The sequence below is a fragment of the Pseudoalteromonas sp. P1-11 genome (assembly GCF_001399995.1).
In the GTDB taxonomy this organism is placed as follows: domain Bacteria; phylum Pseudomonadota; class Gammaproteobacteria; order Enterobacterales; family Alteromonadaceae; genus Pseudoalteromonas; species Pseudoalteromonas atlantica.
Genome location: NZ_LJSP01000010.1, coordinates 56,362 through 114,032, shown reverse-complemented (window position 1 = coordinate 114,032; position 57,671 = coordinate 56,362). Strand labels below are relative to the sequence as shown.

56 protein-coding genes (2 of these 56 only partly in view) are annotated in these 57,671 nt (G+C 42.6%); 16 read left to right on the top strand and 40 right to left on the bottom strand.

Annotation, left to right across the window (positions count from 1 at the left end):
* The 18 genes from rplQ to AN390_RS15545 form a co-directional block, all read right to left on the bottom strand.
* Window positions 1–333: the 5' portion of a 50S ribosomal protein L17 gene (gene rplQ, locus AN390_RS15625; protein WP_004589197.1), read on the bottom strand. The gene continues 69 nt to the left of window position 1, outside the view; only the first 333 of its 402 coding nucleotides appear in the window; it begins with the start codon at window positions 331–333; its stop codon lies off the left edge, out of view.
* 39 nt (window positions 334–372) lie between these two features.
* Window positions 373–1,359: a DNA-directed RNA polymerase subunit alpha gene (locus tag AN390_RS15620; protein WP_004589198.1), complete on the bottom strand. Its 987-nt coding sequence runs from the start codon at window positions 1,357–1,359 to the stop codon at window positions 373–375.
* A 24-nt stretch (window positions 1,360–1,383) separates the two neighbouring features.
* Window positions 1,384–2,004, bottom strand: a complete 621-nt coding sequence (rpsD, locus tag AN390_RS15615) for a 30S ribosomal protein S4 (protein ID WP_004589199.1) — start codon at window positions 2,002–2,004, stop codon at window positions 1,384–1,386.
* A gap of 21 nt (window positions 2,005–2,025) precedes the next feature.
* Window positions 2,026–2,412: a 30S ribosomal protein S11 gene (gene rpsK, locus AN390_RS15610; RefSeq protein WP_002959471.1), complete on the bottom strand. Its 387-nt coding sequence runs from the start codon at window positions 2,410–2,412 to the stop codon at window positions 2,026–2,028.
* A 12-nt stretch (window positions 2,413–2,424) separates the two neighbouring features.
* On the bottom strand, window positions 2,425–2,781 hold the full coding sequence (gene rpsM, locus AN390_RS15605; protein WP_004589200.1) for a 30S ribosomal protein S13: 357 nt from the start codon (window positions 2,779–2,781) through the stop codon (window positions 2,425–2,427).
* A gap of 125 nt (window positions 2,782–2,906) precedes the next feature.
* On the bottom strand, window positions 2,907–3,020 hold the full coding sequence (gene rpmJ / locus AN390_RS19700) for a 50S ribosomal protein L36 (RefSeq protein WP_002959476.1): 114 nt from the start codon (window positions 3,018–3,020) through the stop codon (window positions 2,907–2,909).
* Window positions 3,021–3,042: 22 nt separating this feature from the next.
* A complete protein-coding gene (gene secY / locus AN390_RS15600) occupies window positions 3,043–4,371 on the bottom strand; it encodes a preprotein translocase subunit SecY (RefSeq protein WP_004589201.1) in 1,329 nt (442 codons plus the stop codon).
* A 10-nt stretch (window positions 4,372–4,381) separates the two neighbouring features.
* Complete coding sequence (rplO, locus tag AN390_RS15595; RefSeq protein WP_004589202.1) at window positions 4,382–4,816, bottom strand: 50S ribosomal protein L15; 435 nt, start codon at window positions 4,814–4,816, stop codon at window positions 4,382–4,384.
* A 4-nt stretch (window positions 4,817–4,820) separates the two neighbouring features.
* Window positions 4,821–5,003 carry a 50S ribosomal protein L30 gene (rpmD, locus tag AN390_RS15590; RefSeq protein ID WP_004589203.1) on the bottom strand — a complete coding sequence of 61 codons (183 nt, stop codon included), beginning with the start codon at window positions 5,001–5,003 and terminating at the stop codon, window positions 4,821–4,823.
* 2 nt (window positions 5,004–5,005) lie between these two features.
* On the bottom strand, window positions 5,006–5,512 hold the full coding sequence (gene rpsE / locus AN390_RS15585; RefSeq protein ID WP_004589204.1) for a 30S ribosomal protein S5: 507 nt from the start codon (window positions 5,510–5,512) through the stop codon (window positions 5,006–5,008).
* Window positions 5,513–5,521: 9 nt separating this feature from the next.
* On the bottom strand, window positions 5,522–5,872 hold the full coding sequence (gene rplR / locus AN390_RS15580; RefSeq protein ID WP_004589205.1) for a 50S ribosomal protein L18: 351 nt from the start codon (window positions 5,870–5,872) through the stop codon (window positions 5,522–5,524).
* Between the two features lie 9 nt (window positions 5,873–5,881).
* Window positions 5,882–6,415: a 50S ribosomal protein L6 gene (rplF, locus tag AN390_RS15575; protein WP_004589206.1), complete on the bottom strand. Its 534-nt coding sequence runs from the start codon at window positions 6,413–6,415 to the stop codon at window positions 5,882–5,884.
* Window positions 6,416–6,428: 13 nt separating this feature from the next.
* Window positions 6,429–6,821, bottom strand: coding sequence for a 30S ribosomal protein S8 (rpsH, locus tag AN390_RS15570; protein ID WP_004589207.1), 393 nt, complete (start codon window positions 6,819–6,821; stop codon window positions 6,429–6,431).
* Between the two features lie 21 nt (window positions 6,822–6,842).
* Window positions 6,843–7,148 (bottom strand): 30S ribosomal protein S14, encoded by a 306-nt coding sequence (rpsN, locus tag AN390_RS15565; RefSeq protein ID WP_004589208.1) that lies wholly within the window; start codon window positions 7,146–7,148, stop codon window positions 6,843–6,845.
* Window positions 7,149–7,158: 10 nt separating this feature from the next.
* Complete coding sequence (gene rplE / locus AN390_RS15560; protein ID WP_004589209.1) at window positions 7,159–7,698, bottom strand: 50S ribosomal protein L5; 540 nt, start codon at window positions 7,696–7,698, stop codon at window positions 7,159–7,161.
* A 16-nt stretch (window positions 7,699–7,714) separates the two neighbouring features.
* On the bottom strand, window positions 7,715–8,029 hold the full coding sequence (gene rplX / locus AN390_RS15555; RefSeq protein ID WP_004589210.1) for a 50S ribosomal protein L24: 315 nt from the start codon (window positions 8,027–8,029) through the stop codon (window positions 7,715–7,717).
* Window positions 8,030–8,039: 10 nt separating this feature from the next.
* Window positions 8,040–8,408: a 50S ribosomal protein L14 gene (gene rplN, locus AN390_RS15550; protein WP_004589211.1), complete on the bottom strand. Its 369-nt coding sequence runs from the start codon at window positions 8,406–8,408 to the stop codon at window positions 8,040–8,042.
* Window positions 8,409–8,686: 278 nt separating this feature from the next.
* Window positions 8,687–10,657, bottom strand: a complete 1,971-nt coding sequence (locus AN390_RS15545; protein ID WP_055255304.1) for an AsmA family protein — start codon at window positions 10,655–10,657, stop codon at window positions 8,687–8,689.
* Window positions 10,658–10,968: 311 nt separating this feature from the next.
* On the opposite strand from AN390_RS15545, the gene AN390_RS15540 reads away from it, so the two are divergent.
* Window positions 10,969–12,132: a hypothetical protein gene (locus AN390_RS15540; protein WP_055255303.1), complete on the top strand. Its 1,164-nt coding sequence runs from the start codon at window positions 10,969–10,971 to the stop codon at window positions 12,130–12,132.
* A gap of 276 nt (window positions 12,133–12,408) precedes the next feature.
* Window positions 12,409–13,095 (top strand): TorF family putative porin, encoded by a 687-nt coding sequence (locus AN390_RS15535; RefSeq protein ID WP_004589216.1) that lies wholly within the window; start codon window positions 12,409–12,411, stop codon window positions 13,093–13,095.
* A 278-nt stretch (window positions 13,096–13,373) separates the two neighbouring features.
* On the opposite strand, the gene AN390_RS15530 is transcribed toward AN390_RS15535, so the two are convergent.
* Window positions 13,374–16,952 (bottom strand): M1 family aminopeptidase, encoded by a 3,579-nt coding sequence (locus tag AN390_RS15530; RefSeq protein ID WP_055255302.1) that lies wholly within the window; start codon window positions 16,950–16,952, stop codon window positions 13,374–13,376.
* A 9-nt stretch (window positions 16,953–16,961) separates the two neighbouring features.
* Complete coding sequence (locus tag AN390_RS15525) at window positions 16,962–17,843, bottom strand: ABC transporter ATP-binding protein (RefSeq protein ID WP_055255301.1); 882 nt, start codon at window positions 17,841–17,843, stop codon at window positions 16,962–16,964.
* Between the two features lie 185 nt (window positions 17,844–18,028).
* On the opposite strand from AN390_RS15525, the gene AN390_RS15520 reads away from it, so the two are divergent.
* Window positions 18,029–18,706: a nitroreductase family protein gene (locus AN390_RS15520; RefSeq protein ID WP_029773143.1), complete on the top strand. Its 678-nt coding sequence runs from the start codon at window positions 18,029–18,031 to the stop codon at window positions 18,704–18,706.
* A 6-nt stretch (window positions 18,707–18,712) separates the two neighbouring features.
* Here the strand turns inward: AN390_RS15520 and AN390_RS15515 are convergent, their stop codons facing one another.
* Window positions 18,713–19,021 (bottom strand): helix-turn-helix transcriptional regulator, encoded by a 309-nt coding sequence (locus AN390_RS15515; protein WP_024033876.1) that lies wholly within the window; start codon window positions 19,019–19,021, stop codon window positions 18,713–18,715.
* Window positions 19,022–19,120: 99 nt separating this feature from the next.
* Here AN390_RS15515 and AN390_RS15510 point away from each other — a divergent pair, with 99 nt between their 5' ends.
* From AN390_RS15510 to AN390_RS15500, 3 genes are all read left to right on the top strand, one after another.
* A complete protein-coding gene (locus AN390_RS15510; RefSeq protein WP_004589221.1) occupies window positions 19,121–19,309 on the top strand; it encodes a DUF2892 domain-containing protein in 189 nt (62 codons plus the stop codon).
* Window positions 19,309–19,653: a rhodanese-like domain-containing protein gene (locus AN390_RS15505; protein WP_004589222.1), complete on the top strand. Its 345-nt coding sequence runs from the start codon at window positions 19,309–19,311 to the stop codon at window positions 19,651–19,653. Before AN390_RS15510 ends, AN390_RS15505 begins: the two co-directional genes overlap by 1 nt.
* 66 nt (window positions 19,654–19,719) lie before the next feature.
* Window positions 19,720–21,498, top strand: coding sequence for an alkaline phosphatase (locus tag AN390_RS15500; RefSeq protein WP_055255300.1), 1,779 nt, complete (start codon window positions 19,720–19,722; stop codon window positions 21,496–21,498).
* On the opposite strand, the gene AN390_RS15495 is transcribed toward AN390_RS15500, so the two are convergent.
* On the bottom strand, window positions 21,495–22,034 hold the full coding sequence (locus AN390_RS15495) for a PH domain-containing protein (RefSeq protein ID WP_055255299.1): 540 nt from the start codon (window positions 22,032–22,034) through the stop codon (window positions 21,495–21,497). The two genes, AN390_RS15500 and AN390_RS15495, sit on opposite strands and share 4 nt — an antisense overlap.
* A gap of 227 nt (window positions 22,035–22,261) precedes the next feature.
* Between AN390_RS15495 and AN390_RS15490 the strand changes: the two genes are divergently transcribed.
* The gene (locus tag AN390_RS15490; protein WP_055255298.1) at window positions 22,262–23,011 is read left to right on the top strand and encodes a MipA/OmpV family protein; all 750 of its coding nucleotides are present in this window, start codon (window positions 22,262–22,264) and stop codon (window positions 23,009–23,011) included.
* 86 nt (window positions 23,012–23,097) lie between these two features.
* Here the strand turns inward: AN390_RS15490 and AN390_RS15485 are convergent, their stop codons facing one another.
* From AN390_RS15485 to AN390_RS15465, 5 genes are all read right to left on the bottom strand, one after another.
* Entirely contained in the window at window positions 23,098–27,402 is a 4,305-nt protein-coding gene (locus tag AN390_RS15485) for an alpha-1,6-glucosidase domain-containing protein (protein WP_055255297.1), read from the bottom strand.
* 22 nt (window positions 27,403–27,424) lie between these two features.
* Window positions 27,425–30,298 carry a TonB-dependent receptor gene (locus tag AN390_RS15480; protein WP_055255296.1) on the bottom strand — a complete coding sequence of 958 codons (2,874 nt, stop codon included), beginning with the start codon at window positions 30,296–30,298 and terminating at the stop codon, window positions 27,425–27,427.
* Between the two features lie 166 nt (window positions 30,299–30,464).
* Window positions 30,465–31,082: a LysE family translocator gene (locus tag AN390_RS15475; RefSeq protein ID WP_055255295.1), complete on the bottom strand. Its 618-nt coding sequence runs from the start codon at window positions 31,080–31,082 to the stop codon at window positions 30,465–30,467.
* Complete coding sequence (locus AN390_RS15470; protein ID WP_008168146.1) at window positions 31,083–31,265, bottom strand: hypothetical protein; 183 nt, start codon at window positions 31,263–31,265, stop codon at window positions 31,083–31,085. It lies immediately after the preceding gene.
* 166 nt (window positions 31,266–31,431) lie between these two features.
* Window positions 31,432–31,830 (bottom strand): DUF3224 domain-containing protein, encoded by a 399-nt coding sequence (locus tag AN390_RS15465; RefSeq protein ID WP_029773150.1) that lies wholly within the window; start codon window positions 31,828–31,830, stop codon window positions 31,432–31,434.
* Between the two features lie 91 nt (window positions 31,831–31,921).
* On the opposite strand from AN390_RS15465, the gene AN390_RS15460 reads away from it, so the two are divergent.
* A complete protein-coding gene (locus AN390_RS15460) occupies window positions 31,922–33,700 on the top strand; it encodes an ABC transporter transmembrane domain-containing protein (RefSeq protein ID WP_055255294.1) in 1,779 nt (592 codons plus the stop codon).
* Here the strand turns inward: AN390_RS15460 and AN390_RS15455 are convergent.
* Window positions 33,697–34,329: an OmpA family protein gene (locus AN390_RS15455; protein ID WP_004587548.1), complete on the bottom strand. Its 633-nt coding sequence runs from the start codon at window positions 34,327–34,329 to the stop codon at window positions 33,697–33,699. The genes AN390_RS15460 and AN390_RS15455 overlap by 4 nt on opposite strands.
* A gap of 215 nt (window positions 34,330–34,544) precedes the next feature.
* Here AN390_RS15455 and chrA point away from each other — a divergent pair, with 215 nt between their 5' ends.
* Window positions 34,545–35,699, top strand: coding sequence for a chromate efflux transporter (gene chrA, locus AN390_RS15450; RefSeq protein ID WP_055255293.1), 1,155 nt, complete (start codon window positions 34,545–34,547; stop codon window positions 35,697–35,699).
* On the opposite strand, the gene AN390_RS15445 is transcribed toward chrA, so the two are convergent.
* From AN390_RS15445 to speA, 4 genes are all read right to left on the bottom strand, one after another.
* The gene (locus AN390_RS15445) at window positions 35,659–36,915 is read right to left on the bottom strand and encodes a mechanosensitive ion channel family protein (RefSeq protein WP_029773670.1); all 1,257 of its coding nucleotides are present in this window, start codon (window positions 36,913–36,915) and stop codon (window positions 35,659–35,661) included. The genes chrA and AN390_RS15445 overlap by 41 nt on opposite strands.
* Window positions 36,912–37,832 carry an acetyltransferase gene (locus AN390_RS15440; protein WP_055255292.1) on the bottom strand — a complete coding sequence of 307 codons (921 nt, stop codon included), beginning with the start codon at window positions 37,830–37,832 and terminating at the stop codon, window positions 36,912–36,914. The genes AN390_RS15445 and AN390_RS15440 overlap by 4 nt, the downstream gene beginning before the upstream one ends.
* A 28-nt stretch (window positions 37,833–37,860) precedes the next feature.
* Window positions 37,861–38,739, bottom strand: a complete 879-nt coding sequence (locus tag AN390_RS15435; RefSeq protein ID WP_004587544.1) for an acyltransferase — start codon at window positions 38,737–38,739, stop codon at window positions 37,861–37,863.
* A 64-nt stretch (window positions 38,740–38,803) separates the two neighbouring features.
* Window positions 38,804–40,684 (bottom strand): biosynthetic arginine decarboxylase, encoded by a 1,881-nt coding sequence (speA, locus tag AN390_RS15430; protein WP_029773672.1) that lies wholly within the window; start codon window positions 40,682–40,684, stop codon window positions 38,804–38,806.
* A 197-nt stretch (window positions 40,685–40,881) separates the two neighbouring features.
* On the opposite strand from speA, the gene speE reads away from it, so the two are divergent.
* A complete protein-coding gene (gene speE, locus AN390_RS15425) occupies window positions 40,882–41,745 on the top strand; it encodes a polyamine aminopropyltransferase (RefSeq protein WP_024033887.1) in 864 nt (287 codons plus the stop codon).
* Window positions 41,746–41,799: 54 nt separating this feature from the next.
* Here the strand turns inward: speE and AN390_RS15420 are convergent, their stop codons facing one another.
* Both AN390_RS15420 and AN390_RS15415 read right to left on the bottom strand, forming a co-directional pair.
* Window positions 41,800–43,026: a hypothetical protein gene (locus tag AN390_RS15420; RefSeq protein WP_055255291.1), complete on the bottom strand. Its 1,227-nt coding sequence runs from the start codon at window positions 43,024–43,026 to the stop codon at window positions 41,800–41,802.
* Entirely contained in the window at window positions 43,016–43,639 is a 624-nt protein-coding gene (locus AN390_RS15415; protein ID WP_055255290.1) for a methylamine utilization protein, read from the bottom strand. The genes AN390_RS15420 and AN390_RS15415 overlap by 11 nt, the downstream gene beginning before the upstream one ends.
* A gap of 159 nt (window positions 43,640–43,798) precedes the next feature.
* On the opposite strand from AN390_RS15415, the gene AN390_RS15410 reads away from it, so the two are divergent.
* The gene (locus AN390_RS15410; RefSeq protein ID WP_055255289.1) at window positions 43,799–45,841 is read left to right on the top strand and encodes a glycoside hydrolase family 97 protein; all 2,043 of its coding nucleotides are present in this window, start codon (window positions 43,799–43,801) and stop codon (window positions 45,839–45,841) included.
* Between the two features lie 57 nt (window positions 45,842–45,898).
* Here the strand turns inward: AN390_RS15410 and envZ are convergent, their stop codons facing one another.
* Window positions 45,899–47,215 (bottom strand): two-component system sensor histidine kinase EnvZ, encoded by a 1,317-nt coding sequence (gene envZ, locus AN390_RS15405; RefSeq protein ID WP_055255288.1) that lies wholly within the window; start codon window positions 47,213–47,215, stop codon window positions 45,899–45,901.
* Window positions 47,216–47,220: 5 nt separating this feature from the next.
* Window positions 47,221–47,940: a two-component system response regulator OmpR gene (gene ompR, locus AN390_RS15400; protein ID WP_004587537.1), complete on the bottom strand. Its 720-nt coding sequence runs from the start codon at window positions 47,938–47,940 to the stop codon at window positions 47,221–47,223.
* Window positions 47,941–48,390: 450 nt separating this feature from the next.
* Between ompR and greB the strand changes: the two genes are divergently transcribed.
* The 4 genes from greB (at window position 48,391) to AN390_RS15380 (ending at window position 52,473) form a co-directional block, all read left to right on the top strand.
* On the top strand, window positions 48,391–48,864 hold the full coding sequence (greB, locus tag AN390_RS15395; protein WP_055255287.1) for a transcription elongation factor GreB: 474 nt from the start codon (window positions 48,391–48,393) through the stop codon (window positions 48,862–48,864).
* Between the two features lie 132 nt (window positions 48,865–48,996).
* A complete protein-coding gene (locus AN390_RS15390; protein ID WP_055255286.1) occupies window positions 48,997–49,308 on the top strand; it encodes a hypothetical protein in 312 nt (103 codons plus the stop codon).
* A 50-nt stretch (window positions 49,309–49,358) separates the two neighbouring features.
* A complete protein-coding gene (locus AN390_RS15385; RefSeq protein WP_004588243.1) occupies window positions 49,359–49,940 on the top strand; it encodes a CBS domain-containing protein in 582 nt (193 codons plus the stop codon).
* Between the two features lie 211 nt (window positions 49,941–50,151).
* Complete coding sequence (locus AN390_RS15380) at window positions 50,152–52,473, top strand: Tex family protein (protein WP_054983335.1); 2,322 nt, start codon at window positions 50,152–50,154, stop codon at window positions 52,471–52,473.
* An 83-nt stretch (window positions 52,474–52,556) separates the two neighbouring features.
* On the opposite strand, the gene AN390_RS15375 is transcribed toward AN390_RS15380, so the two are convergent.
* From AN390_RS15375 to bioH, 3 genes are all read right to left on the bottom strand, one after another.
* The gene (locus AN390_RS15375; RefSeq protein ID WP_054983334.1) at window positions 52,557–53,417 is read right to left on the bottom strand and encodes a putative metalloprotease CJM1_0395 family protein; all 861 of its coding nucleotides are present in this window, start codon (window positions 53,415–53,417) and stop codon (window positions 52,557–52,559) included.
* A 5-nt stretch (window positions 53,418–53,422) separates the two neighbouring features.
* The gene (locus AN390_RS15370; protein WP_004588240.1) at window positions 53,423–53,731 is read right to left on the bottom strand and encodes a hypothetical protein; all 309 of its coding nucleotides are present in this window, start codon (window positions 53,729–53,731) and stop codon (window positions 53,423–53,425) included.
* Between the two features lie 89 nt (window positions 53,732–53,820).
* Window positions 53,821–54,558 carry a pimeloyl-ACP methyl ester esterase BioH gene (gene bioH, locus AN390_RS15365; protein ID WP_055255285.1) on the bottom strand — a complete coding sequence of 246 codons (738 nt, stop codon included), beginning with the start codon at window positions 54,556–54,558 and terminating at the stop codon, window positions 53,821–53,823.
* Window positions 54,559–54,631: 73 nt separating this feature from the next.
* On the opposite strand from bioH, the gene AN390_RS15360 reads away from it, so the two are divergent.
* The gene (locus AN390_RS15360; protein WP_055255284.1) at window positions 54,632–55,309 is read left to right on the top strand and encodes a ComF family protein; all 678 of its coding nucleotides are present in this window, start codon (window positions 54,632–54,634) and stop codon (window positions 55,307–55,309) included.
* Window positions 55,310–55,317: 8 nt separating this feature from the next.
* On the opposite strand, the gene AN390_RS15355 is transcribed toward AN390_RS15360, so the two are convergent.
* Window positions 55,318–57,671, bottom strand: partial view of a M14 metallopeptidase family protein gene (locus AN390_RS15355; protein WP_173644038.1) — the 3' portion only. It continues 202 nt past the right edge of the window; only the last 2,354 of its 2,556 coding nucleotides appear in the window; its start codon lies off the right edge, out of view; the stop codon is at window positions 55,318–55,320.

Below are 57,671 nucleotides of genomic sequence, written 5' to 3'. Positions count from 1 at the left end.
AGCCATTGGTGCATTATCACCAGCACGGAAGCCACACTTAAGAATACGAGTGTAACCACCTGGACGGTCTGTATTACGAGGACCGATTTCGCTGAACAATTTACCAACTACTTCATTATCACGCGTGCGAGCAAACGCTAAACGGCGATTTGCTACACTGTCAGTCTTAGCCAGTGTGATTAAAGGTTCAATTACACGGCGTAACTCTTTCGCTTTAGGCAAAGTAGTTTTGATGATTTCATGTTTCACCAAAGAACCTGCCATATTGCTGAACATCGCTTTACGATGGCTACTGTTACGGTTTAATTGACGACCACTCTTACGATGGCGCATGACCCTATCCTTCTAACTAAACTAATATAGTGATTTAGATTATTCAGCTAGGCTTGCAGGCGGCCAATTTTCTAGGCGCATGCCTAGAGAAAGACCACGTGAAGCTAGCACGTCTTTTATTTCAGTTAGAGACTTCTTGCCTAGGTTAGGCGTTTTAAGAAGCTCAACTTCAGTGCGCTGAACTAAATCACCGATATATTGAATTTGCTCGGCTTTCAAACAGTTTGCTGAACGTACTGTTAGTTCAAGATCATCAACTGGACGAAGTAGAATAGGATCGAATTCTGGCTTCTCTTCTTTCTCTTCTGGCTCAGTTACATCACGTAAATCTACGAATGCATCTAATTGCTCAGCTAAGATAGTAGACGCACGGCGGATCGCTTCTTCAGGATCTAAGGTGCCGTTTGTTTCCATATCAATGATTAACTTGTCTAAGTCTGTACGTTGCTCAACACGGGCTGATTCAACCGAGTACGCAATACGTTCAACTGGGCTGAATGATGCATCAAGCAGCAATCGACCAATTGGACGCTCATCGTCATCAGAGGATAAACGACTAGATGCCGGCACATAACCACGACCACGCTCAACACGAATACGCATGCTGATCTCGCTGCTATCTGTCGTTAAATGACAAATAACGTGATCTGGATTAGCAATTGTTACATCGCCATCGTGCTGAATATCAGCCGCAGTCACAGGGCCTACACCAGATTTAGTCAGGGTCAGAAAAACTTCATCTTTGCCTTCTAACGTTACTGCTAGACCTTTTAGGTTTAGTAGTATTTCAATGATGTCTTCTTGTACGCCTTCTTTCGCGCTGTACTCATGCAATACACCGTCGATTTCAACTTCAGTTACTGCACATCCAGGCATAGATGATAACAGTATACGGCGTAAGGCATTACCCAGAGTATGGCCAAAGCCACGCTCTAGTGGTTCTAAAACTACTTTAGAACGCGTTGGGTTGATAGCGTCGATATCGACTAACCTTGGTTTTAGAAATTCTGTAACAGAACCCTGCATTTTATCCTCTCTTAACTCTTAACTTTACTTAGAGTAAAGTTCGACGATTAGTTGTTCATTAATGTCCGCAGACAGATCTGAACGCTCAGGTAGGCGCTTGAAGCTACCTTCCAATTTCTTACCGTCAACTTCAACCCAAGTCGGCTTTTCACGTTGCTCAGCCAACTCTAGAGCAGCGATGATACGTGCTTGTGTTTTAGACTTCTCACGGATTACTACAGTATCTTCTGGAGCAATTACGTATGAAGGAATGTTCACAACACGACCATTAACTAAAATCGCTTTGTGGCTTACTAACTGACGTGCTTCAGCGCGTGTGCTAGCAAAACCCATGCGATATACAACATTGTCTAAACGTTGCTCTAAAAGCTGTAACAAGTTTTCACCTGTATTACCTTTAAGGCGAGCAGCTTCTTTGTAGTAATTACGGAATTGCTTTTCTAATACACCGTAGATACGACGTACTTTTTGCTTTTCACGTAATTGTAAACCGTAATCAGATAAGCGACCTTTACGAGCGCCGTGCTGACCAGGTGCAGTCTCAAGTTTACACTTAGAGTCGATAGCTCTTACGCCGCTCTTAAGGAACAGGTCAGTACCTTCACGACGACTCAGCTTGAGCTTAGGGCCCAAATATCTTGCCATGTTATTTCTCCTAACCTATTGTTAAACGCGACGTTTCTTCGGTGGACGACAACCATTGTGTGGTATTGGCGTCACGTCAGTAATGTTGGTGATACGGTAACCAGCAGCATTCAAAGCACGTACAGCAGATTCACGACCTGGACCTGGACCTTTAATGAAAACTTCTAGATTTTTTAAACCGTATTCTTGAGCAGCAGTACCTGCACGCTCTGCAGCAACCTGAGCAGCAAATGGTGTAGATTTACGTGAACCACGGAAACCTGAACCACCGGCAGTAGCCCATGATAGTGCATTACCTTGACGGTCGGTAATTGTTACAATAGTGTTGTTGAAAGACGCATGAACATGAGCCATACCATCAGCAACTTGCTTTTTAACCTTTTTACGACGAATTGGTGTCTTAGCCATAATACTATCCCCTTATCGCTTAATAGGCTTACGAGGACCCTTACGGGTACGCGCGTTAGTCTTTGTTCTTTGACCACGTAGTGGTAAAGAGCGACGGTGACGTAGGCCACGGAAACAACCAAGGTCCATAAGGCGCTTGATATTTAGAGTAACTTCACGACGAAGGTCACCTTCTACAGTGTACTTGCCAACTGCATCACGCAGTACGTCAAGAGTTTCGTCTGAAAGTTCACCGATTTTTGTGGTCTCGGCGATACCAGTCGCTTCTAAGATAGCCTTAGAGCGAGTCTTACCTATGCCATAAATAGCTGTTAAACCAATAACTGCATGTTTATGATCAGGGACGTTAATGCCAGCGATACGGGCCACTAACACATCTCCTATATTTGAATTTGGTAATCAAAAGTTTGAAAAGCCCGTAAGGATACTCAAACGAAGACCAAATCACAACTAAAAACACAGGCCGAGAAATCTCAGCCTGCACGACTGTTTACTTAGCCTTGCCTTTGCTTATGCTTAGGCTCACTGCAAATTACGCGTACTACACCAGCACGTTTAATAACTTTACAGTTACGGCATATTTTCTTAACGGAAGCACGTACTTTCATTGCTCAACTCCGTAAACTGACCTTATCGGCCGTAGCCTTTAAGGTTCGCTTTTTTCAGCACAGAATCATACTGATGTGACATCAGGTGAGTCTGTACTTGTGCCATAAAGTCCATGATTACTACAACGATAATCAAAATTGATGTACCGCCGAAATAGAATGGCGTTTGCCATGCCATAGTCATGAATTCGGGCACCAGACAGATAAAGGTTATATACAAAGCACCTGCCAATGTCAGGCGTGTCATCACTTTATCAATGTATTTAGATGTCTGCTCACCTGGACGAATACCTGGGATAAATGCGCCAGATTTCTTCAGGTTGTCTGCTGTCTCACGCGGGTTAAAAACCAACGCTGTGTAGAAAAAGCAGAAGAAGATGATAGCTGCTGCTAGCACCATCGCATACAAAGGCTGACCTGGAGTCAACGTTGTTGCAATAGCTTGTAGCACATCAGCGACCGGACCTTCACCCTGGCCGAACCAGCTTGCAATTGTACCAGGGAACAGAATTATACTGCTAGCGAAGATTGGTGGAATAACACCCGCCATGTTTACTTTTAGTGGTAAATGCGTGCTTTGAGCAGCAAATACTTGACGACCTTGTTGGCGTTTAGCGTAGTTAACAACGATACGACGTTGTCCACGTTCGAAAAACACTACAAGATAAGTAACAGCGAATACTATAACCGCAACCATCAACAGTACAAAAACATTCAAATCACCTTGGCGCGCCATTTCGGCTGTCGAACCAATAGCAGACGGCAGGTTAGCTACAATACCAACAAATATTAGAACTGAGATACCGTTACCGATACCGCGTTCTGTTATTTGTTCGCCCAACCACATTAGGAACATAGTACCAGTTACTAAACTCACCACTGCGGTGAAATAGAAACCGAGACCCGGGTTAACAACTAACCCTTCCATCATGCCCGGTAAGCTAGTTGCAATACCGATTGATTGGATAGTAGCAAGCACAAGCGTGCCGTAGCGTGTGTACTGGCTAATTTTTTTACGCCCTTGCTCACCTTCTTTCTTAAGCTCTATAAACGGAGGATACATATGCGTTAATAGTTGCGTAATAATCGAAGCCGAGATATACGGCATAATACCCAGTGCTAACACTGAAGCTCGCTCAAGCGCACCACCGCTAAACATGTTGAACATCTCAACAATGGTGCCCTTTTGTTGCTCGAAGAAATCGGCAAGTACAGCGGCGTCAATCCCAGGGATTGGCACAAATGAACCTAGACGGTAAATAATGATAGCACCTAAAACAAATAGTAATCGACGCTTCAATTCCGAAAGTCCACTTTGTGCACTTTGTGTATCTTGACCTGGTTTAGCCATTAGTACTTCCTTAGTCTTCTACCTTGCCTCCGGCAGCTTCAATAGCTTCGCGAGCACCTTTAGAAGCCTTAAGGCCTTTAACGGTAACAGCGCGTGAAACTTCGCCAGATTTAACAACTTTAACGAACAGAACGTTCTTTTTAACTAGACCAGCTGCTTGTAACGCGTTTAGGTCTACCACATCGCCTTCAACTTTAGCGATTTCAAAAAGGTTTACTTCTGCAGATACTAACGATTTGCGTGAAGTGAAACCAAATTTAGGTAGACGACGTTGCATAGGCATTTGACCGCCTTCAAAACCAACGCGTACTTTACCGCCAGAACGTGATTTTTGACCTTTGTGACCACGGCCACCAGTCTTACCAAGACCAGAACCGATACCACGACCAACACGTTTTGGAGCAGTTTTAGAACCTGCAGCAGGTGAAAGTGTATTCAAATGCATGAAATTAACCCTCTACCTTAACCATGTAAGAAACTCGGTTGATCATACCACGTACACATGCTGTGTCTTCTAACTCAACAGTGTGGTTGATACGACGTAAACCAAGACCGCGTAATGTAGCTTTATGCTTCGGTAAACGACCGATAGAGCTCTTTACTTGTGTTACTTTTACAGTTTTATTTGCCATGGTTACCCCAGAATTTCGTCTACGCGCAGACCACGTTTAGCAGCGATTGACTCAGGAGAGTTCATGTTCTCTAGAGCTTGAATCGTTGCACGTACTACGTTGATCGGGTTGGTAGAACCGTAACATTTAGAAAGTACGTTCTGCACACCAGTAACTTCTAGTACTGCACGCATAGCACCACCTGCGATGATACCAGTACCTTCAGATGCTGGTTTCATGAACACTTGTGAGCCAGCATGACGTCCTTTAACAGGATGCTGTAATGTGTTGCCATTTAGGTCTACATTGATCATGTTGCGACGTGCTTTTTCCATTGCTTTTTGAATAGCAGCTGGAACTTCACGAGCTTTACCATAACCAAAACCTACTTTACCTGCGCCATCACCAACTACAGTTAGTGCAGTGAAGCTAAAGATACGACCACCTTTAACTACTTTAGACACACGGTTTACCGCGATTAGCTTTTCAGCTAAATCAGGCTGTTGTTGCTTTGCTTCTACGTTAGCCATTGTCTACTCCTAGAATTGCAAACCGGCTTCACGCGCAGCATCAGCTAGCGCCTTCACACGGCCGTGATATTTAAAGCCACTGCGATCAAAAGCAATCTTTTCGATGCCTTTGTCAGCCGCACGTTCTGCAACCGCTTTACCAACTGCTTGTGCAGCTGAAACGTTGCCTGTGCCTTTAACTGTTTCGCTAATAGCTTTCTCAACAGTAGAAGCAGCAGCCAGTACAGTACCCTCAGCATTAACTACTTGAGCGTAAATGTGACGTGGCGTGCGGTGGATAACAAGACGCGTTGTGCCTTGTTCAATATAATTTCTACGAGTGCGTTTAGCACGACGTAGACGAGCTGTTTTTTTATCCATCGTCTTACCTTACTTCTTCTTAGCCTCTTTACGGCGTACATTCTCATCTGAATAACGAACACCTTTACCTTTATAAGGCTCAGGTTTACGGTATGCACGAATGTTAGCAGCTGTTTGACCAACTAACTGCTTATCTACGCCCTTAACTAGAACTTCTGTTTGGCTTGGAGTTTCAATCGTAATTCCCTCAGGAACTTCGAAATTAACTGGGTGCGAGAAACCAAGTGTTAAGTCTAAAACTTTACCCTTAGCTGCAGCACGGTAACCAACACCTACTAACTGAAGTTTCTTCTCGTAACCTTCATGCGTACCAACAACCATGTTGTTGATTAGAGCGCGAGCAGTACCTGCTTGAGCCCATGCATTAGCTACGCCTTCACGAGGTAAAGTTGTAATAACGTTGTCGTTAACTTGTACTTCAACAGCGTTGTTAATAGTACGAGTAAGTTCACCGTTTTTGCCTTTAACTGTGATGTCCTGGCCTTTTAATGTAACTTCTACACCGGCAGGAACATTGATTGGTGCCTTTGCTATGCGAGACATAGTTCCCCTCCGATTAAGCTACAAAGCCAATGATTTCACCACCAACACCAGCACTACGTGCTGCGCGGTCTGTCATTAGGCCTTTAGAAGTTGATACGATAGCGATACCAAGACCACCCATTACCTTCGGTAATTCGTCACGTTTCTTATAGATACGTAGACCAGGGCGGCTAACACGCTGGATATTTTCAATTACAGCTTTGCCTTCGAAGTATTTCAACTCGATAGAAAGCTCAGGTTTCGCTTCGCTGTTTACAGCGAAATCTGCGATGTAACCTTCGTCTTTTAATACTTTAGCTACTGCTACTTTCAGCTTTGAAGTTGGCATCGTTACAGATACTTTCTTCGCTGATTGACCGTTACGGATACGTGTAAACAAATCCGCGATAGGATCTTGCAAGCTCATAGTCTTACTCCCGTGATACTATTACCAGCTAGCCTTTTTAAGGCCAGGAATTTCACCGCGCATAGCTGCTTCGCGAACTTTAATACGGCTCATGCCGAATTTGCGAAGGAAACCATGTGGGCGGCCCGTAATGTTACAACGATTACGTTGACGTGCAGGGCTAGAATCACGTGGTAAAGCTTGAAGCTTAAGTACCGCGTCCCAACGATCATCTTCAGATGCGTTAACATCGCTGATGATAGCTTTTAGTGCTGCACGCTTTTCAGCGTACTGAGCAACTAGTTTAGTGCGCTTTGCTTCGCGCGCTTTCATAGAATTCTTTGCCATAACCCTACCCTTATTTCTTGAATGGGAAGTTAAACGCTTCTAACAACGCACGGCCTTCCTCATCAGATTTCGCAGAAGTTGTGATTGTGATATCCATACCGCGTACACGGTCTACTTTATCGTAATCAATTTCTGGGAAGATGATTTGTTCACGTACGCCCATGCTGTAGTTACCACGTCCATCAAAAGACTTAGCACTCACACCACGGAAGTCACGGATACGTGGGATAGCGATTGATACCAAACGCTCAAAAAAGTCCCACATACGCTCGCCGCGTAAGGTTACTTTACAGCCTATTGGGTAGCCTTCACGCACTTTGAAGCCAGCAACAGATTTGCGTGCTTTAGTGATTAAAGGTTTCTGACCAGCGATAGCTTCTAGATCCGCAACAGCGTTATCTAAAATCTTCTTGTCAGCTAGGGCTTCGCCCACGCCCATATTTAATGTGATCTTTTCGATCTGAGGGACTTGCATGACAGAGCTGAAACCAAACTTCTCTTGAAGCTCAGCAACTACTTTGTCTTTATATACTTCATGCAGTTTCGCCATCATTCTACTCCAACTATTAGATAGTTTTACCAGTAGATTTAAAGATACGTAATTTCTTACCATCTTCAATCTTGAAACCTACACGATCTGCTTTACTCGTTTCCGAGTTGTAGATCGCAACGTTTGATACGTCGATAGACGCTTCTTTCTCAACAATGCCGCCAGCTTGGTTCAATTGTGGAACCGGCTTTTGGTGTTTCTTGATTAAGTTAATGCCTTCGACAAATACTCGACCAGACTCGGTAACAACTGAAAGCACTTTGCCGCGCTTACCTTTGTCTTTACCTGCTAGTACGATTACTTCGTCATCACGACGGATTTTTGCTGCCATGATAGACTCCTTACAGTACTTCTGGGGCTAGTGAAACAATTTTCATGAACTTATCATTACGAAGTTCACGAGTCACAGGGCCGAAGATACGAGTACCAATTGGCTGCAAGTTATCATTTAAGATAACAGCCGCATTGCTATCGAAACGGATCAGAGAACCGTCCGGACGACGAACGCCTTTTTTGGTACGCACAACTACCGCGTTTTTAACATCACCTTTCTTCACTTTACCGCGAGGAATAGCTTCTTTCACAGAAACTTTAATGATATCGCCAACTGCCGCATAGCGACGGTGTGAACCACCAAGGACTTTTATACACTGCACTTTGCGAGCGCCGCTGTTATCAGCAACTTCCAGCTGAGTTTGCATTTGGATCATGTTAATGACCTCCGGTGTAGTAATTACAACTTGCCTTAAATTTGTTTAAAATCAAGGCACTTCGATTAAATCCCACTCAAAAAACAACAGAGTTGTCTCTTAAGGGCGGGCAATTGTACCAGCATTGGCTAGTGAGTGGTAGGTTATTTTTTAATTAATTTAAGGGAAGGACAGATTAAAACTGAGTAAAAACCGCTATGTAGCTATTTTACAAGTGGTTATAAAACAATCAAGGCGCAAATAGCGCCTTAATTATTTATTTGTGGGGTTTAATAGTATTAGCCAAATAAGCCTTTTAGTTTATCTTTGACTTTGTCCTTGGCTTTTTCTTTTGCTTTCTCTTTGGCGTCATCGAGCTTTTGCTTTGCTTCATCTTTAAGCGCGTTGCTTACATCTAGCTTAAAGCCAACGTCATGAAATGGGCCTTCTATACGCAGTGGGATTTTAAAGCCTGTACTATCATCTGTAGTGCCTTGCCCTTCAATCGAATCAACAATGCCGGTCACTAAGCGATAATCAACATTGGTTTGAGGCAAATCTACATCGCCCTCACCTGTAATACGAATAAGTGGGCTCATCAGCGATAGGTCGTTATTACGGCCCACGCCATTAGTAAAGTTAAAGCTACCTGTGAGCGCAGAAAAATCTGTTTGCTCTGATTCTTCAAAGCCTGTATCTAGCCCTACACTCACAGCTCCAAGGTTACCCGTAATAAGCTCTTTGCCTTTGCGAACCATCTCAGCCACGTTTGCGCCTTTAACAGCACCATCGGCAAATTCAAAGCCAACCTTACCATTTAATGCATTAATAAAGGTTTTTTGACTTTGCCCAGTTGTGGTTAAATTCCAATTTAATGACCCTTTACCCATGAGCTTATCAAAGCCAGCTGCATCAGTGAGTAACGGTTGTGCGTCTATGTCGGCTAAATCAAAATTTGTGCTTATTTTATACGGCGTTTGCTGCGCATTTATATTGATAACTCCTTTACCAGTGCCCTCATATGCTTTAAAGCTATCTAAGCTTAATTTAGCAACGCTGTTGTTTAAATCGACTGTAAATTGATTAGCACCTAGCTCAATATCGTTAGCTTTTAAACCGCTTGAGCGAATAACTACATTAGCATTAAGTGCATTTAATGCGCTTAAATCAATTTTAGTATCGTCCCAAACAATCGGCTGCGCGGCTTTAGGTTCTTCGCTTTGCGGCGCTTGCTGCTTAGCGACTGCCTCCGGTAAGTAGGGATTCAAATCAAGCATACCTAGGTCTATATCAGCATTAACCGCTAGTTTATTGCCTAAGTTTACTTCACTTTTTCCTTTAATCTCTAATTCATCTAGGGTAGCAATCAGCTCTTCTAAGTTAAACGTATCATCTATAAGATGCATTTTACCGTTTACACTAAACGCATTAAATGCATTTTCTTTAGCGTTTAAGTCTACCCCTTGCCAAGTTGCTAGCTCTTTAACTGAGTCGCCACTTAGCGCTAACTCGCCTTTTATATCTTTACCTTGGCGAGCAATACTGCCGTTAAAAGTAAGATCGACCAAGCGAGAGTCTACGCTTTGAGTAACCTCAAACGTCGCCCCTTCAATTGCCTTTGCCGGCGTATCAAGTTTTACATCAAGCTCAAAGCGCTCTTGCATATATGTAATGCCGCCTTTGATCTCTAGTGTTTTACGTAGTGAAGGAAGTAAAATAGCCAATTCCAAGTCACTAATTTGTTGTTTAGCGCCTGTTTGCCCATCTAGGTAAGTAAACGTACCACCGTAAATAGCCACTTCACCTAACTCTATATCAAAGTTCTCTGGTAGTTTAACAGCCTCACCTGATTGAGTTTGCTCTTGCGGCTGCTCTGCTACAGCATCAAACAACTGCCAGTTAGCTTTACCGTTTTTATCAGTTTCTAATAAAATATTGGGCTCGTTAATAACAAACTTATCAAGTTTGAATTCGCCGCCAAATAACGATAACCATGGTATATGCACAGCTAATTGCTCCATACTTGCCATGTCGTCGCGCGAGCCTGTCTGCATGTTTGCAAAGTGTACATCGTTAAGCTCTAACTTTAATGCAGGAAATACACTAAGCGTTTTATCACCTTTAATAGTAAGTGTGCGCCCTGTTGTTTTTTCAACCTGTTCAGATACTTTATTAAAAATAGTATCGGTTGGGATTAAAAACGGAGCGGCAATAATTAACGCAATACAAAGTAAGAGTATTACACCAACAATTTTGAGTAAGGTCTTCATGATCATCCTTTCAAACGTGCAAATAATGTTCTTATCATAGCGAGTGTTAGCTTTAAAATCATTGTCGTTGTGACAAAAAAGCACTTTATTGTAATTTATTTAATTTGAAATGAATTTATGCTTAAAAGTAAACGTTGCGAAATTGGTGACTAAAAGTAAAGCTCATCAAGTTTAAATCTAACCAAGTATTAAACCCTACAACATTGCATCCCTTGAATTGTTAGGTATGATGCACGGCCCTGTTGCTATTGGCGTATTTGCGCTAAAATAAAGCAGCTAAAAAATGTATCTACTCGGAGACTCTACAAGGCATGAAAAAACTGCTAATTTCACCGTCAAAAATGGCGCTAGGCGAACAAGAAAGTCAAATTTACCAAAACATCTTGAAGCAAGCTTCAGAACTAAGCCTAAACCTAATGGCCGTGAAAGTAGAAAACCACCCAGAGGATTTTTTAGGCTGGTGTTATGAGCTGCTAAGTGCAAGTAAAGACCGTATAAATTACGATTTACTAGAGCCACAACAACTGCCAGTTTTAAAAAAGCTGCACGACCAGCTAACCTCAGCAATTAGCTTTTTACAGCTTAAAACACTACGTGTAGCACCTTGGCCTGTTATTAGTATGTTTGTAGAGCAACACAAAGAACTTATTGCACTGGACGAACAGCTTCGCCTTACTACGTATTTGCACAGCATTCGTGAGCAAGCACTAAAAGATATGATCCCAGAGGATTTACTGGCATTTAGTGGTAAACACACTGCCACGCTCGACCCAAGCACCTATAACTTTGATGTTGAATGGTTCGCATCAACCAAAAGTGCAAAGGGTTTTCATCAAATGCTAGCCGACTTGCCTGGCGCGTTTGACGATGCACTTGCTAACATCCCGCTTGAAGGTGATGTGAGCGAAGCTGATTACCAACAGTTTGTTGTTGCTTATTTACTTGCCTTTAACGGTAGCGATGAAAAACCAACCCTTGCCCCTGCTACACGTTTATTAGCAATGCGCCGCCCAGATGTGTTTACGCCAATTAGCAATAGCCGTCTTGATGCATTATGCGCAGCTTTAGGTATTACAAAATTAAACAATCGCGACTTTGAGCGCTACTGGCAAGATATAGTACAAAGCATTCATGCTATGTCGTGGTTTAAAATGGCTAATGGCAGCAATGAACTAGAAGAGCAACTAGTTAGTATAAAAGCGTTATTACCGTGCTTTTTTTACTATGCAGATGCCAGCACGGCCGACAACTCAAATTATATTAAGCTATTAAATAAACCTAAACGCAGCACAACAAGTGCAGGAAAACCACAGCGTAGAGGTAAAGAGTCAGCCGAAATACTTGTAGACCGTGCACTTGCAGCCGATGACATTCCCGAGCATATTCGTAGCAAACGCGACTCTATTATTAGCGAAGTACAAAAAGGCCGCGGAGTAAACGAAACAATTAGTCTTATGCGCACTATATTTGGCTAAATTTACCTAACCTAACTGTATTTTTCTGGTGCAGTTAGGTTAATTTATGCACCAGCAGTGTGCGTTTTTTAATTAACTCCCTCAATCATCCCCTCTTCTAGAACTCCTCAACATATTGTTTTATAAAAGTAAAAAAACAGTTTTATAGAAATTATTTTAAGCTGGCACATACAGTGCAATTGCATTCCCAGTTAAACAATAAAACACCGCCAGTCAAAGGGTTGCCAATAAGAGAATAAAAACCTAGGCGATAAAATCATATAACGGGAAATGGACATGCTAAAACTAAAAAAAACCATCGCAATTAGCGCAATAGCTTTATTAGGTGCTACATCTTTAACATCAACAGCCGTACATGCAGAAGTAACAGCAAACGCAGCGGCTACGTCTAACTACTTATGGCGTGGTCAAGAGCAAACTGGGGGCGATGCTGCTATTTCTGGCGGTATTGATTACGCTGACGAGTCAGGCTTTTATGTAGGTACCTGGGCATCAAATGCTTCATGGGCCGATGAAATGACTTATGAGCTTGATGTTTACGCGGGTTTTGGTGGCGATATTAACGACACATTTAGCTACGATGTAGGTTACATTTATTACGCTTACCCAGATGCAGCTTCTGAGGCAGATGCTGATTTCTCTGAAATTTACGGTAGCATCAGCGCAGAAGGTTTCACCTTTGGTGCTGCAATCCTTGCCACTTCAGCGGCAGATGGCGATGGCACCGACTTTGGCGATTCATTATACCTAAATGCCGATTACAGCTTTGCTGTTGGCAGCAATGGTACTGAGGTTGCGCTGCACTTAGGTCACTACTCTGGCGACTTTATAGGTGATGATAATATTATTGATTACGGTATCTCTGTATCAAAAGATGGTTTTACTTTTGGCGTATCTGACACCGACATGGATGAATCAGATGTTAAAGTTTACGTAGGCTACGCTGTAGACTTTACGCTTTAAAACAAAATGTGTTACTTGCTGCAACACTAAGGGCCTTTTGGCCCTTTTCTCGTTTAGGGCACCTAAATACTCACAGCGCCTTTTAATTTTAGCGACTAAAGCACCTTACTATATAACCCACTTCGGTTAATCGCCGAGCTCCTCGCTGCTATTACCTCTTTTTACCAATATGCTAATTCGCTTTATTAAGCTTTATTGCGCATTGGTATTAGCAATTCGCTAAAACAAAAAAGGCCGCATTAAAGGCGGCCTTTCAGTTAATTACTAATCGTTAATCGTTAAAACTTAGCTAGGTTGTTTTTACTGTCTTTATCTACAAGCTTAATGTACGGGTCAACCCCTGCGTACACTGGTTTTTCTTTTACTTTTAGCTCAATAGTATTAGTACCAGAGACTATTTGATGCTTTTGCGAGTAAATAACAAAGTCTTCAGCGAGAAGGTTTTCAGGATCATCGCTAAACAATGCAATATCAATTAGCTCATCAAGTGGTTGCTCGGTTTCTTCACCTTGTCCATCGGCATGCTGCTTAGTTGCTTCAACGCTCAGTGTTACTGTATAAAAACCTTCGCTATCAACATCATCTGTAACCGAAACTGCTTTCATTTCAAGCTCATAAAGCGTTATATATTTAAACTGATCATCAATAAAACGTTGCTCCGCTTGCGTTGCGTCTTGTTTTAAATAGCTAAGTAAATCAAGCGTAGTTGGGTATGGCGTTGACTGGTATTTAAACTCATTCAAAAACGCTTTAAGTGCTGCATTTAAGCGCTCTTCCCCTAATCGGTCATAAATCGCCATCATCGCAACTGAGCCTTTATTGTAATGAAGATATTGTTGAGACTGCGTTTTATACAGCGGCATTTCTTCAAAGGCTTCGCCTGTGCGGCCCATTAAGTATCTATCTAACTCGTACTTTAAGAATTTACGAAGCTTCTCGGCGCCAAAGCGTTTTTTTAGCACCATAAGCGCACTGTATTGGGAGAGCGATTCAGAAATAACGGCACTGCCTTCTACATTAGCCCCAGATACTTGATGCCCCCACCATTGGTGTGCAACTTCATGTGCGGTTACATAGTAAGGTAGGTCAACTTTACTCTCATCTCTTAAGTCTGTGATAAAGCCAATACTTTCTGAGTAAGGCACCGTATTAGCAAAACTTTGCGCAAACGAGCGATACTTAGGAAACTCAATAATACGAAGCTGTTTATGCTGATATGGCCCAAAGGCTTGCGTGTAGTAATCTATTGAGTCTTGTACCGACTCAATCATACGGTCAACATTCCATGCATGATCTTTGTGGTAGTACACCTCAATATTTACACCGTTATGTTCAACCTTTTTGCTTTCAAGCTCCGCCGAAAGCACAGAATAAAAGTTTAAAATAGGGGCATCCATTTTATAAACAAAAGTACGTCTTCCGTCTTTTACACTTTCACTTTTTAAATAACCGGGTGTAATAGCAAATTGTGACTCATCGGTGGTTACTGTTGCCTTGTAGTTTATAAAGCCATTAGCAGGCCCAAACTCATTTTGCGTATAATAGCGGCTGTCTTCTAGTTTATGTGCACGTTCAAGCTCGGGTAAATCGTGCTTACGGCGCTCATACTTATCCGCAATTTGAAAATACTTTTGATAACCAAAATTTGGTAATAATTCTCTATTATTTACAAATGTACCATTGTGCACGAGTTGAGTATCAGATCCTCTATCAACAAAACCGTCGTGTTCACGAGTAACAGAAAGCTCACCTTCGCGTACTTCATTAGGCATTAGCGGTTGTTCAAACTCAAACCATACCATGCCAAAATCGGTTAAACGCTCAACTATTTTTCCGCCCGCCATTTTTACATCCCAGCTTTTAGATTGGCTAGGCTCGTTAATTAACACACGGGTTATTGGCTCGTTTGCGGTATTGGTAAACTTAATTTTAGCCACGGCATTTAAAGCACGTTTTTTAGGGTAAATATCAATGTGTAAATCAACATCAGTTATTATAGGCAGTGGCAAGTCTTTGTATTGTGAGAACTCTTGCTCATACCTTACTTGTAGCGCTTCGTTATCATCACTTGTTACAAACTCATTGATTACACGGGTGTTGTAATAAATGTTATAACCCGAGCCCACAAATACCAATAAACTTATTACGGCTGCAATCTGGCCTTTTAAAGACATGTTGTAACGCACTAAAGATAAACGCGTACGCAATGTTTGCGATGGACCACGATGCCATAAAGCAAACCCTACAATAGCTAAAAACACACTCAATGCGCCCCAATATAGGGTATACCAATGCGCGCCTTGTAAAAAATGCCCGTAACCGTTTATGTCTGAATACGGTACGCTACTGCTTTGCGAAAAGTGATACATATGATGCTCAAATCCGTAAGCACCCATTACCATTTGAGCAATGTAATACAGAATAAACAAACCCATACCTATGTATTTATTAGGGCTAATTATTTGTAAAAAGAACGCCAAAATAGCCATCATAATTAAAGGCAATAATGTAAGGTAACCCAACCTAAATAAGTACTGGCCAAGCTCTAAGTTAAATTGCCCCTTAAATAGTTGCACCGCAATGGTAAACATCATACCTACTAAATAAAGGCCACAAACCGCAGTGATTAGCGCAATAATTTTAGATACCCAAAACACACTGTTATGCACCGGGTAGCTGTCAACAATATCGCCCATACCACTGTGGCGTTCTCGCCAAACCAGCTCTGCGCTGTAATAAGCAATAATAATAAACATAAATATAGCGGAGGCGTTTTGAATAATGCCCACCATGTTTTGTGTGAGCGGCCAATCTGTTGTGCCATATGCGCCAATAGGCGCAAAAAGTGGTGCGAGTAACGTAATAATACTGACACCCGCTAAAATCATAAAAGGAGCACTTAATATAACCTGCTTAAGCTCAAATAAGCTGCGCATTACTAATTGCGATTGCGTATTGACCCCTTTTGACTTGTAATTTTTAGCGCTGCTAATAAGTGCTGCTTGTTTGTTTTTTACAAACGTAGAAACAGCAAATTGCTTTTTCTGCTTTTTAGTGACTACGCGATTACCTAACTTTCCGAGGCCAAAAAACATCGCTAAACTTATTGCTACCCATAAAATACGGTTAATTAAAAAATCGCCCGAAAGCGTTAACACTTCAGTATTTTTATCACTTACAGTCCAGTAACGGGTTAAGTCAATTAATGAACCAGTGCCAAATGGGTCTGCGTAAACAACAATATTTCTAAACGCTAAATCGTCAAAATAGATACTCGCCAATTGGTAACTTATATAGATCACCACGGCCGTTACATATACCGCCATTATGGTTTTAAAATAAACCGCCACACTATTAAAAATAGCACTGAGCACCAATAAGCTTGGCACCGCCAAATATAAAAAAGGTGCAGCGTAATATATAAACTTATTAGGGCCTACTAGTTCACTATCGAGCCAGCCAACCAACAAGCCAAACTGAGATCCCAAAAATACGCCTAGTGGCACAGTTAAAAAAACAACGAGCACAACCAAGTAAGAACCAAAAAAACGCCCTGATTGATAAGCAAGCGGGTTAACAGGCTTACTAAACACCAGCTCATCCATTTTGGTCTCGCTGTTGCGAATCGCTGAGCTTGCAACAAAGTTAACCACTAAAAACATAGCAAGCGTACAAAAGGTAACCGTTAAAACCATAATGGTATAAGGCGAGTTCATATGAACATTAGCCCCACCTAGCGGAAACTTACTACTGGAGCTTATAAAAAACGCCATAAAAAAGAATATTAATGAGGTCACATAAAACGAAGGCTGGCGCACAAAATAGCGCAGCTCAAACGCGAGCATATTAAAAAACATAGCGCCCCCTTATGCTACTTGGCTGTTACGATGATTAAGCAACGTAGAAAAATACACATCTTCTAGGTTTGCACTGCTGAGCTCGAAACCTTCAGGGGCTTCATTGGCTAATACATGTAATATGGTTTGCCCAGCAAATAAGCGTTTTGAAATAACAGGCAGTTGCGGCTCAAGCTCTAGTGCTTCTTCTTGGCTCATGGCTTTGCGCCAAATTTGGCCTTGGAGTTTATCGGTAAGGGCAATGGGGTTACCCTCTAATAATATTTTTCCGCCTGCCAGTACGGCCATGTTTGGGCAAAGCTCTGCTACATCTTCAACAATGTGGGTCGATAATATAACGACTTTTTGCTCGCCTAAGCTTACTAGCAAGTTATGAAAACGATTTCGCTCTTCAGGGTCTAACCCTGCTGTTGGTTCATCAACAATTAGTAAATCAGGGTCACCTAGTAAGGCTTGTGCAATACCAAAACGCTGGCGCATACCGCCCGAAAAGCCACTTACCGCTTTTGAGCGATGTTGATATAAATTAGTATGTGCAAGCAAGCCTTCTACCGACTCTTTACGCTCGCCTTTATTATGAATGCCCTTTAAAACAGCCATATGGTCTAGCAAGTCGTAAGCACTAACACGTGGGTATACACCAAAATCTTGCGGTAGGTAACCTAAACGTTGGCGCAGAGCCTGTGGGTCTTTAAAAACATCAATACCATCAAAAGTAATTGAACCCGAATCGACAGATTGCAACGTAGAAATAGTACGCATTAGTGATGATTTACCGGCCCCATTTGGCCCAAGCAGCCCAAACATTCCTTTTCCTATAGATAAATCAACACCTTGTAGTGCATGTACGCCATTATCGTAGGTTTTAGATAACCCTGTTATTGATAGCATTTTTACTTCCTTGAATTTTAATAGTTTTTTTATTGCGTTTTTTATACCACATTAAAAAAAGGAACATAAGTTACACCACGGTTAATTTTGTAACAATAAATAAACACGATAGGTAATAATACTTGCCTCGCATTTATTCAGTCGGTATAAAAACCACACACACACTTTATAAGAAGCGTAAAGCCATGCAAAAACATCAAAGCCAACCACTAAACGACTTTATAGAATACCCTCACGATGAAATGCTAAAACGCGCAACCGAATTTTTACAAACCAGCCAGCGCCGCCATAGTATTCGCAGCTTTAGCGACCGACCTGTGCCTAAAAATATAATTGAAGCCTGTATAAAAGCAGCAGGTACCGCGCCAAGTGGAGCGAATCATCAACCGTGGCATTTTGTAGCTATAAACAGTAGCGATGTAAAAAAACAAATAAGAGAGGCCGCCGAAAAACTAGAGCGCTCTTTTTATGAAGGCAGAGCAGGAGAAGAGTGGCTTGATGCGCTAAAACCATTAGGTACCGACGCCAATAAACCCTATTTAGAACATGCGCCTTGGCTTATTGCAGTGTTTAGTCAAAAAAAAGGCGGTGTGAATACGGATGATAAAAACACCAATTATTATGTGCACGAATCAGTAGGGCTGGCTACTGGGTTTTTAATACAAGCCCTGCACCGCTGTGGCTTAGCTACGCTTACCCATACACCTAAACCAATGAGTTTTTTAACCGACATTTGTAAGCGCGACAAAGACAACGAACGTCCTTACATGTTACTTATTGCGGGCTACCCAAGTGACGATGCAACTGTACCTGCCCATGCACTTGATAAAAAGTCGCTTGATGAGATTGCCACTTTTATTTAAAGCAAATTACTCAGCCGTACTTTGCTTACAAAACCATTCGTAAAGTAACGTAATAATCGACTCAACCTTTGGGTCGATTAACGAATAATAAATTGTGTGTCCCTCACGGCGAGTTGCCACTAGCTGGGCTTTACGTAAACTCGCCAAATGCTGAGACAAAGCAGACTGCGCCAACGGAACATTTTGATTTAACTCACCCACACTTTGTTCACCTTGCAATAAACTACATAAAATCATTAAACGGTTTTTATTTGCCATTAATTTTAAAAATTGCTCTGCCTGCTGAGCGTTTTCTGCAAGTTGTTCAATATTCATAGTGATACTTAATTATTTTGCGTGTTTTAATTATAGACTTTTACATTAGTAAGTTCTAATATAATTAACATTAGAAAAAACTAATATTAAGGTCAATTCATGAAAATAAGTGACGCCATACTCTTAATTGGCGGAAGTGCCGTTACAATTTCTGTGCTTTTAAGCTACTTTGTTGATAGTAACTTTCAATTTTTAACGTTATTTATTGGTATTAACTTAGTGCAATCCGCCTACACTAAATGGTGCCCATTAATGACTTTTTTGCGCAAAAGAGGATTTACAGACTAATGCTTACTTCAATTCCTGATTTACTAAAAATTATCACACCTAACCAACGCCGTATTGATGCAGCGCAAGCAAAGCAAGAGCTAGAACAAAATAAAGGTTTACTTATTGATGTACGCGAACCCGCCGAGCATGCCAATGTAGCTGCGGTAGGGGCAATAAATATTCCACGCGGATTACTCGAAATGAAGCTAATGGAAATAGAAAAAGACGCTGCACGCCCTATTTACTTACATTGTGCCAGCGGTGCCCGCGCCACCTTAGGTGCAGAAGCGCTAACCCGCGTAGGCTACGAAAACGTTACCGTTATTACGTGTAATGCAACGCAAGTAAGTGAAGTTTTTTAATTGCTTCACAAAAAAGTAACCTAAATTGCCTACACTTTGCTTTTTACACTTTACAGGTACAAAGCAATGGCATTTACACGGAGAAGTTTTTTAAAAGCATCGGCAGCAGGATTTGGCGCTGCCGTATTATCACTTGGTTTAACAGGTTGTCGTTTTGACGATGATGACGACACTCCCGTTAGCTTTGACCACGGCGTTGCCAGCGGCGACCCGCTAAGCGATAGCTTAATTATTTGGACCCGTGTAACCCCACTCGATGTAACAACTAAATCGTTAAAAGTACAATGGCAAGCCGCCACCGACCAAAGCTTTACAAATATTGTTCACGATGGTGAAACACATATCAGTGATACCACCGACTTTACTCTTAAAGTTGATTTACAAGGGCTTGATGCCAACACCGTTTATTACTATCGCTTTAATGCACATGGAAAAACCTCCCCTATCGGACAAGGAAAAACGCTTCCTGTCGGTGCGGTTGATCAGGTGAAATTAGCCGTTGTATCGTGCGCAAATTACCCTGCCGGGTATTTTCATGTATATAGCGAAATTGCTAAGCAAAGCGATTTAAATGCGGTACTGCACTTAGGTGATTACATATACGAATACAGCAATACGGGTTATGCAACGGAAGACGCCGCACAGTTAGAGCGACTGCTACCCTTAGATAACAGCAACGAAATTATCGCACTGACCGATTATAGAAAACGCTATGCAAATTATCGCCTCGATACCGACTTACAAGCAGCCCATAGCCACTGTGCATTTATAACAGTGTGGGACGACCACGAAATCACCAACGACACATGGCGCGAAGGCGCAGAAAACCATAACGAAGGTGAAGGCGAATTTAGCCAACGTAAACTCAATGCACTACAAGCCTACTTTGAGTGGATGCCAATTCGTAATGTAGCCGACAAAGAACGTATTTACCGACGCTTTGAGTTTGGTAATTTAGTCTCTTTATACATGCTAGATACCCGTGTATTAGCGCGTGATGAGCAGCTTAACTATAGTGATTTTGATCTTACCTCCCCTGCAGGGCAAAGCGCATTTGCTGCAGCAATAGGCGCAACAGATCGTGCATTATTAGGCAGTGAACAACTTACCTGGCTTAGTGATGCCATCACTACCTCAAGCACACAGTGGCAAGTGTTAGGGCAACAAGTGCTAATGACAAAAATGCACTTACCAGTAGAGGTCATGTTACTACTTGCTAGCTTACAAAGTGCACAGTCAAACGGAGGCGATCCAAGTGAATTGCTCGCACAGGCCAATGTATTATTTGCAGAGCTGGCGCAAATTAAAGGCCGTGTATTAGCGGGCGACCCAAGTGTAACCGAGGCAGAGCTTGCCCGTGTTCAAACCACCATACCGTATAACCTTGATGCGTGGGATGGCTATGCCTACGAGCGAGAAGTATTATTAGGTACCGCTATTGCAGCACAAAAAAACTTAGTAGTTTTAGCCGGAGATACTCATAACGGCTGGGCGGGACAGCTTAAAACTGATGCCAGTAACCCTATTGCAGCCTCACAAAATGCTGGGGTGGAATTTGCAACGGCATCGGTTTCATCACCAGGGCTTGAAGAATATTTAGCGCTAAACACACAAGATGCGCAAACCGTAGCGCAAATAGAGCAAGTAATTGCCTTATTAGTTGATGACCTTGCTTATAATAATTTAGTAGAGCGCGGCTATTTAACCGTTACATTTACACCTGCAAAAGCCAGTGCTAAGTGGAATTATATAAGCACAATTAAAGCGCGCGAATATCAGGTTGTTGAAAGCCGTACCAAAGAGCTAAGTATGCTGGCAGGTCAGGCTCAATTACAAAACGCTTAACGCTTCGCCTCTAAAGCTGCCAAACGCGTATCTATGCGCTCTACTACCTCAACTAAGCGAGCAAGTAATGCTTGGTTGAGGTGATCTTCAGCAAGCTCCTGTGTTTTAGGGGCTTGCGCAGCTAAGTTATCTTTTTGCTCAAGTATGGCTTCTCTAAACTCACTGGCATTTTCAACACCAAGTAATGACACCAATGCGCCATGACCCGACTGCCCTGCAGTTTCAAAGCTTAAGCGGTATAACCCAAAAAAGCGCATAAGCGGCCCTTGGTTCAGCCCCACATCGGTTATTTTTTCAAGCGGTATAGATTTTTCTTCTTTAAATAAAATGCCGCGTTTAACCACCAGCTTTTGCGTGAGTAATTGCGCCGACATAGCAGCCAAAATTTTACCTGCCACCAGCCATACAACAAATAACACCACAGGTATAAGTGGAATGGTCACTAATGCAACGGCACTAAAAAAGCATGCCATGGTCATCCAGTATTGCTTCACTTTGGGATCAAAGCTGGCACTTTTTAAAATAGAGTTGCTCATTGGTTTATCCTCATTCCCATTTTATTAATCTAATCAAACGTATGCCTTTATTCAACTTATGTGATCAACGTCTTCAATGCAATTTAGCCACTTACATTCAGATAAACTTTCACACACTCTCTTACAAACGCCAATCAAAAATATAGCTACACTAAAGCCTAATAGCGTTGCGGCACACTTTACTTATCGCAAACAATTTTCACTTTTTACTTAACACCAAGGCTCCTATGAACACTTATATACAAAACTCACTCCGGTTATTAGTTGGCACACTTGCACTTGGCAGTATTACTGCTCAAGCTGAGTCGCAGTTTTCATTAGGGGGCGGGGTCATTTCTACCAGCTCACCTTATGCAGGTACCGACAGTGAAACGCTATTTTTACCTATCATTACTTACGAAGGCGAAAGGCTTAGTTTTAAAGGTTTGTCGCTTGATTATAAATTAGTGGAGCAGCAAGGTTTTAATTGGTCATTAGTTTTAGAGCCAGGTGATAACTTTGATACCTCAGATTCAGACCTTGCAGCCATAAAAGCCTTAGACGATAGAAAGCTATCACTCTACGCTGGTACGCAGGTTAGTTACACTGCAAGCTTTGGTAAAATAAGCGCCAGTGCTACTCATGATGTAATAGGCCACGGCGATGGCGCTAAATTTAAAACCAATTACAGTTACCCTATTAAGTTATCTAAACAACTAATGCTCATTCCTTCTGTAGGCGTTGAGCTAAATAGCAGTGATGTATCTAACTATTATTATGGTGTAGCACAGGGCGAATCTACCACCTATGCGCCTTACGAACTTGGTTCTACGGTTAACTACAATGCGGGTTTATTTTTAATGTATTACATTAATAAAAACTGGAACGTAAATGCCATGGTTAACTATAAGCAGCTCGATTCTGATATTGAAGACTCACCCATTATTGATACCGATAACACCACGACTGTGATGATGTCGGTTAACTATCGTTTTTAATCCCCCCTTTGTTAGGTATTAATTAGGCATTAAAAAAGCCGAGCATACAGGGCTATGCTCGGCTTAGGTTTGGGAAAATATAACTGCTACTGTTTATTAATAAGTATGCTTACATTTTCTCTATCTGGGCCTATTACATTAAACGTGTAGGTACCTTGTTCGGTAATATTCAGTGCTATATTGGCGCCTACCGCTTCAAGTGGTGTTAGTTCATCAATTACCACTACCGGCGTATCGCCTGCTCCACCGTAATCCACTGTGCTCCAATCTTCAGACGCTACTTTAAATTCGTAGTCGCCTACTTCTAATTCAATAGAAGCAGAGTAAATTGCATCACCCTCGTACATAAGCGGGTTATCAGTACTCCAGTCATTTAAGCTGCCGCGTATAAACACCGGTGTTTGTGCAAACATTTCGCCGTTGAGCACTTTTAGCGATACGTTATTTAAATCACTGGCGTCAAATATAAACTGGTATTCACCTTGCTCGGCAATGTCTATGGTCATATTTGCCCCCGCAACCGACAACTGCTCAGCGGTGCCAACCATTACACTGGCATCACCCTCAGCCGAGCCATAATCAACCGTGCTCCAATCTTCTGATGCGATTTTAAATTCATAGCTTGCAGCGCTCAGTGTTTTAGTAAAGGTGTAAATGCCTTTACCTTTATAACTTAGCTCATCGGTTACTCCCCAATCATTAAGCGTACCGCGCACATAAATAGCAGTGCCTACAAATGGCTCTTCGTTGTATAAAGTAAGCGTTGGATTTTCAGGGTTTGAAGCATCAAGCGAAAATACATAGGTTGCATCAATAGCAGCGCTAAAGGTCATGTTTGCACCTGAGCGCGTTAATGGCTCACTTTGATTTTCAACTACCTCTTTATCAGCGTCAGTAAGCGCACCAAAATCAACTGTAGACCAATCTTCTGAGGCAATTTTAAATTCGTAGTCGCCAGCGCTTAGCGCAATTGCTATACGGTATTCACCCTCGCCAATATATTCAAATGCATCGCGTGTGCCCCAGTCGTTTAAAGTTCCGCGCACAAACACTGCGGTGCTGCCATAAGGTACTACATCAGGCGCACCTACGGTCGCATTTGCACTTAAACCAACACCTTGGCTCTCACCTTGGTTTTTAGTAAAAACAGCTAGTGTGTAAGGCGGTACAGTAAATGTGCCTTCGTTATCGCCTTGGGCAAAATTGGCGCTGGCCATGCTTGCATCAACACTGTTTTTTAATACGTCGTGTAATTCAAAACCCGCTGCCGTGGCAATAGTATGGCTAAGGGTTTGCTCGGTTGCGTTAATCATCACTACAAGCGCATCAAATGCAGGGTCTAAGTCTGTTAATCCTTCGCCATCATCAATGCTCATTACAATTAAGCCATGTTGCTGCGCTTTACCTACGTTATGAAAACCCACTCGCTCAATGACATCTTGCTCTGTGGTTAATCTAAATAGTGGACTGCTGCTACGTATTTGTAAAAACTCGTTAAATACATCGCCTGCATAGGCTATGTCTTGCGGCATTGCCTGTGCATCTGGATTAGCAGAGATAGGCATAATTTCAGACCATTTTTCTTGGTTCTTCTCTGCGTTTGGTAAACCAATGTTCCAGTTATTATTCTCTTTGGTTAAATCAACAGCATTAAACCAATCACCGGCATTATAGCTATCACGATCCATTGACTTAGAACGCAGTAAATCAGCGCCTAATTGCATAAAAGGAATGCCTTGGCTCATAAGTGGAATAGATAATGCCATGTTGTGCGCGCGCACACGTTGCTCAATACTCATGCTTGATGCATGTTTGTATTGCAACTGATCCCACAGTGTTTCGTTATCGTGTTTTGATACGTAATGAATGCTATCTGCTGGGTCTAGTGCATACGCCGTTGGCTGAGTATTCCAAGTAAAGCTATTACCTTTAGATGAATTACCTTTAAAGTCTTTTAGAATGTAATTTTGTAAGTTGCCCGCCAGCGATAACCGTAACGTGTCTTGTTCGGCTAGGTTGCCATCTGTCGGGTTATTGCTAAACATTGCACCACCACGCACGGCTTCACGAATACGGTCGTTAAATGTACCCACCTCTGAGCCTGCCATATCAGCCTGTTTAGCTTGTGTGAATAAACGATTGTTAGCTACTTCACCAAAATCCCAGCCTTCACCGTAAAAATAGTTATCTGGGTCAACTGCTTGCACGGCTTCACGCGCAGCTAATATTGATGATTTAGGCATATGCCCCATTACATCAAATCTAAAACTGTCGTAGCCAAATTCACGCGCTAAAATAACCAATGAATCAGTAACAAACTTATCCATCATTACATGCTCTGTAGCTGTATTTTCACAACACGTTGAGCGCTCTATTTCACCACTTACTTCGTTATAACGGTGGTAATAACCCGGTACTAGCTTGTCAAATACCGACTTATCCCAAATACCCGATGATGTTGTGTGGTTATAAACCACATCCAGTACAACACGAAGTCCTACTTCTTGCAATGATTGCACCATGGCGCGGGTTTCTTTAACGCGGGCAATGCCCTCTGGACTTGAGGCATACGAGCCTTCAGGCGCTATAAAGTAATGCGGATCGTAACCCCAGTTAAAGCCGTCTAAATCACGCATCGCACTGGCTAATGCTTGTGCATCGTCTGAGCCAGGGAGGTAACTTTGCATAATATCGACAATCGTGCTGTTTTTATCTTCGATTTTACATGCATCAGCTTCATCGTTAATACGCTCACATAATTTACCTAAGGTGTCTGTAATTTCCACACGCTGCGAGGCATCCTCTTCAATAGTGCCAATATCAGTCACTGGCAGTAAATGAAAGTGTGTTAAGCCTTTATCTGCTAATTGCTTAAGGTGCTGCATTGGCACGCTTTCAAGCTCAGTGAATGCAAGGTATTTACCGCGGTTTGCTTCGCTTACTGACTGATCACGCACACTAAAATCACGTACATGGCCTTCATAAATAACCGCATCTTCTGGGTTAGTAATAGTAGGCACGATACGCTCATCCCAGCCTTCTGGTTTAGTGTCATCATCGGCTAAATTAATCAGCTGGCTGTATAAACCATTGGTAGATACATTGAGTGAGTAAGGGTCTGTACTCCAAAGCGACTCTATTTGCTGAGTCAGTGGGTGGTAAACATCAAAATTAAAGCGGTAGTAGTGGCGGTCGTATTGCATATCTAAACTTGCTTGCCAAATACCTGTCTGTGTATTTAATGTCATTGGTATAGAGTGCACTTGTGTTTTTGCATCATCAAACACGTTTAGCACCATGTTATTAGCAGTGGGTGCCCACACAGTTACATCAATCGCGTTATTGCCATAAGTTACGCCAAGTACAGCTTCGTTAGCGTCGTCTTCGCCTTGTGTGTAAAGGGCATCGAGTGCTTTAGCGGTTTGCACATAGCTTGCTTCTAGCAGCTTACCTTCACTATCGTAACCGGCAATAACAAGCTGCGATTTTATAAGCGCTTTAGCCGTGTTTGTATCCCAACTTCCTTCGTATGCGTTCCAAGTGGTTAAATGCGGTACTTTTGCCGCTTGCTCATCAGTTAAACTGCTTGATTGCAGCGTAACAGTATCGCCGTTTAAACCAGTATCAATATCCACTTCAAGCTCAGCCGTAGCTGATGAATGCAACTTAATTAGGCTTGTAAGCTCGTTACTTGGTTTATACAAAATAGTATTTAAATCAATCCAATGCGCTGAAGCACCTGCTATAGCAACTGCGCGTTCGCCCAAACTTAAAATAGGGTATTCAAACACCGAAGGCTCACCATGAATGGTAAAGTTCATACGTTGAAAGGTTTCATCGTCTTGCATCAGCGGCATGGTTAAATCCACATCACCAAACGCTTTACCTGACCCTTCTGTACCAATATGAATAATAAAATTGGCACATTCGTTATAACCCTCTTTTAGGTTAATTATCCAGTACGCACCATAGTTAGGGTCAATACCATCGTACTCGTGGCCGTTAGCCCAATCGCTCGTGTCAAACGGAGGTGCGTAAGCATCACACACATCGTTATTCCACGAATGTAATCGGTAACCTTCGTAGTTATCGTCGGCTAAACGGTTATAAAATAAAACTGCCTCATCTTCACCAGCAAATACAATAGGATCAGGCAATGTTGGGTCGGCGCCCACTACACAGCTTTCGTTTTTATCATCCGGTACAGTAGGTGCTGCACACGTTATAGGCTCAGGGTCCACACATTGCGAGCCTGCTTCGTTTGGTACTTGTGGCACATTACAGGTTAAAAGCTGCTGCCCCGACTCAACTTCATCTGTCCCACCACATCCTGCTAATATCATTAACCCTAAGGCTATTAGCAAATATTTAGACATTGTTATAATTTTCATTTTTAAACGCTCCGTTTGCTAATTAATGACTGTATGTAAAACCAAGGTAGAACTGACGACCAAAGTACTGAGTCGTCCCTGTTCGTTGCTCTGAGCCAAAGTAACTTTGGGTTGGTTCATCGGTTAAGTTATTAACTTGCAAAAGCATTGTTAGCGAGTCGCTAAAGCGATAAGAGGTTTGAAAGTCGACTACGGTTTCGGCATCAAAATTAACTACTTGCTCGTTAATGGCAACCTGCTCCGATACAAATTCATCGCGGTAACGCACATTAAGGCGGGTTTCAAAATCATCCATTGAGTAAAACACCGTGGCATTAAGCACGTTATTAGAGAGCCCAGGTAAAGATTGCGCTAATGTATCGCCCCCTAAACTGGTAATCGATTCAATTTCACTTTCGGTGTATGAGTAACTTGCGTTAGCGCCTAAGCCATTAAATGGCGAAGGTAAAAAGGTAAACACTTGCGTATACGCAAGCTCTAGCCCTCTAATGTAGCCACCTTCACCGTTATTAACTGCCGTGGTGTAAATACCGTTAGTTGTGGCAACTTGCTCGCTACTGACAGGGTCTTCTATAAAGTCAGGGACATTAAAGCCATTGCCTTTAAAGTCGAAGTTTTCGATTGATAAGATTTCAACAAACGAGTCTATATTTTTATAAAATAACGCCGCAGCGACAGTGCCGTTACCTTCTTCAAAATAATATTCGTAAGATAAGTCGTACTGGTCAGCATAGAAGGGTTTTAAAAATGGGTTGTTATTACTTGAACCGTTAATAACACCATCATCACTTACGTTTGCGCTGGCATCGCCCGCTAAGCGGTTAATTGGCGCACGCGACATTACTTTAGCCGCAGCAAAGCGTACAAGTGAATTGTCGTTAAGTTGCAGGTTTAAATTTAATGATGGTAAGTAGTCGGTGTATTTAGTGCCTAATACATTAGGTGCGTATAAATTATTTACAATGCCGTTCTCATCAACAATATTTTGTGCACCTAAGCGCGCATCGCCTGCTACGTTTTCTAGTACGGTTGCCGATTGGTCGGTTTCAACGCGGCGCACACCCACATTACCCGATAAGTCGAGCCCGGCAATTTGCGTGTTAATGTTTACCATAACGTACGCAGCTAGCACATCTTCAAACACCGAGCCGCTTTGCAGCACTGACCACGAATAGTTAGTTGTGTAACCTTGCGCGTCGTCTACGCCATCGGCGTTGCCCCATGTTTGAACAGGCTCTGGCGTACCATCTGGAAACCATGCGTTAAGTGCTTTGTCTAAATCAATGGCTAAATACGACGGGAAGTAACTAAACTCGCCCTGCCAGTCAACCACTGACGCCATATCGTCGGTTAAACGCAAAGGGGGTTGCGTTGCTGAAAACGCCCCGTCGTTACCGTACTCAAATACCGAGCGTTTACGGCTGTATTCTCTATCTGAGTAGCGCGCACCAAACTCTACTGAGCTAAATATGTCGCTTTCTAGCTCGTATTTAAAGTCGAGCCTAAATGCCGTTACTTCATCTTCTGTTTGATCTGGGTAAATACCGTATTTGCTGACCATTACACGGTCTATATCACTAAAGGCGGCTGCCTGATTAAACCCAACGTCAGGTAAATTTAAGCCGTTTAATTGATAGTTAATTGCTACGTTGTTATCAAATACTGGCGTTTCTGCATTGGCATCTTCTGCTACTAAGCTCCACAGTAAGCCATTTCTAAAATTGCTTTTTGCGCGAGAAAGCGACACATCGGCATTTACGTTTAGTCTATCGGTTACCTGCCAATCAGCATTCACGCCAAAGCTGTCTACTTCGTCAAAGTCTTGGTTGTCGTCGTTCACTATTTCAACGCGGGTATAACTTTGCGAAGTGCGGTTAACCGCTGCGCCTATTACGGCATTACCATCAAGCTGAGCGTTAGCATATGCAGCTGTTGGCCCGCCTAATTTAACCCTCAGACCGCGAGCAAATGACTCTTTATCAAAGCGCGATAAAAACGCATCACCTTTTAATTTAAAATTATCTACCGGCGCCCACTCTATAGCTGCTAAGTAACCATTACGGGTTTCTTCGCCGCCTAAATGCTGTAGCTCAAAACCTTCGCTAATGTATTCGTTTTCTGGGTTAGCTAAAGGGCCATTGGTGTCGTTAGCTGCGCCATCAACGTCTTTTGTGTCGTTGTACGCAAGGCCAATAAACTGCGTTGCTACACTTGGCTGAAACAAACGCGCATAGCCCAGCGCTACGCCTAATGTGTCGTCTAGGTATTTGCCTTGATACGAAAAACTAATTCGATCGCCAAATTCAGTGGCATCCGATACCTCTGAGGCGCGGTCGTTATACATACCGCGCACATTAGCTACAAATTTATGCGTTTGATCATTATTAAGTGGACTGGCGGTTTCAAGCTCTACCGTACCGGCCACGCCACCTTCAATAAGCGATGCCTTTGGCGATTTGTATACCGCCGCAGAGCTAATTAATTCTGACGGATATTGGTCAAACTCAATACTGCGGCTGCCACTTGTAGATACTTGCTCGCGGCCATTAAGTGTTGAAAATACAAACCCGCCCGACAGCCCGCGTATATTAATTTGCGCCGCTTGCCCACCCGTTCGCACCGCTGAAATACCAGGTAATCGTGTAAGTGCATCGGCCATTGAAATATCAGGCAGTGCCCCTAAATCATCGGCAGAAATTTGTTCTGACACCGTATCGCTAAAACGCTTTTGATTTAAAGATTGAATTAAACTGCGGCTAAAGCCTCGCACTTCAATAATTTCTAAATCTTCAGCTTGTGTGCTGGGTGATTGATTTGTTGAGTCTTCGTTTGCAGCCAATGCACTATTAGCGGCAAATAAAGCCAGCATAAGTGCACTTAGTTTAAACTTGTCCATGTGTGTGAACCTTTGAGTTATTGTTGTCAGGTGTTGCTGTGTTGTTTAAAACACAACCAATAAATTGTAACTAAAAGGTAAAATTAATGTGATGAATACGTATGCAGGGCATGAGGGTTAGGCTGCAGGGGCATGTAGGCTCGCGCCCCTGCATCGGGAACGCGATTTAAAGGCTTAGCACCACTCGTATCGCAAGGGCAATAAATACGACTCCCAGTATTTTATCAAGCCACGGACTTTGCTTGGTAAAGCCAAAGCGATTTTTTGAAACCTCTGTCAGCAACGCCACCAGCAAATACCAGCCGGTATCAATTACAAACACGGTTAAACACATAATTATACCCACGCTTAAAGTAAGTAGCTGAGGGTCAATAAACTGCGAGAACAAGGCTAAAAAGAAAATAGCGAGCTTGGGGTTCAAAAAGGCAATAGCAAAACCATCTTGTAAAGCTTGGCCAGCACTTACTTCACTTTTTTGTACTTCTAGTTCGTTATTGCTCGGTTTTGCTAGCAATATTTTTATACCTAAATATGCCAAATAGGCTGCGCCTAAATACACCAGTATTTGATAAACAGTCGGAAACTGCATCATTAAAGCGCCTAGCCCTAATAACGATGCACCTGCGTATAACCCCACACCGGTACCATGGCTGAGCGCAGCAAGCATTCCGTTTTTCATACTGCCGTTAAGTGAGTGCTTTAAAACCACCGCTAAACTTGGTCCTGGCGACATTGCCCCCATCATACAAATAGCCGCTAGGCTTAACCATACTGTAAATGTCATTTAAAGCTCGTCAATTTCAATAAGTAATGTATAACCGTGCACTTGGCCATAAAAACCTGTCAATGGCACTGCGTTTATTACTTTCCAGCCATCTTGATTTAATTCCTGTATGCGGTCATTCAATGCGGCTATATCTACGCCACCCAAAAAACGGGTCTTTCTAAATTCGATTACTTTTTGCATTTTAATCCTTGTGTAGCTTATACCTATTCGCTTATTTAAGTGATCTTTTTTGAGGACGGAAAAACGTGTTGATAGCTAGGCAAAAAATTCGCTATTTAGTTGTTCTTAACGCAGGTAGCGACACGTTTAGGCCCGCAAAATGATTAAGTAATATTGCGGATTGGTATTATAAGGTGTATTCAAAATCGTAGTAGTGAATCCCTTGCTCAATACGTATTTTCATACTGCCCGTTAACCCTTCTAGCTCATGAGTGCCTGAATCGGGAATTACATTTAAAATTAGGCTGTCTTGGCCTTTATCCATAGTACCAAAATGCTGTAATACAAAGCTGCCTTGCTTACCTTCAAGCTCGCCTATTACTTGCTCTATGGCAACATAACCGGCACTGCCTTGTGTAGGAGTCATGGCGCTTAACATTTCGCCTTGGCTGGTGGCATTTAAGCTGCCTTTAAATGTTTTATCTATCGACATACGCCCTAAATTAACGCCGTTTTGGCCGCTTGCGTAGCCTTCTATTGGGGCCAGATTTACATTAAATTCTCCACTTACGGTTGCAGTAGTCATAACGTTTCCTTATTGATGCTAATGTTTAAAAGTATTGATTTTTATTATCTTAGTGCCATATCTATACCTTAACCTTTAAAAAGAATCCACTATGTCAAAAACAAGCCCTAAGCCCGAAAAAGCCGCCTTTAGTAGTTTATTACCTATTTTTGCGTTTATTAAACCGTATAAATGGATGGTAGTGGCCGCACTTGGCGCCCTTTTAGTCACCGCTGGTGTTAACTTATCATTGGGCCAAGGGGTTAAGTTTGTCATAGATCATGGCTTTATTGCTGGCTCCCAAGCGCAGCTACAACAAGCTGTATTAGTGCTTATTGGTTTAATTAGTTTATTGGCCGTGGGCACCTTTAGCCGCTTTTATTTAATGTCGTGGATTGGCGAACGAGTTAGTAACGATATTCGCAAAGCGGTGTTTAATCGCATTGTTACCTTGCACCCAAGTTACTTTGAAGAAAACCGCAGTGGCGAGCTTATGTCGCGTTTAACAACCGACACCACCTTGCTGCAATCGATTATTGGCTCTTCCTTTTCTATGGCGCTGCGCAGTGCATTAATGTTAGTGGGTGGCTTGGTAATGCTATTAGTGACTAACTTAAAGCTTACGCTCGTAGTGGTTGCGTGTGTGCCGCTGGTATTAGTGCCGATGCTGGTATTTGGCAAAAAGGTTCGCAAACTTGCAAGTTCTAGCCAAGATGCAATAGCCGATATAAGCACCTATGCCGGCGAGATCATTCAAAATATTAAAGTAGTACAAAGCTATAGCCACGAACAGCGTGAGCAACACGCCTTTGCACTTGAAACCGAAAAAGCCTTTAACGTTGCCAAAAGCCGTATTAAACAGCGCTCTTTTTTAATTGCTGCGGTAATATTTTTAACCTTTAGTGCGATTAGCGTAATGCTCTGGGTAGGCGGTAGTGATGTACTGGCAGGCACCATGACAGGTGGCGAGCTAGGTGCATTTGTGTTTTACGCCATTATGGTGGCCATGTCGGTGGCTACCGTAGCCGAGGTTTACGGCGAGCTACAACGAGCTGCAGGGGCGGCAGCGCGCCTACTTGAATTACTGGCCGTTAAAAGTGAAATAGAAAACCCTGTCACTCCACAAGACGAAAAGCTATTAATAAAGACTGACAGCCCCGCCATTGCACTTGAAAATATTAGCTTTAACTACCCATCTCGCCCCGATGTAAGCGCACTTAACAAAATAAGTTTAACAATAGAGCAAGGTAAAACAGTGGCTATTGTAGGCCCCTCTGGCGCAGGTAAAACGACGTTATTTGAATTACTACAGCGCTTTTACGACCCTGCTCTCGGCGCAATTAAGTTTCATGATGTAAATATTAAAGACATATCGCTTACCACCCTGAGGGACAAAATGGGCATGGTGGCACAAAACCCTATTTTATTTAGCTCAGATGTAATGCATAACATTCGTTACGGCAACCCAAACGCCACTGACGAGCAAGTATATGCGGCCGCCAAACATGCTCATGCCGATGAATTTATTCAGCAATTACCGCAAGGTTATAACAGCTTTTTAGGTGAGCAAGGCGTAAGGCTATCGGGTGGGCAAAAGCAGCGTATTGTATTGGCACGCGCTATTTTAAAAGACCCAGAAATACTGCTTTTAGATGAAGCCACCAGTGCACTCGATGCGCAAAGTGAGCACCACGTACAAGCCGCGCTTGAGCATTTAATGCAAAATAGAACAACGTTAATTATTGCCCATAGGCTGGCAACGGTTAAACATGCCGATGTGATTGTAGTAATGGAAAATGGGGAAATAAAAGCAACAGGGAGCCACCAGCAATTGCTAGCAAGCTCCCCTTTGTATCAGCGTCTTTGTGAATTGCAGTTCAACAAAAACTAACCTTCTGTGTTTGGCACTATTTGAATTTCTACACGGCGGTTTTGAGCTCGGCCATTAGCGCTATCGTTAGTGGCTATTGGGCGGGTTTCGCCGTAGCCTGTAGTGCTAATACGTGCAGCCATAATTTGCTGGTTTACTAAGTAATTTTTAACGCTTTGCGCACGCTCGCGCGACAGGTTCATATTGTAGCTGTCTTTACCTGTGCTATCTGTGTGGCCTTCCACGCTTAGGTAGGTTTTTTCGTATTTGTTCATTACTTTAGCGATGGCATTTAGGGTATCGTTAAAACCTGATGAAATATAAGATTGGTCTGTCGCAAAAGTAATGTTAGATGGCATAACTAAACGTAAGTTATCGCCCTCACGTACAACTTCAACCCCTGAGCCTGCTAGCTCATCACGAAACGCTTCTTCTTGCTTATCCATGTAATCACCTACAGCAGCACCCGCTAGTGCGCCAATAGCAGCACCAATAAAGATACGCTTATCTTTATGATTACCCGTTGCTTTACCTAATACGCCACCTGCGGCTGCACCAATTGCGGCGCCCTTGCCTGTGTTGTTCATTTCGCAACCACTTAGCAATACAGCTACTACGGTTACGCTTAAAAGTGATTTAGTTAACGTCATGTGATGTCCTATTCATTAAGAATTATAAAGCGAGTATGCAAATACATGTATGAACAAACTATGAAGAGCATGTTAAAAGCAGTTCGCTTTATACCAATCCACTTAATTAAGTGGATTGGTATTATTTGTAGATTACGAATTAATGTATGCATTTAATAAAAGTGTCATACTCCTTTGTGACAATTTAATGAACTTTAAAAAAGGATATGAGCTCAATGTTAGTCGCTATTTTTAGACAGTTTTTTTTACTTGGCTGCATGAGTTTTGGTGGCCCTGCTGCCCATTTAGGCTATTTTAAACGCCACTTTGTAGACACATTAAACTGGTTAAGCGATACCCGCTACGCGCAGCTTATTAGTTTAAGCCAAGCGCTGCCCGGGCCTGGTTCAAGCCAAGTGGGCTTTGCAATTGGTGTGGAGCGGGCGGGGGTTATTGGTGGCATTACCGCATTTATCGCTTTTACCTTACCGTCTTTTTTAATCATGTTGTTATTAGCGGTAAGCGCGCATCAGTTTGATGCTGTTTACTTTGCTATTATTGCGGGCTTAAAACTGTTTGCGGTTGTTATTGTGGCCGATGCAACACTCACTATGGCAAAAAGTTTTTGTACCAGCGCTGCGCTCAAGCTTATCGCAGTAATGAGTACCTTGGCTTTATTATTATTTCCTTTACTTGGCACGCAAATAGCTATTTTAGTGAGTGCCGCTGCTATAGGCGCAATTTGGCCTCTGTTACAGCTCAACACCCAGACTGAGCCTAAAGCAGATACCAAAAGCGCGTTTAGGTGGCTCCCTTTAGGCTTATTTGTATTACTACTCGCTATTAGCTTTATACCTTTAGGTGATGACCTTGCTTTGTTTGCTCCTTTTTACCAAGCGGGCGCTATGGTATTTGGAGGCGGGCATGTGGTATTGCCTGTATTGCAAGCTGGCGTACCAGCGCTAAGTAACGATCAATTTTTAAGTGCGTATGCCAGTGCTCAAGCTATCCCTGGCCCCATGTTTACAATAGCTACTTACTTAGGCGCGCAACTCACTTCAGAGCAACCCTTAATAGGGGCCATAGCTGCAACCCTACTTATTTTTACACCGGGTTTTTTATTAATGCTGGCGTTTCAAAGAAGCTGGTTAAACCTGGCAAGTAAACCTCGCTTTGCAAGCTCTATTGCGGCGCTTAACGCTGCCGTAGTTGGCTTTTTAGCGGCGGCTTTGTACTCACCTATTTGGACATCAGCCGTTCACAACCTATGGCAGGTTGCATTGGTTATTGCTGCTTTTGCATGGCTAAGAATGAAAAAGCCACCTATTTGGTGGCTATTAGCTTTATTTATTAGTGTGGGCCTTGTTCAGCACTATTTGCCATTACTTTAAAGGTCGGCTTATCGGTTTGCTGTGCATTTGGCGGGCTTAATTGCCCGCTAACACTTTGATACGCTCTAAGACCAAATACTGGCAACACTGCCAATAAGTGATCCATAATTTCGGCTTGTAAATGCTCGTAAGATATCCAGCGTTTGTCTTCACTAAAGCAATAAAACTCAATCGGTAAGCCGTGGTTCATGGGTTGTAGCTCACGCACCATAAGCGTCAATGAGGTATTTATTCTGTTATGCTGCTTTAAATAGCCCTCGGCGTAGCGGCGAAACAAGCCTAAGTTAGAGACCGGATCAGGCAACGAGGCAACACGTATATATTCATGCAGTGGTATAGCTGCATCTATTTGTTTTCTAAATTCGTCACTTACTAAGCATATACTGTGCATATCAATATTAAGCGAGCGCTTAATACGTCGGCCGCCAGACTCTTGCATTCCTCGCCAGTTTTTGAACGACCCTGCTACCAGCATATAAGTAGGAATAGTCGTAATGGTGTTATCCCAGTTACGCACTTTTACGGTGTTTAGCCCTAAGTCTATTACTTCACCGTCGGCGCCGTAGTTTTCTACTTGAATCCAATCGCCGTAAGTAACTAATCGGTTTGCCGCAATTTGAATACTGGCTACAAAGCCTAAAATAGTGTCTTTAAAAACCAATAAAGTAACAGCGGCTATCGCACCAAAACCCGACAAAATATAGGTAGGCGATTTTTCAAGCACAATGCTGACTATTAAAATTGCACACACAATAAAGGTGATCAGCTTAACAACTTGTAATAAGCCCTGAATTGGCACTTCGCGGGCAAAATCTAGCTGGTTATAAATAGCGCCGGCAATGCTTACAATGCTGCTAAAAATAAAGCCTACATGAATAATTAATATACCTTGGCCAATGGTTTTTAGTATTTCGGCACTAAGCTCATTAACAGGGTAAACGCTGTCGAAGGTTGCTAAAAAAAGCACGCTACATAGCATACCGGCTATGCGCTTATTAAGTTTTGTGAGCAACGGAGAAAGTAACCCTATGCGCTCTGGAGATAACTTAGTCACCACTTTTTGAATGCCTGGCAGCATTAATCGGCGTGTAAATAAATACACCACTAACAACGAAAAAACACCAATAGAGGCTGCAGTAATTGCACTTAAAAAATCTGCGTCGGGTACTTTTTCAAACCAAGGAGCGATTAGCTCCTGCAGGTGGGTATTGGTCATAGTGTTTCTATTTCCTTACAAATGGGTGGCTCAGGTAAATCGTGTTGGGCATAAATGCTGGCAAGTTGCGCGTCTTTAGCAACCCATAGCTCATTAACGTACTTTTGAAAGTGGCTTCTAAATGCTTTGTCGTGTTGGTAACTACCTAACATTTGCTGGTTTATAGCAACTACGTCAATAGAAACATAAATTGAATCAAGCTCGCCCTTTAAAATATTACGACAAACATGGCTTGTGCTGCCGCTGTACACCACACTGGTATTTAGCATGGCGTCAAATTGCTCGCCAAGTACCTCAAGTGCAAAGGCAATCCCGCCCGCTTTGGGCTTGAGTAAATGTTTAAACGGGCTTTGCTGGCTTGCATGCTTTGCGTGCGTGTAGCGGGTGCCTTCAACAAAATTAATTATGGTGGTGGGATTGTTCCTAAAATTACTACAGCTTTGCTTGGTACGCTCAATATCTAGCCCTTTAAGCTTGGGGTTTTTAGCAAGCTGCGCTTTAGTTACGCGCTTCATAAAAGGCATGCCCATAGCCCATGCGCCAGAGCCAATAAATGGCACATACTTTAATTCGTCTTTTAAAAAAAACTTTGGTGCTGGTAATACATTAATTGAGCTAAGCACCACAATATCTAACCAGCTCATGTGGTTACAAATTAGTAAGTACCAACTTTTTGAATTTACATCGCCGTTTATGTTTACTTTTATGTTGGCGCAGCCCAGCCACAAGCCAAACCGATTGCCATTACACCAGCCTCGGTACACGCTATGCAGTATGGTGTTAATTATAGAAAAAGGCAGGACAAGCTTTATTAACCCTAGCATTAATACTAAGGTGCCAAAAATGATTACATTTGAAAAAATCACGCAGCCTACAATTAAGCCGCTGAGCCAATTTGGTAACCACTTTTTTAGCATAATCGTAAGCCCATTTTTTATTACCTTATTATTTATGGTTTTGTTCGAGCTGCAAAAGCGTGTGCTCTTTTTCTTCCCATAAACGGTTTAATTCACTTTGAAAGCCGACTCTAAACTCAGAGTCGCCAGTGTAATCACCAATCAACTCCTCGCTTACTGGGCGAATGTCTACATGCACATTAATTTGCTTCACTTTGCCGCCGGCAAAGTCCATAAACGTAGGGATGCCATCGGGGTAATGAATGGTCACATTAACCACTTTAGATATCTGCTCACCCATGGCTTGCATTACAAATGCGATCCCGCCTGCTTTTGGCTTTAATAAATGCGGAAAAGGGCTATTTTGGCGAGCATGCTTTTGTGTTGTAAAACGTGTACCTTCTACAAAATTAACAATGCTTACTGGCATTTCTTTAAATTTTTCACAGGCTTTGCGGGTTGTTTCTATGTCTTTACCACGTAGCTTTGGGTTCTTTTTTAGCTGCGCTTTGCTGGTGCGGGTCATAAACGGAAAGTCGAGCGCCCACCAGCACAGACCTAAAATTGGCACGTAAATAAGCTCTTTTTTTAAAAAAAAGTTTAAAAAAGGTATTTTTCGATTAAATACACGCTGCAGCACTAATATATCTACCCAGCTTTGATGATTAGCAATTACTAAGTACCAGTCTTTTAATTTGGTTTCTTCAAGGCCGGTAACGTTAATTTTTGTTGGCGTGAATAAGCGTTGGTTAATGCTATTAACCGACACCCAAATAGTGGCACACTGTTTAGCAACCCAACTTAGAAGCTTTTGCATAGGCTTGATAGGGATTAATTTTAATAGCCCACAAACAAAAATAGGCACAAACCAAATAAGTGTGTTTATTGTATAAAGCATAATACTTAATACACTGCGGATTACTGACATTTATTTACTTTCCTTTAAACAATGCGCGCCAAACAGCGACGCTTTTAATTCTGAGAGTGTACGGTTAATCTTCGAAGTAAGTATAACCTTCAAGCCCGGCATTAAGCTCGGCTAAATACCCTGCTTTACACTGCTCAGACACTGCTAGCTTGTTGACCAATAATTCAAAGTTTTGTGCCAAAATGGCGCTATCATAGTCAACAAACTTTAATACATCCTTAACGCTATCACCTTTAATAGCATTGGTTAATACATAACCGTCGTCGTTAAGCTCTACATGCACTGAGTCGGTGTCGCCAAATAAGTTATGTAAATCACCTAAAATTTCTTGGTAAGCCCCCACCATAAACATGGCTATATGGTATTGCTCGCCATGTTGGTACTCAGGTATAGGTAAACTGGTTTCTATGCCCGCGCCTTCTACGTACTCACGAATTTGCCCATCTGAGTCACAGGTAATATCTTGAATAATAGCGCGCTGGGTAAGCGGTTTATCTAAATTTTCGATAGGCATAACCGGAAACAACTGCTCAATGCCCCATACATCAGGTAACGACTGAAACAGTGAAAAGTTAACAAATAGCTTATCGGCTAGCTTTTCGTGTAAATCGTCAAGCACCTCACGGTGCGCACGCGCGTTATTGCTAAGGGATGCGCGTACTCGGTGCAAAATAGTAAAGTATAATTGCTCTATTTTCGCCCACTCTAGCATGCTTACTAACCCATGCACGTATTGGTCGTGCGCTTCGCTAAATAAGTGCATCGCATCGTGGTAAATCTCTAGCGCCATACGCGGGTTTAAACGCTGTAAACACTGCCACATTTCATCAAGCACTAGCGCACTGTTTTTAAGTGGCGGTTCTGGGTTTGGATGATTTGGCGCTTTTTCTACGTCTATTACATCGGTAATTAACACCGCGTGGTGCGCTGTTAAAGCACGCCCTGATTCGGTGATAATGGCTGGGTGCGTAAGTTGATGTTGGTCGCACACCTCAGCAAAAGCATTAACCACATTACGTGCGTATTCTTCAACGGTGTAGTTCATCGAGCAAGCACTGCGTGAGCCTGAGCCTTCGTAATCTACCCCTAAGCCACCGCCTACATCAACGGTATTAAGCGGCACTCCTAGCTGGGTAAGTTCAGCAAAGTGGCGCGCGCATTCTCGCAGGGCGCGGTGTATGTCGCGTATGTTGGCAATTTGAGAGCCAATATGAAAATGCACCATTTGCATTAAATGTAATTTATTATGCTTTTTAAGCACCTCAACAGCACTAAGTACTTGGCCTGCGGTTAAGCCAAATTTGCCTTTTTCGCCGCCGGTATTTTGCCACTTACCTTTGCCTACTGAGTTTAAGCGAATACGTATACCAATGGCAGGCTCTATGCCTAGGTTATCTATTTCTTCAAGTAAGGTCGTCAGCTCTGAGAGTTTTTCGACGACTATTTTAACGCTGTGCCCCATGGCTTGACCAATACAGGCTAAACGTAAAAACTCACTGTCTTTATAGCCATTGCACACAATAGTAATGGGTTTATCGGCTACCCCTAAAATTGCCATAAGCTCAGGCTTTGAACCGGCCTCTAGGCCAACTAAACCACTTGGGTGCGCCAATAGTTTACTGACCACCGAGCGTTGCTGATTAACTTTTATAGGGTATACACACGTGTACTTGCCTTGGTACTCGCGGCTGCTGCGCGCTAAGGTAAATGCATGGGTGAGTGTATCTACTCTATTTTTTAAAATATCGGTAAAGCGCACCAACACCGGCAATGTTAAACCTTGCTGCTTAAATTGCTCTGTGAGCTGCGTTAAAGAAATCGCATTTTTAGATTGGTCACCATCTGGGTAGGCAACCAGCTCGCCTTGTGCGTTAATATCAAAATAGCCATCGCTCCAATGAGCAACATTATATGTAGCGCGTGCTGTTTCTAAACCCCAAGTCATGGCAACTCTTCTTTAATCAATTAGCTATAAAGGCGCATTTTAATACGTCACTACCCCCTACGCTAACAAAAATTGAACTTTAACTCGATACTGGCTAACTTTATTGGCAAAGCAGTTAAAATTTCATTGAGCAAAACGCGAAGCACTGGCAGAATTGCCCCTTTTTCATACTCAACTTAAAAAGTGTAAAAGCAACTATGGCAAATTTAGATCAAAGTAAGTGGTTTACAGAAATTAGCGACCGCGATGGCAGCGCATTTTCATTACGTATCAACAAAAAGTTGGATGAAAAACAGTCTCCTTTTCAAAAGGTAGAAATGTTCGAAACCACAGACTTTGGTAATTTAATGATCATCGATGGCTGTACTATGGTAACTACCCGCGAAAACTTTTTTTACCATGAGATGATTAGCCACCCTGCACTTTTAGCGCACCCAAATCCTAAAAACGTGGTAATTATTGGCGGCGGCGATTGCGGTACATTACGTGAAGTTTTAAAACACCCAAGTGTAGAAACCGTAACGCAAATAGATATAGACGAAGTAGTCACGCAAATGTCGTTAAAATACTTCCCAGAGCTTTGTGAGTCTAACAACGATGCACGCGCAACTGTTATGTTTGATGATGGTATAAAATACATGCGTGACGCTGCGGGCGAGTCTATTGATGTTGTTATTGTTGATGGTACAGACCCAGTAGGCCCAGGCGAGGGATTATTTAACCACGCGTTTTACACTAGCTGCTTAAATGCATTACGCCCTGGTGGTATTTTAGTGCAGCAAAGCGAATCGCCATTAATGCATATGCCACTGCTAGTAGAAATGCGCGAGGCCATGCTAAGTGTGGGCTTTAACGACTTACAAACACTGCCATTTCCACAGCCAATTTACCCAAGCGGTTTATGGTCAGTAACGCTTGCTCGTAAATCACAAGCATTTAATGGCTTTAGAGAAGCCGATGCCGAGCAAGTTGCACAACAAAGCGAATACTACAACAGCGGTATTCATCACGGCGCACTTGCTACACCAAACTTTATGAAACGCGCATTTGATAAAAAATAATTCACACTTTTTTTGAAACTAAAAGGGAGCTTTAAAAGCTCCCTTTTTTGTACTTTAAAAACGCCATTGAGCGTTGAGCATAATTTGCTGCTGCGATAGTCGCTGAGCAAACCCACTACCCGGCCTATTTTGTACAAAGCTATGCAGCGCCGAGCCTTCAACACCTATTTGTAGCGTATCGGTTAATTGGTAACGCCACGTAGCTGTTAAGCCTTCGCCATGGCTGGCGTTAGGGTCAAATGCGGTGGTGTCATCGTCATCTACTTTAAAATAATCATACCTAAGCGATAACCTATGCTTACCTGCTTTATGGCTGAGCATTAAATAATGGCTATAAAAACGGTTATAAATAAGCTTATTAGCCCCCATTTCGGTTTTACCATCGAGTAGCTGGGCAATCAAACGGGTTTTACCTGTAAATTTATATAACCACGCTAAACTGCTAAAGCGAGTATGCCAAGCATACTGCCCTGTTGTGCGATTAAAAATGCTGGGGTCGGCGTTATTATCGTAATAATAAAACCTAAACTGCGAGCGTTTTAAATAATCCCAATGCACGCCGGCATAGTAGCCAAAGCGGCCATCTACTTCTTCAAAAGGCAGCACTTGGTTAGCTTGCCAACGTAATTCGTCACTATTTAATGCCGCAATAGGTGCAAATTGTACACTTTCGTTAAATGTTGTTTGCCTGTCGTGCAGCGCAAAGCCGCGCCAAGAAAGCAACGTCCCTGTTGGGTCGTTCCCTTTATAAATAGCAGCGCTCACACTAAAGCTATGCTTAGAATTAAAACGTTTACCTGGGCGCTTAATGCTAAGCTCACCACCTATGGTACGAAGCTCTTCGCCAAGCCAACTGTTTATGGCCGAATTAGTATAATTGTAAGGCGAGGTCCAGCCTATATCGGGGTTTTCTAGCGACATACTAGGATAAAACCCACCAAGCTTTACATGCCATTTATAACGGCTGTTTACTAACGGCTGATACTGGAAATACGCTTGGCTTAAACCTAATGTGGTGTTCGGCTCTTGATTAACATTAACAACGGCATGTGCGCTCCAGGCACTACTTAAATCGGCCTTAAAGTCTATAATTCCTTGCGATAACAAAATGCTATCACTGCTATCTCCATGGCGATATAAACCAATACCGCCATCTTGAAAGCTTTGTGTATCGTCGCTTGCAACCGCACGTACCTGAATAAGCCCTTTAACCTGCGAAAAAGCCGGTAGGCTCATAAAAAGTAAGCCAAGTAATACTGTATTTTTGCGCTTAATAGTCATCAAATTCATCCGTAGCAAAGTCTATTTGCTCGGCTATGGCCTGCTTTACGGTGTAGTGTATAGGTGAATCGCTTACATTAACGCTGTGGGTTTCTACGTTGCTTATATCGCTAAAGCCAGAATGCCATACACTCATGCTGTATTGCCCATTAGGGGCAGTTAAATTAACCATACCGTTGTCGCCGGTAATTGCAAAAACGGTGCTATCAACCACCACAATATAGCCCAGCATCCAGTCATGAATATTACAGCCAAGCTCAACCACCCCTGTTTGATCAAACGTTATGGGCGCTTTAGGCTGCTCTTTGTAAAGTTTCAACTCAAAGGTTTTAGCTTTAGAAAACGAATAGACGTGGTGCATGATAGAGTCGGCATTAGGAAACTCTACCTTTGCATTTTGCGGAACAACTAACGTACGCGGCGTAAACTCGCGGTTTTGTTGGCTCATTGCGTAGGTTTTACTTTCTTGATTGCCGGCCTGAATTGATGCCCCGCTTAGCCACACTACCGCATTTGCTAAAGGCTGATTATTGGCATTTTTTATAGTTATAGTTGTTGCTGCTGCGCAAGTACTCATACATAGCAGTAACACACTTAGTAAAGGTTTTATCATGGGGCTAATCGCTATTATCAATTTGTTTACATTATAGACCGATTAAACCGTTAAATTCTTTCTATTTTTTAAAACATTGAATACGTATGTAGACAGTCGTATTAACAACTCACTGCCATTATCCTTAAAGGTCACCACCGACTCATCAAAGGACACACAATGAGAACATCCGCACTTTTACTACTGGCGTTTGCTGGCAATAGCTTTGCACAAACCGCTGTAGTTGAATCACCAAACTCACAAATAAAAGTGACTATTTCAGATGAAAATAGCACACCCAGCTACGCTATTAGCTTTAAAAACAAACCAGCCATAAACGCATCGCGCCTGGGTTTTGAATTTAAAACCCAAGCTGCATTTAGCGATGGTTTTAAAATTACTCATGTTAAGCAGCAAAGCGTAAATACCCAGTGGCAACAACCTTGGGGCGAGCGACAAACGGTTACTGATAAACACAACGAAGTTGCGGTTACGTTTACAAAAAGCGAGCCTAACGCTGCAACCTACACAGTGCGCTTTAGAGCTTTTGATAGTGGCGTTGGGTTTAGATACGAAGTACCAAAACAAGCAGGCTTTGAGCAAACACACATTACCAAAGAGCTCACCGAATTTGCCATTAACAATAACAACAATGCCACCGCATGGTGGATACCCGCCCGCGGCTGGAACCGATACGAATACGTTTACAACACCACCGCATTAAATGACGTCCCCCTTGCACACACGCCGTTTACCTTAAAAACCAATGACGGTACCCATATAAGCATTCATGAAGCAGCCTTAGTGGATTACGCAGGCATGGTGCTTAATCAGCGCCGCCCAGGCACTTTTAATGCCGATTTAACACCCTGGTCAGACGGCATTGCCGTTAAAAAACAAGGTGCGTTTAATACCCCTTGGCGCACCATTCAAATTGCCGACAGCGCGGTAGGCTTAGTCAATTCAGACATAATATTAAATTTAAACGAGCCTAATAAACTAGGCGATGTGTCGTGGGTAAAACCTGGCAAATACGTGGGTATTTGGTGGGGTATGCATATAAACACGCAAACCTGGGGCAGCGGCGAAAAACACGGTGCCACTACACAAACCACTAAGTACTACATGGATTTTGCCGCACAATATGGCTTTGATGGCGTACTAGTAGAAGGCTGGAACATAGGCTGGGACGGTGACTGGTTTTTTAATGGCGATGTATTTAGTTTTACACAACCCTACGACGACTTTGATATAGCGGCCCTTACTCAATACGGCAAACAAAAAGGTGTGCAGTTAATTGGCCACCACGAAACATCGGGTAATGTAAGTAACTACCGTGACCAAATGGAGGAGGCCTTTGCCCTTTACGAAAAATCAAACGTAAGCCAAGTTAAAACTGGCTATGTAGCGGATGGCGGTAACATAAAACGCATAGACGAAAACGGCATTGCCCGTCATGAGTGGCACGACGGCCAATTTATGGTTAACGAGTACCTTTACAACGTAAAGCTGGCTGCTAAACATAAAATTAGTATTAACACCCACGAGCCAATAAAAGACACCGGCCTGCGCCGTACCTACCCAAACTGGATTGCGCGCGAAGGGGCACGCGGCCAAGAGTTTAATGCATGGGGCACGCCGCCTAACCCACCAGAGCACATTCCTATGCTGGCGTTTACCCGAATGCTGGCAGGGCCTATGGACTTTACCCCTGGTATTTTTGATATGAGCTTTAATGGCTTAGGCGATGATACAAACCGCCCACAAACAACGCTTGCTAAGCAGCTTGCACTTTATGTTGTGCTGTATAGCCCGATTCAAATGGCCGCCGACTTACCTAAAAACTATTTAGCCAAGCCTGATGCATTTCAATTTATTCAAGACGTACCAACCGATTGGCAGCAAAGTATTGCGCTTGATGGCGAAGTGGGCGACTTTATTGTTTTTGCCCGTAAAGAGCGCAAACGCGATAAATACTCAGGAAACGATTGGTACTTAGGCACCGTAACCGACGAGAAAGCCCGAACTATTGAGGTAAAACTCGACTTTTTAGAAAAGGGTAAAAAGTTTGAAGCGCACATATACCAAGACGGTAAAAACGCTGAATGGAAAAACAATCCGTACGATTTAGATATCAAAAAGCGCATAGTTAGTGCAAACGACAAACTAACTTTAAAACTAGCCACAAGTGGTGGTACAGCAATCCGCTTTAAAGCACTTTAAGTTTTAATACTATTAACGTTATGGAAATAGCCAACTCTGCACAGCTTACTGCACAGCTTACTGTGCAGAGTTTTGTATTTTTATAGGTAAATAAATTTGTGCACTTAGGCCGCCTTCTGGGCGGTTTTCTAGCTTAACTTTACCATCGTGCATATCAATAATACGCTTAATAATGGCAAGGCCTAAACCACTCCCCTCACTACCACGCGCGGTATCACCTTGTTTAAAAGGCTCAAACACCGATTCTAGTTCGCTTTCTGGTATACCGGGGCCGGTATCGTTTACCGCTATCACAACGTATTTTTTGTTTGAATTAAAGTAGCTTAATACTTCTATATCGCCATCGGAATAACGCAGCGCGTTTTCAATCATGTTAGTAATTACACGCTTAATAGCCACACTACTTAACGGAACAAGCCCTACGCTGGGGTTGCCTTTAAAGGTAATAACGCGTTGCTGTTTAAGCTCACAATTAACCACTTCAGTTACTAGCGCGTTTATATCTTCGCAAGCAAGCTCATCTGTTTTGTGGTGGCGTAAATACTCAATAAATTGATCGATAATGCCGTTCATATCTTCAATATCGTAAATAATGCCTTCGCGAAGGTAGTCATCTTCATCGTTCATCATTTCGGTGGCAAGGCGGATACGAGTAAGCGGGGTGCGTAAATCGTGAGAAACACCAGCCATGAGTAAACGGCGGTCGTTTTCAAGAGCGGCTATACCGCGCGACATTTGGTTAAATGCACGGGTAACTTCTATAACTTCACTGGAGCCTTCTTCTTCAAGCTTGCTACTAAAATCGCCCTTACCCACTTTCACGGCTGCTTGCTGCAACGCCTTTAATGGGCGGTTTAAGTGCCGAGCAAATAGCCAGCCGCCTAACACACTTAAAAAACCAATACTTGATAAGTAAAACGTTAAAAATTCAAGGTTATTTTCTTGATACCCGCTAAGCGGTACTTTTACCCAGTAACCGGGTGCTTGCGGCGCTTCTACCCAATAAATCAGCGGGTCGGTTTGACTAATACGCACCCGAGCAGAACCATTTAATTGCTCAGACATACTACGCGACAGCATCGAGTATTCTCGGGTTTGACCCAGCCCTTGGCGCATTGCCTCGCGCTGCGTCATCACTTCTATACCTGTAATTTCAAAAAACTTTTCAGACACTTCGTCGTTGATTTCTACGCCGTCTTCCCAGTCTATAAATACCGTTTTAATTTGCTTAGCGAGCATTAAATTTACTTGCTCTATGGTTGGTTTTACAACGTAAAAGCTCACCGTTACATACGACACTATTTGGTTAATTAGCAGTAAAGCGGCCACTAAAAATACAGTTTGGCCAAACGCACTACGCGGAAAAAATCCCATATAAACTACTTATCACCGTCAGGAACAAACACATAACCCAAACCCCATACAGTTTGAATATAGCGCGGGTTGGCGGCATCTACTTCTATCATGCGGCGCAGTCGCGATACTTGCACATCAATACTGCGCTCAAGCGCACTGTAATCTCGCCCACGGGCTAGGTTCATTAGTTTATCGCGGCTCAGTGGCTCGCGCGGGTGCGATACAAGGGCTTTAAGTACGGCAAATTCACCACTGGTGAGCGAAATGGTTTTATCGCCCTCACTCATTTCGCGCGTGGCTAAATTAAGCGTAAATTGCCCAAAGGCTATTAAGTTTTCTTCTGCTGCGGGTGCGCCCGGTACTTCTTTGGCGCGGCGGCGTAAAATAGCTTTTATGCGAGCCAGTAATTCGCGCGGGTTAAACGGTTTCGGGATGTAGTCGTCTGCGCCTAGTTCAAGGCCTATAATACGGTCGACCTCATCGCCTTTTGCTGTCAGCATCACAATAGGAATTTCGTTTTCTTTTTGGCGTAGCCGACGGCAAATAGATAAACCATCTTCGCCTGGTAGCATTAAATCAAGCACCATTAAGTGAAAGTTTTCTCGCTCAATAAGTCTATCCATTTGCTCTGAGTTTGCGGCGGTTCTAACAATAAAGCCTTGCTCTACTAAATAACGCTCTAGTAAGCTGCGCAGGCGCATATCGTCATCTACAACTAATACTTTTGTGGTTTCGTGTCCCATTGCGTGTTTCTTATTTTTATTTCCAATTAATAGTTAATATAAATGAAAAACTTAATAATCAAAATCTAATTGCGCGCTTAGATTGTTACTGAACATTTCAAAGTTATAATATTAGGGCGTGTTGACCTTTGCGGATTGAAATTTGTTCAATCTAGGGGCGATTAAATTGCGGCGCGAGCTTTGTAACCTAGTGGGCTAAGTAAAAACCGAGTAACAAAGAGTTTATCGCGCCTAGGCAGAACCCGAAGGGCAGCGCATGTTTGGCATTTATGCTGCATTATCACCTATTTATGGGGAATAACCACACTTCATAGGCTCTGCCTTGCCTAAAAACCAAACATACTGCTGCAAATTCGACCATCAAAGAACAACACGCCCTAAAGTTTACACTCGACAAATTTTAGCAATTTTAATAACGTGCATAGCATTAGAGTTAATGAATAAAAGCCCATGAAAACAAATTTAATAACCCGCGAAGGTTACTTACAATTACAGCAAGAGCACGACCATTTATGGAACGTTCAACGCCCTGAAGTCACTAAAATAGTGAGTTGGGCGGCAAGCCTTGGCGATCGCTCAGAAAATGCAGACTATCAATATAATAAACGCTTACTGCGCCAAATTGATCGTCGTGTTCGGTATTTGCGCAAACGCCTACCCGATTTAAAAGTTATTGATTATTCGCCGCAGCAAGACGGTAAAGTATTTTTTGGCGCATGGGTAGAAATAGAAAACGAACAAGGCGAGGTTAAAAAATTTAGAATTGTAGGGCCTGATGAAATATACGACCGTAAAGACTACATATCAATTGACTCACCTATGGCGCGCGCCCTGATAAAAAAACAAGTAGACGATGATTTTGAGGTACCTACACCGCAAGGTAAAAAAGAATGGTATGTAAATAGTATTGAATATCAAAAATAGTCCCCCATAACATTATTAATAAATAACTACTTTGATTCAGATCAGGTAAATTTTTTATTGTGTAATATATCTCATTAGGATATATATTGGTTTAGCAGGTTTATCTTTAACCTGATTTTTAAGGTAGTGGCTATGTCAAACTTAGTACAGCGCATATGTAGTAATGCCGTATTGTTTGCACTTTTAATGAGTGTGAGTTTGACCCTGCATGCCAATACCACCGAAGTAAGTATAGATAACGCCAGTGTATCTAATCATTTTATCGCTTGTGAATTTCCTGACCAAGCAACCCCCGACATTGACTTAGATTCTCATGTTAATGCATTTGCTATTAGGTTGTTTCAACCGCTACCTAATGCTGTTTCATCTTTTTACCAAAGTACAAACCTATACCGTCCTTTTTGTACGGCATATCAACGTGGTCCACCTAGCTATTTAATTTAATTCACAATTTTACTTTTTGATTAAATTTTATAACTAATAAGGTGACTACTATGTCTAACTTTAAAGAATTACGTACCCAAAATATTTCTCATGGCGTTATTGCAAGCACGTTTGAAGATCAACAAGCCACTATTGATTTAACATCTCCGGCTTTAACTGTAATTAATAACTTTACCCAAAAAACGCCAATTCGCGCTCAATACGACACTCCTATCAGCGAGGCGCTTAAACAAGTACTAGCAGAGCACTCTGACTATGTATTGGTGACTGATGATGCGCAAAAATTAATTGGTATTGTTTCAAGTGCCGACCTACAAAGCGCTAAAATTACGGCCATTGCACAGCGTTTAAATACCAGCCGCAATGAAGTGAGCTTACGCTACATTATGACACCTATTAGCCAACTTAATGGCGTAAGTATGCAAAGCCTAAGCTATGCAAGTATTGGCGATGCACTACAAACAATGGAGCATCAAGGCAGCATGTTTTTATTAGCAACAACCACTAATAACGAAATATGCGGGTTAATCTCGGCGCGTCAAATAGCTAAAACATTGCATATTCCAGTGCATATTACCCCTATTGCTCACACGTTTAGTGATGTTTTAGAAAGCGTAGAGCACCCTCACTAAAGGGCGCTTTTACGCTTTGTCAGCTCAGCCAAGCCAACCATCTTAAAGCAAGCAAAATTGCTTGCTTTAAGAGCTTTTTATTACAACCTGCTGTGATATTATTCAACTAATAAATACCTACCAAACTCATTAAATAGCAACTTTAATAAGCTGGGTATAACAGTACCAGAGGGATTTTCTGGTTTTATTTTTTGTATTAAAAGGTTTATGCATGAGCGATATCTCTGCACGTTTAGCCACTGAGCTAAATGCACAACAGCAACAAGTTGTTGCTGCTACAAAATTACTTGATGAAGGCGCAACGGTTCCTTTTATTGCGCGTTACCGTAAAGAAATTACCGGTGGATTAGACGACACGCAATTACGCCTTTTAGAGCAACGTTTGTCGTACTTGCGCGAGCTGGAAGAGCGCCGCAGCTTTATTTTATCAACCATCGAATCACAAAATAAATTAACGCCAGCACTTAGTGCCGATATAACCAGCGCACAAAGTAAAACTGAGCTTGAAGATTTATACCTTCCTTATAAAGCTAAACGTCGTACCAAAGGGCAAATAGCCATTGAAGCAGGCCTTGAGCCACTTGCCGATGCGCTATTTAACGACGCAAACTTAGAGCCAGAGCAACAAGCGCAGCAGTTTATAAATGCCGACAAAGGCATTGCTGATACCAAAGCAGCCCTGGATGGCGCTAAATTTATTTTAATGGAACGCTTTGCAGAAGATGCCAAGTTATTAGCTAAATTTAGAAGCCACATTAGCCAACACGGCGCTATACAAAGCACACTTATTGACGGTCAAGAGCAAGCCGGTAGTAAATACCGCGACTACTTTGACCATCAGGAACCTCTTAAAAAGGTCCCTTCTCACCGCGCACTTGCTATGTTGCGCGCGCGTAACGAAGGTATTTTGCAGCTGAGTATTAACCCAGAACCAAGCAGCGAAAATGCAGCCCAGCTATGCGCGCAAATGATTGCTGATCACTACCGCTTAGATGTGAAATATAAAGCAGCTAGCGCATGGCTATTAAGTGTTGTGCAGTGGGCATGGAAAATAAAGCTTGGCCTACACCTAGAAAATGAATTTTTAGCAGCCATGCGAGAAAAAGCCGAAACCGGCGCTATAGATGTATTTGCTAAAAACTTAAAAGACTTACTTATGGCCGCCCCTGCTGGGCCGCGTACCACGCTTGGTCTAGATCCTGGTTTGCGAACTGGCTGTAAAATTGCCGTAGTTGATGGCACAGGTAAATTGCTTACAACCCAAACTATTTTCCCCCACGCACCACAAAATCACTGGGAAAAATCATTACGTACATTAGAGCAACTATGTCGCCAGCATAAAGTAGAGCTTATTGCGATTGGTAACGGAACCGCATCACGCGAATCTGACAAGCTAGTAGGCGAACTGATTAAGGCCAATGCTGAGCTTAAATTAAACAAAATTATGGTAAGCGAAGCCGGCGCGTCTGTTTACTCTGCGTCTGAATTTGCAGCGAATGAATTTCCTAACTTAGATGTGTCTTTACGTGGCGCGGTATCTATTGCGCGTCGCCTGCAGGACCCACTTGCCGAGCTTGTTAAAATTGAGCCAAAATCAATTGGTGTAGGCCAATACCAACACGATGTCTCGCAAAGCCAATTAGGCCAAACACTAACCGCAGTGGTAGAAGACTGTGTAAACTCAGTGGGTGTTGATTTAAATATGGCCTCGGTGCCGCTTCTTACACGCGTATCGGGGTTAAATAAAACCTTAGCGCAAAATATAGTAAATTACCGCGACACTAACGGCACGTTTACTAAGCGTAGCGAACTTAAAAAAGTTGAGCGTTTAGGACCAAAGGCGTTTGAACAAGCAGCAGGCTTTTTGCGTATTAATCAGGGTAAAGACCCACTTGATAACTCATCAGTTCACCCTGAGGCTTATCCTGTTGTTAAACTTATTTGTGAGCGTAACAACCTTGATGTAAATAGCTTAATAGGCAATAGCGAGTTTTTAAATAAGCTGGTTGCTAATGACTACACCGACGAGAAGTTTGGCTTACCTACCGTTACCGACATCATTAAAGAGCTAGATAAGCCTGGGCGTGATCCTCGTCCTGAGTTTAAAACTGCTGAATTTAAAGCCGGTGTAGAAAAAATCACAGACCTAAAACCCGGTATGATTTTAGAAGGTGTGGTTTCTAACGTTGCTAACTTTGGTGCGTTTGTTGATGTAGGTGTTCACCAAGATGGCCTAGTGCATATTTCGGCAATTACTAATAAGTTTATCTCTGATCCGCGCGAAGTAGTAAAAGCCGGTGACATTGTAAAAGTAAAAGTGGTTGAGGTAGATGCCCCACGTAAGCGCATTAGCTTTACTATGCGCTTAGATGATGAAATAGACACAAGCAATAAACCCGCTGCCGCGCCACAAAAGCAACGCAGTAATCAGGGCCAGCAACCGCGTGCAGCAAAACCAAAGCGCGATAACGGTAACGCCATGATGGGTAATGCCTTTGCCGATGCATTTGCTAATGCAAAAGTAAAAAAATAATACCCGTTTACTTCATTAAGTGATGACTCCTTAAACTAAAAAGCCGCTCATTGAGCGGCTTTTTTAATAATGCTTAGCTGGTGTTAACCAAACGCAGAAAAACCACTCTCGTTTTGGGGTGAGCTAGTCATTTGATAAAAATTAGCTATACGGCCAGCTCGTGCGTCTACTTCTGGGTCGCGTGATTGCTCGGTATTAGTATCGCTTTGAGACTCAGCAGTGCTGGTTTCGTTTATTGACAACGCACTTTGTGGCTCTTGTGCTTGCGCTTCATCGTCAGCAGGGGCTGATAATTCAGCTTGCGCTGCGGCCATTTTTTGGGTTGCATCAGCGGCAATGGCTCTATCGGCACTAGAAGGTTCAGCAGGGGCAAGTGCGGCTGCACGTACCGTTTGCATTTTATCTATAGTGGCTTGCGGATCGCCGGGGATTTCAGATACATCAATTTGTACCTCACCGCCAACAGCGTAATTAGTGCCATCTGGTCCACGTTGGTATTCATAACTTGGTGAGCCTGCATACTGCCCACCCACCGATGCATGAGCTTGCTCGTGCACACGCACTTCAGTATCGCGCGCTTTAAGCTCTTCAATTTGCTGCTGTTCTAATTCTAGCTGTTGCTGATCTTGCTCTTCTTCGGGGGTGTCTTCGCTTGCTTGTTGGTTTTGTTGCTGTTCGCTATCTGAATCTTCGCTGCCTTGCTGGCGCTGCTCAACAGCTTGCTCATCACTGAGTTTACCGGTTGCATCATAGGTGGCGGCTTCTGCACTGCTTGGCAGTTTTGCTTTATCAGCATCGCTTTGTGCTTTGGTTTCGGTATTACTGGCGCTATTGGGTGCAGGGGCAGGAATAACTTCGCGCAGTTGGTTGTCACGCCGAGCGGTTTCCGTATAAACATTGGCAGTGTTTATATTGATAGACGGAAATGGCGTGACAATATTCATAACGTTTAAACTTTAATATCGATTAGCGTACCAAGCACTTCATCTGCAGTTTGAATAGATTGCGTGTTTGCCTTGGCATTAAACTCTTCAACTTTTAAATTAACAAGCGCTTCGTCAACCCGGGCTGGTTGTGCAACAGGCGCTGTTACAGCCTCTTCAGGTCGCGCAGCTGTTAACTGGCGCTGTTGGGCTAGTTGCGTATCGTCTTGCTCTTCAATGGTGGCACGGTTTATCTCTGCGCTTGCTCGTTCTATACCTTGGCTTGCACGATTAAACCCTTCTACACCACTATTAAATACTGAACCAATAGCCATGCTGTACCTCCAAAAAATAAATATTGTTTAATTATCGCTCACTTCATGGGCAAAATAAAGCTTTAAACAGTACCTTTCTTTAGGCTATTTTAAAGCATTGATTTAACGGCAGATAAAAACTCTTTTTTATGAGAAATAAACGGTGCATGGGACGCTTTGTCTAGTACTTCGTATTCAAACTCAGAATTTAGTGCTGCCATTTTATTAATTGCTTTGTAAGGTACCAGCGCATCTAAACGGCCAAATATCGCTTTTATAGGCACTGGGCAATGCGCAAATACGTTGCGTAAATCATCATTTTGTAAAATATTTAAACCCGCACTTAACGCCTCACTTTTAGGGGCGTTGTACTGATTTAGCAAGTGCTTTAGCTGCTTTATATCATCGCGTGCCGACTCACTACCCATGGCCTGAATAGCTAAAAAGCGCTCTATGGTTTTTTCTCGATGATTAACTAATTGCTCTTTAAATTGCTCAAGCACGCTGGCTTTTATTCCAGGCCAATCATCTGCCTCGGCAAAAAAAGGGCTTGAGGCAACTAAAATTACTTTTGATACTTTATTTGGCCAATGTTTAGCAATATAAAGTGCGAACAATCCTCCTAGCGACCAGCCCATTAAAATAGAGCCAGGGCTAAGTTGCTCGCTTACGATTTCAGCTGCATCGTGTAAATTATAAGGGCTTGGGCAGCTATTGCTGTTGCCAAAGCCAGGCAGGTCAATACTGCGTACCGAGCCACTGTATAAAAACGTTAACTCTGGCTGCACTAATTGCCATACGCCTTGGTTCATGCCCCAACCATGTAATAAAACTAACTCGCTTTGCATATTTGCCTAACCTTAACCAAACTTAGCCACATCATAACGCTTACATTGACGAAAGCAACGCAAGGAGCAGCCAATGCAACACTCATTTTTTAATTGGTTATTCCCCTCTTATTGCGTGCAGTGTCAGGGAGTTATTAGTACTCAAGAGGGGTTGTGCGACTATTGCTTAACGGATTTAAGCGTGTTTGATTTAAATAAGCACAGTAATTTATTGCACCGCCCGGATATTGTAGAAATGTTTCCGCATTGCGAATTTGATAAGCTCTTTGCCTGTGCTTTTTATCAGCCCCCTTTTGAGCATTGGCTTAAACGGCTCAAATTTAATAATCAAATTCACTATAAAAAAGCGCTGCAACAAGTAATTAAACGCCAACTATCGGTGTTTTTTGAAAATTTAACTACCCAGCCCGACATAGCTATTATTTTACCTTTGCACCGAGGGCGCTTTTTAACGCGCGGGTTTAATCAGGTAAGCCAAGTGTGGCAACCGTGTTTGGCAAAACATATTTGTATAAGTAATGCGCTAATACGCAATAAAGCCACGCAAGCACAGTCACAATTATCTAGAGCTAAGCGGGTTAAAAATGTAAAAAATGCCTTTGTATGTACACAAGATATGAGCGGTAAAACGGTGGTTATTGTAGATGATGTAATGACCACAGGCGCCACGCTCAACGCGGCTACCCGAGTATTAAAGCAAGCGGGCGCTAAACAAGTCTGGGCTTTTGCTACATGTTTAACGCCACTTTAAAGGTGTAGTTAATCACCTCTTACTCTAAATGTGTGGCCAAAAAATAAAGCATTACTGAGTAATCGGCTTGTGCCGTACCAGTATCCTCTAAATACAGGGTTATCTGTCATCGCAATAACACTGCCACGCCCGTATGAGTGGGCCATCATGGCTGCTGCACCGGCAATTTGCTGCTCATTTACGCCATCGGTAAACCCTGCTAATAGTGGTTTTTGCGGGTAAGTGAGTATGTTTACAAACGGGGCGGATGATTTTTCTAATAACCAGGTACTATTTTTAAATACAGGCAGCGTTTCACGATTAAGTGAAAATGTTAGTGGATGCGTGGTGTCCACATCGGTATTAAAAATAGCGCCCGCTATACGTTGTCGCCCAGCTAAATGATCTTTATCTGCGTAATTTAGCCCTTGAGTATTAAAAGCGCTGGCTACATCTTGCCTAGATAAATAATTAGCCTTAAGTAATTGCTGATCAGCTAAAAATTTAGCGCCGCCTTTGTGGCCCCAAATTACGCCGCCTTTTCTTACCCAGCTTTTAATAGCAACTTTATCGCTATCGGGTAAGCCCGAATAATTGCCATTAGCTAGTACAATGTGGCTGTAATTATTTAAATCTAGGCTACCTAAACGCTCCATTTCTACTATGGTCGGAGAAATACCAACAAAGCGGTCAAGGTAATACCATACTTCACCCGCTTCGTATTGGCTTACGCCTTTACCGCCCACAAGCAGTACTTTTGGCTCGTTTAATACCGCCATAGTGCGCGAGCCTAAATCGGCGCCTTTCCCTGTAAGGCCCGTGGTAATAGGCTTTATCGCAATACCAAACTGGGTTTGAGCATCGTTTAAAATAGCCACCCAATCAGGGTTTGTTTGCAGCCCTGCAGGGACAATAATGCTGCCAGGTGCAAAGTCTATTTCGGTGGTGCTGCTTTTAGCTGTTAAGGCGCTTAACGCGACACGCGCTTTAATGCCTTGCTTTAGCAAGCTATTTAGCATTTTAGGCGCTAAGTAATCGTCCCAGGCAAAGCCAAATGCATAACTTTGCTTTAACGCAGCAAATGATGGTTTAACTGCTTTTTGCCACGCAGTGCTGGCTACTTCTAAGCCCCAACTACTTTTTACTTGTGCAAACTCTAAATTAAAAGCGTGGGCGAGTGTCCAGCCCGACACATCATAAAATGTGTTATCGGCAAAACTTTTTTGCTCACTAAAAATAGCTTTTACTAAACGAAACTGTGGCTGAGCTAACGGCACAAAATAACTCTGGGTGCTAAAGTTTTTGCCATTGGCTTTTAGCGCTTTTGTAAGTGGATAGGCATTAATTTGATGCTGCTTTAACAGGTTTAAAAATAGTTTAATCCGGGTGTTGTCTTTAGCGCCCTCAACCACATAGCCTTCAAAACTTTCATCATGTGCTAAATCAACTGCTTGGTTATAAAATTTAGCCTGATAGGTTAATAGCGCCTCGCGGTTATCTACCGCTGCTTTAAAGGTTGATAGGCTTGTTAATAACTGATTTTTAATAGTAAAAGGAAACGTAAGCGTACCATTTATGGTTTCTTGTACATGCCCACGCGAGCTGGCTTGCTCAAATAAAATACCTATACCGCCGTTTACATCGGGGTAGGTTGAACCCTTGCCGTAATAAAAGTCGTCAAAGCTTTCTTCGGTAAAATAAAGGGCATTATTTTTATCTAAAGTTTTAGCATGGTAATTGGCTATAGCTTTAGTAAGCGTTACGTTTTCATCTGGGGTAATTGGGTGCTTGCGACTGGCAATGCCAGGTTGAAAAAAGTAGCTGCTGTTTGGCCCCATTTCATGAAAGTCGGTAAGAATATTTGGCTTCCATTGATGAAATTTAGCAATGCGTGCACGCGACTCTGGGTGTTGTAGTAATAACCAATCGCGGTTTAAATCAAACCAATAGTGATTTGTACGGCTACTTGGCCAGCTTTCTACGTGTTCACGCGTTTTAGGGTCGCTTGATAAGTTCATCCCCCGATTACTATTAGCCCAATTAGCAAAGCGAGCCAAGCCATCGGGGTTAAGTGATGGGTCGAGCAAAATAACGGTATTATTTAATAGTTTTTCTATTTCTGGGCCTTGCGCTGCAGCAAGGTAATACGCAACCAATAAAGCGGCATTACTGCCTGATGACTCATTGCCATGCACACTGTATCCCATCCAAACTACAGCAGGCTCATTTTGTGTGTTTTTAGCTTGCTCACTGTTTGTTAAACGGGCTAAGTGCGCTTGGCGAATTTGCTCTAAGTTAGCTAGTTTTTCAGCGCTGCTAATACTTAGCATCACAAGCGGACGTTGCTCGTGTGTGCGCCCTATTACTTCAAAATTTATACGAT

Coding starts and splice junctions, on each gene's coding strand:
- AN390_RS15540 (WP_055255303.1), top strand. CDS start 10,969: ATGAAAAAACTGCTAATTTCACCGTCAAAAATGGCGCTAGGCGAACAA.
- AN390_RS15385 (WP_004588243.1), top strand. CDS start 49,359: ATGTCTAACTTTAAAGAATTACGTACCCAAAATATTTCTCATGGCGTT.
- rpsN (WP_004589208.1), bottom strand. CDS start 7,148: ATGGCAAAGAATTCTATGAAAGCGCGCGAAGCAAAGCGCACTAAACTA.
- AN390_RS15620 (WP_004589198.1), bottom strand. CDS start 1,359: ATGCAGGGTTCTGTTACAGAATTTCTAAAACCAAGGTTAGTCGATATC.
- rplE (WP_004589209.1), bottom strand. CDS start 7,698: ATGGCGAAACTGCATGAAGTATATAAAGACAAAGTAGTTGCTGAGCTT.
- AN390_RS15505 (WP_004589222.1), top strand. CDS start 19,309: ATGCTTACTTCAATTCCTGATTTACTAAAAATTATCACACCTAACCAA.
- bioH (WP_055255285.1), bottom strand. CDS start 54,558: ATGCAAAGCGAGTTAGTTTTATTACATGGTTGGGGCATGAACCAAGGC.
- AN390_RS15545 (WP_055255304.1), bottom strand. CDS start 10,657: ATGAAGACCTTACTCAAAATTGTTGGTGTAATACTCTTACTTTGTATT.
- AN390_RS15490 (WP_055255298.1), top strand. CDS start 22,262: ATGAACACTTATATACAAAACTCACTCCGGTTATTAGTTGGCACACTT.
- AN390_RS15495 (WP_055255299.1), bottom strand. CDS start 22,034: ATGAGCAACTCTATTTTAAAAAGTGCCAGCTTTGATCCCAAAGTGAAG.
- speA (WP_029773672.1), bottom strand. CDS start 40,684: ATGACTTGGGGTTTAGAAACAGCACGCGCTACATATAATGTTGCTCAT.
- AN390_RS15390 (WP_055255286.1), top strand. CDS start 48,997: ATGTCAAACTTAGTACAGCGCATATGTAGTAATGCCGTATTGTTTGCA.
- rplN (WP_004589211.1), bottom strand. CDS start 8,408: ATGATCCAAATGCAAACTCAGCTGGAAGTTGCTGATAACAGCGGCGCT.
- rpsD (WP_004589199.1), bottom strand. CDS start 2,004: ATGGCAAGATATTTGGGCCCTAAGCTCAAGCTGAGTCGTCGTGAAGGT.
- AN390_RS15480 (WP_055255296.1), bottom strand. CDS start 30,298: ATGGACAAGTTTAAACTAAGTGCACTTATGCTGGCTTTATTTGCCGCT.
- AN390_RS15465 (WP_029773150.1), bottom strand. CDS start 31,830: ATGACTACTGCAACCGTAAGTGGAGAATTTAATGTAAATCTGGCCCCA.
- AN390_RS15370 (WP_004588240.1), bottom strand. CDS start 53,731: ATGGCTATTGGTTCAGTATTTAATAGTGGTGTAGAAGGGTTTAATCGT.
- speE (WP_024033887.1), top strand. CDS start 40,882: ATGGCAAATTTAGATCAAAGTAAGTGGTTTACAGAAATTAGCGACCGC.
- AN390_RS15420 (WP_055255291.1), bottom strand. CDS start 43,026: ATGACTATTAAGCGCAAAAATACAGTATTACTTGGCTTACTTTTTATG.
- AN390_RS15460 (WP_055255294.1), top strand. CDS start 31,922: ATGTCAAAAACAAGCCCTAAGCCCGAAAAAGCCGCCTTTAGTAGTTTA.
- rplR (WP_004589205.1), bottom strand. CDS start 5,872: ATGGATAAAAAAACAGCTCGTCTACGTCGTGCTAAACGCACTCGTAGA.
- AN390_RS15500 (WP_055255300.1), top strand. CDS start 19,720: ATGGCATTTACACGGAGAAGTTTTTTAAAAGCATCGGCAGCAGGATTT.
- AN390_RS15375 (WP_054983334.1), bottom strand. CDS start 53,417: ATGAATATTGTCACGCCATTTCCGTCTATCAATATAAACACTGCCAAT.
- AN390_RS15525 (WP_055255301.1), bottom strand. CDS start 17,843: ATGCTATCAATAACAGGGTTATCTAAAACCTACGATAATGGCGTACAT.
- rplO (WP_004589202.1), bottom strand. CDS start 4,816: ATGCATTTGAATACACTTTCACCTGCTGCAGGTTCTAAAACTGCTCCA.
- AN390_RS15380 (WP_054983335.1), top strand. CDS start 50,152: ATGAGCGATATCTCTGCACGTTTAGCCACTGAGCTAAATGCACAACAG.
- AN390_RS15520 (WP_029773143.1), top strand. CDS start 18,029: ATGCAAAAACATCAAAGCCAACCACTAAACGACTTTATAGAATACCCT.
- AN390_RS15435 (WP_004587544.1), bottom strand. CDS start 38,739: ATGTCAGTAATCCGCAGTGTATTAAGTATTATGCTTTATACAATAAAC.
- rpmJ (WP_002959476.1), bottom strand. CDS start 3,020: ATGAAAGTACGTGCTTCCGTTAAGAAAATATGCCGTAACTGTAAAGTT.
- AN390_RS15410 (WP_055255289.1), top strand. CDS start 43,799: ATGAGAACATCCGCACTTTTACTACTGGCGTTTGCTGGCAATAGCTTT.
- rplX (WP_004589210.1), bottom strand. CDS start 8,029: ATGGCAGCAAAAATCCGTCGTGATGACGAAGTAATCGTACTAGCAGGT.
- AN390_RS15415 (WP_055255290.1), bottom strand. CDS start 43,639: ATGATAAAACCTTTACTAAGTGTGTTACTGCTATGTATGAGTACTTGC.
- greB (WP_055255287.1), top strand. CDS start 48,391: ATGAAAACAAATTTAATAACCCGCGAAGGTTACTTACAATTACAGCAA.
- ompR (WP_004587537.1), bottom strand. CDS start 47,940: ATGGGACACGAAACCACAAAAGTATTAGTTGTAGATGACGATATGCGC.
- rpsK (WP_002959471.1), bottom strand. CDS start 2,412: ATGGCTAAGACACCAATTCGTCGTAAAAAGGTTAAAAAGCAAGTTGCT.
- chrA (WP_055255293.1), top strand. CDS start 34,545: ATGTTAGTCGCTATTTTTAGACAGTTTTTTTTACTTGGCTGCATGAGT.
- envZ (WP_055255288.1), bottom strand. CDS start 47,215: ATGGGATTTTTTCCGCGTAGTGCGTTTGGCCAAACTGTATTTTTAGTG.
- AN390_RS15485 (WP_055255297.1), bottom strand. CDS start 27,402: ATGAAAATTATAACAATGTCTAAATATTTGCTAATAGCCTTAGGGTTA.
- AN390_RS15535 (WP_004589216.1), top strand. CDS start 12,409: ATGCTAAAACTAAAAAAAACCATCGCAATTAGCGCAATAGCTTTATTA.
- AN390_RS15475 (WP_055255295.1), bottom strand. CDS start 31,082: ATGACATTTACAGTATGGTTAAGCCTAGCGGCTATTTGTATGATGGGG.
- AN390_RS15445 (WP_029773670.1), bottom strand. CDS start 36,915: ATGACCAATACCCACCTGCAGGAGCTAATCGCTCCTTGGTTTGAAAAA.
- AN390_RS15360 (WP_055255284.1), top strand. CDS start 54,632: ATGCAACACTCATTTTTTAATTGGTTATTCCCCTCTTATTGCGTGCAG.
- AN390_RS15530 (WP_055255302.1), bottom strand. CDS start 16,952: ATGTTTTTTAATATGCTCGCGTTTGAGCTGCGCTATTTTGTGCGCCAG.
- AN390_RS15470 (WP_008168146.1), bottom strand. CDS start 31,265: ATGCAAAAAGTAATCGAATTTAGAAAGACCCGTTTTTTGGGTGGCGTA.
- AN390_RS15440 (WP_055255292.1), bottom strand. CDS start 37,832: ATGCTAAAAAAGTGGTTACCAAATTGGCTCAGCGGCTTAATTGTAGGC.
- AN390_RS15455 (WP_004587548.1), bottom strand. CDS start 34,329: ATGACGTTAACTAAATCACTTTTAAGCGTAACCGTAGTAGCTGTATTG.
- AN390_RS15510 (WP_004589221.1), top strand. CDS start 19,121: ATGAAAATAAGTGACGCCATACTCTTAATTGGCGGAAGTGCCGTTACA.
- rpsH (WP_004589207.1), bottom strand. CDS start 6,821: ATGAGCTTGCAAGATCCTATCGCGGATTTGTTTACACGTATCCGTAAC.
- rplF (WP_004589206.1), bottom strand. CDS start 6,415: ATGTCTCGCATAGCAAAGGCACCAATCAATGTTCCTGCCGGTGTAGAA.
- rpmD (WP_004589203.1), bottom strand. CDS start 5,003: ATGGCAAATAAAACTGTAAAAGTAACACAAGTAAAGAGCTCTATCGGT.
- secY (WP_004589201.1), bottom strand. CDS start 4,371: ATGGCTAAACCAGGTCAAGATACACAAAGTGCACAAAGTGGACTTTCG.
- AN390_RS15515 (WP_024033876.1), bottom strand. CDS start 19,021: ATGAATATTGAACAACTTGCAGAAAACGCTCAGCAGGCAGAGCAATTT.
- rpsE (WP_004589204.1), bottom strand. CDS start 5,512: ATGGCTAACGTAGAAGCAAAGCAACAACAGCCTGATTTAGCTGAAAAG.